We start from the raw sequence: 47404 nt of genomic DNA, 5'->3' as shown, positions 1-47404 counted from the left end.
CGCCGCCGCGGCCACCGGGGCGCCGCGGCCGGCCGGCCGCTTCAGGCAGCGGGGTCCCAGGCGCCCAGCAGGCGGGACACCGAGCGGTCGAAGACCGCCCCCATGTCGGGCGGCACCGGGTGCACCGGGCCACTCGCCGCGAGGGCCTCGGCGAGCCGCGGGTACTCCCCCGACGCCAGCCGGGAACCTAGCCAGGCCGTCCGTACGCCCTGTTCGGCGGCCTCGCTCCAGGGCAGCGAGCGGGCCCGTTCGGCCAGGGCCAGCTCGCTGCCCACGAACGCCGCCACCGTGCCGTTCACCGCGGCGATCAGCTCCAGCTTCTCGCCGCCGGAAGCCTCCAGCGGCGCCAGGCAGTCCAGGCTGTGCTCCAGGTACCGCAGGGCGTGCGGGCCGAATCCGTAGACCGGGCTCAGCAGTCGCGGCAGCCACGGGTGGCGGTGCATCAGGGCCCGGGTCTGGCGGGCCAGCGCGAGCAGGTCGGCGCGCCAGTCGCCGCTCGGCGGGGTCAGTTCGTACTCACCGCCGACGGTGTCGACCATCAGCTCGTGGAGGTCCTCCTTGCGGGGGACGTAGTTGTACAGGGACATGGTCCCGGCTCCGACACCCGCCGCCACGCGTCGCATGGAGACGGCCTCGATCCCCTCCTCGTCGGCGATCCGCACCGCCTCGGCGGCGATGGAGTCCCGGCTGTGCGCGGGGCGCGGTCCGCGCCCCGCCCGCACGGGGCGGGTCCAGATCACTTCGGGTTCAGCGGGTCGCCCGCCGGCTGTCATCGGTCACATCACCTCGTCGTCTCACCCCCATCTTAGTTACGTACACCGTACGCAGTGAGGTACGGTGCCACACATGACAACTACGTACGCTGTACTTAGTGAAGGTCTGGAGAAGCACTACGGTGAGGTGCGCGCGCTGCGCGGGCTGGATCTGGCCGTGCCGGAAGGCACCGTCTGCGGGTTGCTGGGCCCCAACGGCGCGGGCAAGACCACCGCCGTCCGGATCCTCACCACCCTCACGGCGCCCACCGGGGGCCGCGCCCTGGTCGCCGGCCACGACGTCACCCGCGACCCCGGCGCCGTCCGCCGCACCATCGGAGTCACCGGGCAGTACGCCTCCGTCGACGGGGACCTCACCGGCCGCGAGAACCTCCGGCTCTTCGCCCGCCTCGCCGGGCTGCGCGGCCGGGCCGGGCGGGAGCGCGCCGACGACCTGCTGGAACGGTTCGGGCTCGGCGAGGCCGCCGACCGGATGGCCTCGACCTGGTCCGGCGGCACGAGACGGCGCCTGGACCTCGCCGCCGGACTGATCACCCGCCCCCGGGTGCTGTTCCTGGACGAGCCCACCACCGGCCTGGATCCGGCGGCCCGCGAGCACATCTGGACGGCCGTGCGCGAGCTCGCCGACGAGGGCACCACCGTCCTGCTCACCACCCAGTACCTGGAGGAGGCCGACCGGCTCGCCGACGACATCCTGGTCGTCGACCGCGGCCGGGCCGTCGCCACCGGCACCCCGACCGCCCTCAAGGCCCGCATCGGCTCCTACGCCGAGGTCACCGTCGCGCGGGCGGACGCCCTCCCGGCCGCGGCCGGGGTCCTCGACCGCCTCACGGGCGGGCGGCCCGCCCTGGACGAACAGCGGCTCACCGTCGGGGCGACCGTGCTGGACCCCGGTGTCACCCTCCCGCAGGTGATCCGCGCGCTCGACGCCGCCGGCGTCCCGGTGACGGACGCGAGCCTGCGCCCGCCCACCCTCGACGAGGTGTTCCTGCGCCTCACCCGGGTTCCGCTCCCCGCCCCCGTGAAGGAGAACGCGGCATGACCACCCTGCTGTGGGACGGCGGCGCCGTCCTGACCCGCCAGCTCCAGAAGGCCCGGCACGCCCCGGCGCTGCTCGTGCTGACCCAGACGATGCCGCTGACGATGCTGCTCTTCTTCGGCTACGTCTTCGGCAGCGCGCTCGCCATGCCCGGCTCCGAGTACCGCGAGTTCCTGGTGCCCGGACTGCTCGCCGCGACCGCCGCCAACGGCCTGATGACCGGCATGTTCACGGCCGCGCAGGACGCGCACCGCGGGGTGATGGACCGCTTCCGGACCCTGCCGATGAGCCGGACCGCCGTCCCCCTGGGGCAGACGGCCGCCGACCTGCTGATCACGGCGGTGTCGCTGGTGCCGGTGATGCTGGTGGGACTGGCGATGGGCTGGCGGGCCGAAAACGGACTGCCCGGCGCCGTCGGGGCGTTCGGCGTACTGCTGCTGTTCCGCTTCGCCACCGCGTGGGCCGGGACGTACCTCGGACTGGTGAGCCGGAGCGAGGAGGCGGCGGGGCAACTCGGCAGCGCCACCTTCATCCTGCCGATGCTGTCGAGCGCCTACCTGCCGACGGCCGGCCTGACCGGCTGGCTGCGGACGGTCGCGGAGTGGAACCCGATCAGCGCCGTGGCCACCGCCGTACGGGCCCTGTGCGGCAACGCGGGCGGCGAGACGGCCCCGGGCGCGTCCTGGCCGGCGGCCCACCCGGTGGCCGGGGCGGTGCTGTGGTCCCTGCTCCTGCTGGCGCTCTTCGTACCGCTGGCCACGCGCAGGTTCGCCCGCGGCCGGGACTGACCCCCTCCGGACGAACGGCGAGGGCCGAACGGCGACCGGACGGCGGCGGCGGCACGGCGACTGCACGGCGGCGGCCGGACGGCGGCGGCACGGCGGCGGCACGGCGGTGGCCGGACGGCGACCGGACGCCGGATCCGCGCCGCCCCGGACCGACCGCCGGGGCCGCAGGGGGTGACAGGCCCGGGCCTCCCGGTATAGGCATCGGTGTCATGGACACCGACCCGGCCCCCGCCACCGCTCCCCGCGGCACCGCCCCCGAACCCCTCCCCCTCGCCGGTCTCACGGTCGTCGCCGTCGAGCAGGCCGTCTCCGCCCCCTTCGCCACCCGTCAGCTCGCCGACCTCGGCGCCCGGGTCATCAAGGTGGAACGCCCCGACGGCGGCGACTTCGCGCGGGCGTACGACACCGCCGCCCACGGCCTGGCCTCGCACTTCGTCTGGGCCAACCGCGGCAAGGAGTCCCTCGCCCTCGACCTCAAGGACCCGCGCGGGCTGGAGGTGCTGCACGCACTGCTGGCCGGCGCCGACGTCTTCGTCCAGAACCTCGCGCAGGGCGCCGCCGCCCGCCTCGGGATCGACGCCGCGGCCCTGTGCGCCCGCTACCCCCGGCTGGTCGCCGTGGACGTCTCCGGCTACGGGCCCGAGGGCCCCTACGCCCACAAGCGCGCCTACGACATGCTCGTGCAGTGCGAGGCCGGCCTGGTCTCGGTCACCGGGACGCCCGAAGTCCCCGTGAAGGCGGGGATCCCGGCGGCCGACATCGCCGCCGCCATGTACGCCTTCTCCGGGGTGCTCGCCGCCCTCCTGCGCCGCGGGACGACCGGCCGCGGCGGCCCCGTCGAGGTGTCGATGCTGGACGCCCTCGCCGAATGGATGGGACACCCGCTGCACCACACGATGCACGGCGGGGAGCAGCCCGTACGGACGGGTCTCGCGCACGCCGTGATCGCGCCCTACGACGCCTACCCGACGGCCGACGGGGACCGCGTGCTGCTGTCGGTGCAGAACGACCGGGAGTGGGGGCGCCTGGCGCGGCAGGTGCTGTGGCGGCCCGACCTCGTGGAGGATCCGGCGTACGCGACGAACGCGGCTCGCACCCGGGGCCGGGAGAAGACGGACGCGGTGGTGGCCGAGGCGCTCGGCCGGCTCGGCGCGGACGAGGCGGTGCGGTTGCTGGAGGCGGCCGGGATCGCCTGCGCGCGGCTCAACTCGGTGGCACAGCTGGCCGCGCACCCGCAGCTCGCGGCACGCGACCGCTGGCGGCAGGTGGATTCACCGGCGGGCCCGCTGCGCGCGCTGCTGCCGCCGATCGGGCTGCCGGGTGGTGCGGAGCCGCGGATGGGAGCGGTGCCCGCGCTCGGCGAGCACACCGACGCCCTGCTGCGCGCCCTGGGGATGACGGGCGCGCAGATCACGGCACTGCGCCGGGACGGTGTGATCGCCTGAGGCCGGGGAAACGCCGGGAGGATCCCGGTGGACACCCGGGAGGGGACGGGGCCGGGGGTGCGGCCGGGCCGGACCGGCCGCGCCGCGGGGACGTTTTACGAGCGGCGGCTGCCGAAGAGCGTGCGACGCAGCCTGCGCAGCGGGGCGAACAGCGCGACGCGCGCGCTCCGGCTCCGCTGGACGTGCGTGTGGTCGCGGGAGGTGAGCTCGCGCATCAGCAAGGTCGCCTCGGCCGCCTCGTGGTGCGGGACGGCGGGACCGCCCAGCACGGCGAGATGGCGGTCGAGGCGCGAGCTGACCGCGCTGCTACCGCAGGTGATGGCAGGCACGCGGGGCGGCCTGCTGCGCATTGCTATCTGTTCCATGTCTCTCCCCACCCGTACGAGGGCACCCGGCCCGGGCAGGGTAACCCTATCGCCCCGGCGTCACACTCGGGTATCCCGGTGGTGTGAATTACCCCTGTAGTTACGGGTAGTTGACGATTACTCACCGGAGTCGACCGTCACTCTCCGCAGCATTCGGCCGACTTGGGGAGCCCCTCGGAGGGGTGAAAGGAGAGTGTCGTCACGACGGGGGCCACCCGGCGCGCACTGCGCTAACTTGGAGTGATCACCCGGTGACGCTTGGGGGTTCGCGTGAGTGGGAACGAAGCCGGCGACGCCGCGCGTGTCGTCGCCGGACGCTACCGGTTGCTCGGCCCCCTGGGCCGCGGCGGCATGGGCATCGTCTGGCGGGCCCGGGACGAGGTGCTGGGCCGCGAGGTCGCCGTCAAGGAGGTGCGGGCGCCCGCCGGGCTGGAAGGCGCCGAGGTGGCGCGCATGTACCGGCGCCTGGAGCGGGAGGCGTGGGCGGCGGCCCGCGTCTCGCACCGCGGGGTCGTCACCGTCTACGACGTGGCGAGCGAGGCCGGCCGGCCCTGGATCGTGATGGAGCTGGTGCGCGGGCTCTCGCTGGCGGAGGTGCTGGAGGGCGAGGGCCCGCTGACCCCGCAGCGGGCCGCCCACCTCGGCGAGCAGGTACTGGCCGCGCTGCGCTCCGCGCACGAGGCGGGGGTGCTGCACCGGGACGTGAAGCCCGCCAACGTACTGATCGCCAACGACGGGCGGGTGGTGCTGAGCGATTTCGGGATCGCGAGCCTGGAGGGCTCCTCCGCGATCACCATGACCGGCGAGATGGTCGGATCCCCCGAATTCCTGGCTCCGGAGCGGGCGTTGGGCCAGGACCCGGGTCCGGAGTCGGACCTGTGGTCGCTCGGGGTGATGCTGTACGCGGCCGTGGAGGGCGTCTCGCCGTTCCGCCGGGACACCCCGCTGTCGACGCTCCACGCCGTGGTGGACCACGAACTTCCGCCGCCGCGCCGGGCCGGGGCGCTGGAGCCCGTACTGGAGGGGCTGCTGCGCAAGGACCCACGGGAGCGGCTCGCCGCCGCGGAGGCCTCCCGGATGCTGCGGATCATCGGCGCGGGCGGGACCGTCCGGGCCTCCGGCGGGCCGGTGTCGGGGCCGGCGGCCCCGACGGCCGTCGGGCGCGGGGCGGACGGCGCGTACGGGGGCAGCGGCGCGCCCGCGGGGAGCGGCCCGTACGGGGAGACCCCGGCGGTGGGACCGACATCCGCCCCGGCGCCGCTGTCACCCCCGCCTCCCCGGCAGGGGCGGGCCGGGGTGGTGCTGACCGTCGGGATCACGGTGCTGCTGCTGGTACTGGCCTTGCTGGTGTGGCTCCTGCTGCGGAACACCGGCTCCGGGACGGACGGGGCCGGTGGGGCCGGGCCCTCGGGCTCCGCGGCGGCCTCAAGGTCCGCTCCGGTGACCGCCTCCGGCTCGGCTTCCGTGTCGGCGTCGGCGGGCACCGGGCCCCCGCAGAGCGTCACGCTCTACGTCCACACCGTGCGCCCCGCCTACGCCGGGACCTGCCCGCCGCCCGGGACGCTCGCGCCCGCCTTCACCGGGACGCTGGAGGTGGCGCGCACCCCCGCCGTGGTGGAGTACCGCTGGATCACGCGCGGGGGACCGGCTCCCGCGTCGGACTGGCAGAGCATCGTGTACGAGGCGGACGGGCCCCGGACCCGTCAGTTGGACCACAGCGAGTCCGGGCACCGGGCGGGTGCCACCCTCGCCGACGCGGTCCGGCTGGAGGTGCGGCAGCCCGCCCTGACGGCCTCGCCGTGGCTGGAGTTCTCCGTGACGTGTGCGAAGGAGACCCCGACGGGCGGGGCCTCCTCCCCCGCCGCCTCCGCAACGCCGGGCGGCACGCACCCGCCGGAGCCGACCTCGACGCCCACGCCGAGTCCGACTCCGAGCGGGCAGGCCGGTCCGGGGTAGCGGAGACGGCGCGGGATGGCGCCCCGCCTGTCAGGCCTTGCCGGTGAAGACGGGCAGGTAGCCGCCGGACTGTCCGGCGGCGGTGGGGTGGTAGGACTCCCCGATGTTGAGCCAGTTGACGCTGTGCAGCCACGCGTCGCCGGAGCAGATCTCGTGGCCCGTGAAGGATCCGGCGACCGAGGCGAAGGTGAATCCGTGGTCGGCGGCGCGCTTGGCGATCGCGGCGTTGAGGTAGTCGGACGCGCCGTTGATGGCGGTGCGTTCGCCTTCGGTGAGGCCGGCGACGCAGTTCCCGTTCAGCTTGTAGAAGCGGGGGTAGCCGAGGACGACCACCCTGGCGCCCGGGGCCCGGCCGTGGATGGCGTCGTAGACCTGGTCGAGCCGGCCGGGGAGGGTGGAGTCCACGTACGCCTTGGCCTCGTTGACGCGGCTGACGCAGGTGGATTCGGACTGGAGCACACAGGTCGTCATGACGTCGGAGAATCCGGCATCGTTGCCGCCGATGGTGATGCTGACCAGGTCGGTGCCGGAGTTGAGCGGAGCGAGCTGCCCGGAGAGGACGTCGTCCGTACGGGCGCCCGAGCAGGCGACGAAGGAGAAGGTCTGGGGGGAGTGGGCGGCGGCCCACAGGGCCGGGTAGGCGCGGCTGGTGCGCTTGCAGTCGCCACTGGCGCCGTCGTAGTTGCCGGCGCCGACGCCGGAGGAGTACGAGTCGCCGAGGGCCACGTAGCCGAAGTCGGCCTGGGCGGCGGCCGCCTGTCCGGTTCCGAGCAGGGTGGCGCCGGCGGCGAGGAGCAGGGAGGAGGCGAGGGCTGCGAGGCGCGACAGTCTGATGCTCATGGGGATGGCTCCTTGTGGGGGGTTACTCCTGAGTCCGTGGTACAAGCAGCCGCGAGCTTGTGGAAGTGTCCATGCCAAGAATGTTTCGGGGCGGCTTGGCGCCGGAATCTTCACGCCCGTTGCGTTTGAAGAGGGAACCCGGCCACCCGATCCGGCGAAACACGGGTGCGTGCGGGCACATCGTGCCGGATCATGGGCGCCATGCCAGCAGACCCGCAGGACGCGCTGCCGATTCGCCTGAACGTGGACGACAGTGACTCACCGTCGGATGTCGTCGACGCCCTGTTCCTCGGCCGGTTCGCCTCCGGCGAGCAGCCGTACGCGCAGAGCGTGACGATCGACCGGGTGAAGCCGGAGGCGACGCTGCTGCCGCCGCGGGCCACCGTGCTCCGGTCGGCGCGCGACACCGACCGCAGCGCCACGCTCGCCGAGGGCGAGGGGTGGACCGTGCTCGTCTCCCGCTGGAGCAGGGGCGCCGACGTGACGGTGACCGCGGTCAGCGACGAACTCGCCACCGGGGTCCTCGGCCAGGCCACCGAGGGGGCGCAGGACGAGCCCGAACCGCAGCCCGACAACGTCACGATGGGGTTCTGGTACGTCTCCCCGCGCCGCGGCCCGTACCGCACGACCCGGCAGATCTCCGCGGGCACCTGGGACGAGGTCCGGCCCAACTACACCGCCCCGGTGGCGACGGCGATGGACCGGCTGATGAAGATCACCCCGGACGACATCGCGGGCCGGCTGCTGCTCCTGCACGGACCGCCGGGCACCGGGAAGACCTCGGCGCTGCGGACGCTGGCCCGGTCGTGGCGGGACTGGTGCCAGGTGGACTGTGTCCTGGACCCGGAACGGCTCTTCAACGACGTGGGCTACCTGATGGACATCGCGATCGGCGAGGACGAGGGTTCCGCCAAGGGGCGGTGGCGGCTGCTGCTGCTGGAGGACTGCGACGAGCTGATCCGCGGGGAGGCCCGGCACACGGCGGGTCAGGCCCTGTCGCGGCTGCTGAACCTGACGGACGGTCTGCTCGGGCAGGGCCGCAACGTGCTGGTCGGCGTCACCACCAACGAGGACCTGGAGCGGCTCCACCCCGCGGTCGTCCGCCCGGGGCGCTGCCTGGCCCGCATCGAGGTCGGGCGGCTGACGCGGGGGGAGGCGGTGGACTGGCTCGGCACGGAGGAGGGCGTCTCCCGCGAGGGCGCGACCCTGGCCGAACTCTTCGCCCTGCGCCGCGGCACGGGACCGGCGGCGGTGGTACCGGCACAGCCACAGACGCCGGAGGCGGGCCTGTACCTCTAGCCTCCGGCGGTCACGAGGGGGCGGCTCGGGGCACGCCCCGAACCCGGCCCGCCGGCGGACCACCGACGGCCGAGCCGGGCGGCGGACCTCGCCGCGGCCCCCGGGCACCGGGCCGGACCAACGCCCGCCGGGCCGACACCGGGCGAACCGGACCGCGCGGTGAACCGCTGCGGCGGTAAGCCGGGTCGGCGGCCGGTCAGCGGGCCGCGTAGCGGGCGCGGAGGGCGGACGTGGCGGCTTCGACGGCTTCCGCCTCCGTCAGACCGAGGCGGTGCGCCCGCTCCGCGTACGCCTGCGCGGCCGCGGCCGCCTCCCGGGAGGAACCCTCGGCGGCGGCGACGAACGTCCCGTTGCGGCCCCGCGTCTCGATCACCCCGTCGGCCTCCAGCGCCCGGTACGCCTTGGCCACCGTGTTGGCGGCCAGACCCAGTTCCTCCGCCAGGCCGCGCACCGTCGGCAGTTTGTACCCCGCCGGGAGCTTCCCCGACCGGGCCCGGTCGGCGATCTGCGCGCGCAGCTGTTCGTACGGGGCGGCCGCGCCGGCCGAGCCGTCGATCCTGATCCTGAGGTTGGTCGAGGTCACGCGGCCGATTGTCCCCCATCCCCCGGATAATTCGCAGGCGCGGGGCGCGGCCCCACCCGTAACGTCGGCCGCATGACCGCCCTGATCCGCGACCTGCGCCCCGCCGACCCCGCGGACGCGGAGGCCGTCGTACGCGTGCGCCGCGCCGCCCTCCTCGCCAAGACGGACTCCCTCCACCGGGCCCGCGCGGCCGGGTACACGGAGGCGTTCACCGGCAACGACGCCGGCAACGGGCCGATGCTCGCGATCAACGAGTGGTTCGGGTACGAGATCTGCGCGACCGAGACGCGCTACACGAGGAAGCCGGGAGCGACACGATGACCACGCGGTGGACCGTCACCCTCACCAAAGCAGGCCGCACCAAGATCAGTTATCCGGCGGCGCAGGTGTCCGACGACGGCGACCGGATCTCCGTGCGCGCCCCCTGGGCGGCGGACGGGGTCAAGGACTTCGGCTTCGTGCGCTTCGAGCCGGGCGACGTGTTCGTGGAGCACTTCTGGCGCACGCGCTGGTACGCGGTCAAGGAGGTGTGGAGCGGCGCGGGCGTCCTCAAGGGCTGGTACTGCGACGTGACCCGCCCGGCGGTGGTCCGCGAGGGCGAGATCGTCGTCGACGACCTGGACCTGGACCTGTGGGTGTCGGCGGACGGCGGGTCCGTCCTGCGGCTGGACGAGGACGAGTTCGCGGCGAGCGGCCTCGCCACGAGCGACCCGGAGGCCGCGGCGCAGGCCGTCCGCGCCCTCGACGCCCTCGACGACCAGGCCCGCTCGGCCCCGGGGCTGCCCGCCCTGCTGGTCTGACGGCACCGCGCGGGGGATCCGGGGCCCCTTCCTGTGGGCCCGCTTAGGCCTTCCTTAAGCGGATCCTAAGGATCACCGCGAGGGGCTGGATCCGGGGCCGGCGGCGGTGCGCGCGGGCTAGCTTGGCGGGGCCAGCGAGGGCCGGTGGCGGCGGGAGCCCGCTTGGGGGCGGCGCCGCGCCGCCCGGTTCCGCCGGCGCGCCCCTGCTGTGTGCCCTAAGGAGATCCGCCCATGCCCGCGTCCCGTCGCCGTACCGCCCTCCGTATCGCCGCCGCCGGTCTCGCCCCGCTCGCGGTGGCCGCGTACGCCGCCGGGCCCGCCGCCGCCCACGGTTCGATGACGGACCCGGTGAGCCGGGTGGCGGCCTGCTACGCGGAGGGGCCGGAGTCCCCGAAGTCGGCCGCGTGCAAGGCCGCCGTGGCGGCGAGCGGGACGCAGGCGTTCTACGACTGGAACGCGGTGAACATCGCCAACGCGGCCGGCCAGAGCAAGAAGCTGATCCCCGACGGGCAGCTGTGCTCCGCGGGCAACGCCAAGTACAAGGGGCTGGACCTGCCCCGCGCGGACTGGCCCGCCAGCCCGATGACGGCCGGGGCGCACACCTTCCGCTACAAGGGCACCGCCCCGCACAAGGGCTCCTTCGAGCTGTACGTGACGAAGGACGGCTACGACCCGACGAAGCCGCTGAAGTGGTCCGACCTGGAGCCCGCCCCGTTCGCGAAGGCCACGGACCCGGGCATGCAGAACGGCGACTACGTCTTCAGCGGTACGGTCCCGAAGAAGACGGGCCGTCACCTGGTCTACAGCATCTGGCAGCGCTCGGACAGCCCCGAGGCCTTCTACACCTGCTCGGACGTGGTCTTCGGCAAGGACACCGGGGCGGGTGGCGCCGGTACGGGGACCACCCCCGGCGGCGGACCGAGCACGCGGCCCTCCGCCGGGTCCGGCGCCAAGCCCTCCGCCGCACCCGCCTCGCCCGCCTCGCCCGCCGCCGACGAGGACGCCGCGCCGCCGGCCAAGGCGCCGACGGACCGGCAGATCTCCGACGGCGCGGGCAAGTCCTCCGTGGAGCACCACGGCCACGGCGACAACGACCCGAAGACGAACGGCGCGGCGGGCGCCGTGCCGGTCTCCGTCCCGCTCTCCTCGCCGTCCGCGGACGGTTCCACGGGCGGTGGCCTCGCGCAGACGGGCGGCAACGGCGCGACCCCGGCGATCGCCGTCGCCGGGGCCGGCGCCCTGGCCGTCGGTGCGGCCGTGATGTTCGCGGTGGCCCGCCGCCGGGCGGCGGCGGGCCGTCACGGCCGCTGACGGTCCCTGACGGGCGGTACGGACCGCCTGTGCGTCAGTCGAAGACCGACGCGCAGGTGGTCCGTTCGGCGTGTGCGGGGTCGAGGGCGTTGACCGCCTCGTGCCAGGCGATGCGGTCGGTGAGGCCGATGGTCACGTGCTCGGAGATGTCCAGCGGGCACAGGTCCTGGAGCAGGACGTTGCGTACGTTCGGCCCGTCGAGGAACTGGGTCCGGTAGGGGGTGACCACCTCGTCGTAGCGGGTGGAGATCACCGTGTACTTCACGCCGGGGACGGTGTCGCCGCCCGCGTTCAGCTTGTTCTGGAAGGCGGACCCGGCGATCTGGTCGGCCAGCCCGGGGGTGGCGGTGCTGATCAGGTCCTCGGCGCCGGGGAAGTACGGGAGGAGTTTGGTGAGCCCGGACAGGGTGGTGCCGTGGTTGTCGGGGGCCAGCCCGACGAGCGCGTTGACCTTGGCGCCGCCACCCAGGAACTTCAGGTAGTAGCGGGGCATCATGCCGCCCTGGGAGTGCCCGACGAGGTCGGCCTTGGGGGCGCCGGTGGAGGCCAGCACCCGGTCGACGAAGGTGTCGAGCTGGCCGGCGGACCTGTCGATGGGGCCGAGCCCGTTGAAGAAGGGCACGCCGGGGAGCTGTCCGTAGTCGAGGGAGTAGACACAGTAACCGCGGTGGACCAGGTACGGCGCGAAGCCGAGCCAGTTGTCCACGGAGTTCCCGAAGGTGCCGTGGACGAGGACGACGGGGCGCGGGTGCGCGGCGGAGGGTTTGCAGGACCAGTCGTTCCAGCCGCTGCTGGGGCCGGACGCGGCCTGGGCGGCGCCGGTGGGGGCGACGAGGGCCGCGGCGGCGAGGGTGAGGACGGCGAGCGGGCGGAGCAGGCGTCTCCAGGGCAGCATGGGGTGATCTCCTTGCGGGTCAAGGGGAATGCGTGGGGGTTCGTCCCGTGATCCGGATCACAAGGGGCTGCTGCCAGCTAAATTACGGGCGAGTAGCAAAACAGGGAAGTTACGCGTCGGTAAAAACTGGTGTGTCGAGGCCGTCTCCAGCTCCGCTCCGGAACAATGGACGCCTCCGGAACCGGACTTGAGGTGATCGCGCCCATGCAGAGCGCTCCCGGCGCGGGTACCGCCCTGGCCGCCCCGTCGACGCTGGCGGCCGATCCGCTGGTGGCGGCCGTCACGGAGACCGCCGTACGGGTCCTGCGGCCGCGGGCGGAGCACACCGCCGGGGCCGGGGTGCCGCGCGCGCACCTGGATGCCCTCGCCGCGTGCGGCGCGTACGGGCTGCTCGCATACGAACCGGACCCGGCGGGCGGGCTCACGGCCCGTCAGGTGGTCCGGGAGGTGCACGAGGTGCTGGCGGCCGTCGATCCGTCGACGTGGTTCGTGTGGACGCAGCACGTGCCGGCGGTGAGGGCGCTGCTGGTGGCGGACGGCCCGGACGGGGACGCCGTGCGCGCGCGGTGGCTGCCCGCGCTGCTGGGCGGTGAGCGGCGGGCCACGGCCGGCTACGCCTTCCTGCGCCATCCGCGCCCTCCGGTCACGGCGGAGCGGGTGCCGGGCGGATGGCGGCTCGGGGGGCGGGTTCCGTGGATGACGGGCTGGGGCCTGGCCGACGTGGTCTACGTGGGCGCGGTCACGCCGTCCGACGAGGTGCTGTTCGCGCTGGTGGACTGCGCCGGCCCGGGCGACGGGCTGACCGCCGTCGGCGGGGCGGCCCCGCTGTGGGCGATGGGCGGTACGCACACGGCCTCGGTCGAGCTGCGCGGGGTGCGCGTGCCCGACGCGCGGGTGGTCGGGCGGATGCCGCGGGCCGACTGGATCCGGGCCTACGACCTGGAGAACGCCGACGCCCAGCCGGCCGTCTTCGGCCAGCTGCGGGCGACCGTCGACTTCCTGCTCGGGTCTCCCCCGTTCGAGGAACTCGGCCTGCGCCTCGCACGCAGGACGGCCCGGCTGCGCACGGAGGCCTACGCCCTGCGGGACGGGCTCGCGCCGGGGGAAGGGACCGCCGACCGGCTCGCCCTGCGGGCCGCCTCCCTGGACCTGGCCGTGCGGGCGGCCGCGGCGTGCGTGGTGGTGGCCGGCGGCCGGGCGGTCCAGTTCGGGCACACCGCGGGACGGCTCTCCCGCGAGGCCCAGTTCCACCTGATCCAGGCCCAGACCACCCCCCTGCGCACGGAAACGACCCACCGCCTCCTCCCCGACCTGGACGACTGACCGGGTCGCGCCCCCGGGGGCGCGACCTCGTGAGCCGGGCTTCAGCGCCCCGGAGGCGAAGCCGCCCCCAAAAGGAAGGTCGCGGCGGGGCGGACCGTGCCCGGGCCGAAGCGGGCGTTGGCGCGGTCGACGGCGGCTTCGGCCGTGAGGCGGGATTCGCGGGCGGTGTCCAGGGAGAGCTGGCGGGTGGTGCCCGCGGCTGCGGTGAGGTCCTCGGCGCGGAGCACCATGCCGGTGAGCCGGGCCCGTTGCAGACCGGCCGCGTCCATCAGCCGGTACGCGAGGGTGCGCAGGTCCTCGTCGTGGGCGGAGGGTTCGGGCAGCCGCCGGGACTTCTCCCAGCGGGTGCCGCCGGCGAACTGGAGGGTCAGGGACAGGGAGCGGGCGGCCTGGCGGCGTCCGCGCAGGGCGGCGCCGAGGCGGACGACGAGGGCGAGGAGGGCGGCGCGGGTGTGCGGGCCGTCCAGTTCCTGGCGGGTGAAGCCGGTGCGGACGGCGGCCGAGGGGGGCAGGTCGCGCGGGGTGACCGGGCGCGGGTCGATGCCGCGGGCGCGGTCGGCGACGAGCCGTCCGGACCGTTTGCCGAGGATCCGTTCGAGGACTCCGGGCGGGACCCGGGTGAGCGCCCCGACGGTGTGCAGCCCGTAGCCGCGCAGGGCTTCGGCCTGGCGGGAGCCGAGCCCGTACAGCGCGTCCACGGGGAGCGGGGCGAGGAAGCCGGCCACCGCCGCCTGGTCGTCGGGGACGGTCAGGGTGCCGCCGGGTTCCGGGATCCGCGCGGAGGCCATGGCGGCCACGGCCCAGGTGCCCGCGACGCCGATCCGGACGTCCGTGCCGAGCCGGGCCACGGCGCGCAGCCGGACGACCTCGGCGATGCGGGCGGGGTCGGCGCCGAAGTACCGCTGGGCTCCCCGTACCTGGACGAGGGCGGCCCGGGGCGGCAGGGCCTGGACGACCGGGGAGAACTCGCGCAGCAGGTCGAGGACCTCGCGGTAGCCCTCGGGGGTCAGGGTGGGGGCGCAGCGCACGTGCAGGACGCCCGCTCCGGAGCGGGGGCGGTTCATCCCGCGCTCCCGGGGCTGGAGTGCCACAGCTTGCGGCCGGTGGCGGCGCGGTCCCCGGGCGGCTGGAGGTCGGCCCACGGGTTCATCTCGTAGCCGGTCGGGAGGTGGATGCGGCGGCCGTTGTCGGGGGTCGCCGCGGGCAGGGGGGCGGCCAGGCGGGCCGTGACGGCTCCGAGGCCTTCGCGGGCGCGCAGTTCCGCCAGTTCGGCGAGGTCCCAGGCGGCCGCTCCGACGACGCTCAGGCTCTGCGGTCCGCGCCGCTGGACGACGCCCCGGACCAGGAGCAGGAAGGAGTGGAAGACGGTGTGGGCGCAGGCTTCCTGGCTGTCGTCGAAGAAGGCGAGGTCGACGAGGCCGGTGCCGTCGTCGAGGGTGGTGAAGACGACCCGTTTCCCGGAGCGGATCGGCGGGGTCTGGGTGGCGGCCTTGGCGCCGGCGACCAGGACGGTCCGGCCGTGCGCGGTGTCCCGCAGGCGGCGGGCCGGGACGACGCCCAGTTCGGCGAGGAAGGCCTGGTGGTCCCCCATGAGGTGGCGGGAGGCGTCCATGCCGAGGACGCCGAGTTCGGCGCTGAGCCGTTCGGCTTCGGTGAGGTCGGGCAGTCCGACGGGGGCGGTGGACCGGCCTCCGCCCAGCGGCAGTTGGGTGGAGCCCCGGGCCCCGGCGGCGCGCTGGGCGCCGTGGAGTTCCGCCAGGTGCAGCAGCAGGTCGCGGCGGTTGGCGCCGAAGGCGTCCAGCGCGCCGACCTGGGCGAGGCGTTCGGCGACGGGGCGGCCGGGGTGTGCCCGGTCCCAGAAGTCGCGCAGCGAGGCGTAGGGCCGGCCGGCCTCGATGCGCAGGGCTTCGGCCCCGCTGATGCCGTGGACGTCGGAGAGGGCGAGCCGCAGGCCCCACAGCTCCGGGTCATCGGACACCAGTTCGATGCGGTGGGTGGTCGCCGAGCGGTTCACGTCCAGCGGCAGGACCGGTACGCCCCGGCGCCGGGCGTCGGCCAGCAGCAGCCGCTTGGGGTACATCCCGGGGTCGTGGGTGAGGAGTCCGGCGTAGAAGGCCGCCGGGTGGTGGGCCTTGAGCCAGGCCGACTGGTACGTGGGCACGGCGAAGGCCACGGCGTGCGCCTTGCAGAAACCGTAGCTGCCGAAGGCCTCGACGATCTCCCAGGTCCGGGCGATCACCTCCGCCGCGTAGCCCCGCGCGGCCGCGGTCGCCGCGAACCAGGCCTTGATCCGGCCCTGGGAGTCCGGGTCGGAGAGCCCGCGCCGGACCCGGTCGGCCTCGTCCCGTCCGCAGCCGGTCATGACGTGCACGATCTCGATGATCTGCTCGTGGAAGACGACGACCCCGTAGGTCTCGCGCAGCGCGTCGGCGAGGTCGGGGTGCGGGAAGCGGACCGGGGCCCGCCCGTGCCGGGCCTCGATGAAGGGGCGCACCATGTCGGCGGCCACCGGGCCCGGGCGGAAGAGGGAGATGTCGACGACCAGGTCGTGGAAGTCCGCCGGCTGGAGCCGGCCCACCAGGTCGCGCTGGCCCGGGGACTCGATCTGGAAGCAGCCCAGCGTCTCGGCGGAGCGGATCAGTTCGTACGTCGGCCCGTCGCCCGGCGGCACCTGCGCCGGGTCGTCCAGGTCGAGTTCCCGTCCCGTGGCCCGCCGCAGCTCCGCGACGGCGTGGGCCATCGCGGACTGCATCCGCACGCCCAGGACGTCGAGTTTGAGCAGTCCGAGGTCCTCCACGTCCTCCTTGTCGAACTGGGACATGGGGAAGCCCTCGCCGCTGGTGGGGACCACCGGGGTGCGGGCGAGCAGGGTGGCGTCGGAGAGCAGGACCCCGCACGGGTGCATGGCGGTGCCGCGCGGGAGTGCGTCCAGGGCCTCGACGAGGTCCCACAGCCGCTCGTACGGCCCGCCGCCCGCCTCGCCCCGTACGTCGCGCAGTTCGGGCAGTTCCTCCAGGGCGGCGCGGGCGTCGCGGGCGCGGATGTGCGGGAAGGCCTTGGCGAGGCGGTCGACGGTGGCCGGGTCCATGGACAGGGCGGCGCCGACGTCGCGGACGGCGTGGCGGACCCGGTAGGTCTCGGGCATGGCGACGGTGGCGACGCGTTCGGCGCCGAAGCGGGCGGTGATCCGGCGGTACACCTCCAGCCGGCGGGCGGACTCCACGTCGATGTCGATGTCGGGCAGGACGCGGCGGCGCCTGGACAGGAAGCGTTCCATCAGCAGTCCGTGCGCGACGGGGTCGGCGTGCGCGATGCCGAGGAGGTGGTTGACGAGGGAGCCGGCGCCGGAGCCGCGGGCGGCCACCCGGATGCCCATCTCCCGTACGTCGTCGACGACCCGGGCGACCGTCAGGAAGTACGAGGCGTAGCCGTGGTGGGCGATGACGTCGAGTTCCTCGTGCATCCGCTCCCAGTAGGCGGGGTCGTCGGCATGGCCGCGCAGCACCAGGCCCGCCGACGCCCGGGAGGTGAGCATCCGCTGGGCGGTGCGGTGGGCGGCGCCGACGAGGCGGGCCTCGGGGAAGTGCACGGAGCCGATGCCGAGGTCGTCCTCGGGGTCGACGGAGCAGGCCCCGGCGGTCTCCCGGGTCCGCGCGAGCAGCCGGCGGGCATCGGCGGGGCGCAGGCCGGCGGCCTCGGCGATCCGGTCGGCGGCCTCGGCCATGCGGCCGGGGTCCTTGAGCCAGCGTTCGCCGCCGTCGAGGGGGCCCCGGGGGTCGACGGGGACCAGGCGGCGGGCGGCGTCGAGGACGTCGGCGACGGGGCCCTGGCCCGGGTCGGCGTAGCGGACGGCGTTGGTGAGCACGGCCGGGACGCCCTGCTCGGCGGCGAAGCCGACGGTACGGGCGGCCAGCCGCAGCGAGCCGGGGCCGGTGCCGGTGCGGCCGTGGTGGACGGCCTCCAGGCGCAGGGCGTCCCCGTAGACCTCCCGCCAGGGCGCGAGCAGCCGGGCCGCCCGGTCGGGGCGTCCGGCGGCGAGCGCCCGGCCGACCTCGGAACCGGGCCCGAGCAGCACGAACACCCCGTCGCCGGACAGTGCCTCCCAGGGCACCATCGGCTGCCGCCCGCCGCCGGGTGCGAAGCCCGTCCCGGCGGACTCCGCGGTCTCCCCCGGCCCGGCCGGGTCCGCGGCGTGGGCGGCGGTGACCATCCGGCACAGCTGCGCCCATCCGGCGGCGCCGTCGCGGGCCAGGAAGAGCGCTCGCGGGGCGGACTCGTCGACGAAGGCCCCGCCCTTGACCGGGACCCGCCTGCGGTACGAGGCCTCACCGGCCCCGCCCGCGGGAGCCCCGGCCCGGGACCCGGCGGGCGGCTCCGCGGGGGACACGGCCAGGTCCACCCCGAACAGGGGCCGGATCCCGGCCTTCGCGGCGGCCTTCGCGAACCGCACCGCGCCCGCGAGGGTGTCGCGGTCGGTCAGGGCGAGGGCGTCCATGCCCCGCTCGACGGCGCGCTCCGCCAGCCGCTCCGGGTGCGAAGCCCCGTACCGCGTGGAGAACCCCGAAACGGTGTGCAGATGCGTAAAACCAGGCACCCGCGGCCTCCTGCTTCGCTCGAATCAACACCTCCCCCGGCTCCACCATAGAGCAATTCGAATATCCGTGCGAAACACTTGTTCGATCATCCATTCGGTCCTCCCCTGCTGCGGCCGGCCCCCGCCGCGTCGAGCGTGAGGGACATGACCCAGCCCACCGAGAGTCCCGCCGCCGAGCCGCCCGGCGGCTTCCTCGCCGAGGTCAAGGACGCCGTGACCGTCCGGGCCGCCCTGCTGGTCCTGGGCGTACTGGCCCTCCAGCTGGCCTTCGTCACCTCGTACATCGGGGCCTTCCACCACCCCGAGCCCCACGAGATCCCGATCGCGGTGGCCGCTCCCGTCGAGCGGGTCGCCCAGCAGTCGGCGCAGCGGCTCGCCGCCCTCCCCGGCAAACCCCTCGACCCCCGCGCGGTCGAGAACGAGGCCGCCGCCGTCACCCAGGTCGAGAACCGGGAGGTCGACGGCGCGCTGGTCATCGACCCGGCGGGCACCACCGACCGGCTGTTCGTCGCGAGCGGTGCCGGGGCCTCGCTCTCCCAGGCCCTGGAGCAGGTCGTCGGCGCGGTCGAGAAGGCCCAGGGGCGCGGCGTCCGGGTCGTCGACGTGGCCCCCGCCTACCGGGGCGACGCCCGCGGGCTCAGTTCCTTCTACCTGGTCATCGGCTGGTGCGTGGGCGGTTACCTGTGCGCCGCGATCCTCGCGATCAGCGCCGGGGCCCGTCCCGCCAACATCCACCGCGCCGTCATCCGGCTCGGCGCGCTCTTGCTGTACTCCCTCGTCGCGGGGCTGCTCGGCGCGGTCATCGCCGGCCCGGTGCTGGACGCGCTGCCCGGCTCGCTCATGGGGCTGTGGGGCCTGGGCACCCTGGTCGTCTTCGCGGTCGGCGCGATCACCCTGGCCTTCCAGGGGCTGGCGGGCGTGATCGGCATCGGGCTGGCCATCCTGCTGGTCGTGGTGCTCGGCAACCCGAGCGCCGGGGGCGCCTACCCGTACCCGCTGCTGCCGCCGTTCTGGAGCGCGATCGGCCCGGCCCTGCCGCCGGGCGCCGGCACGTACGCCGCCCGTTCCATCACCTACTTCCACGGCAACGGCGCCCGCGGGCCGATGCTCGTGCTGGCCGCCTGGGCTGTGGCCGGCGCCGCGATCACCCTGGCCTGCGCGGTCACGCGCCGGGGCAGACCGGGGGCGGCGGTGGGCAGCGGCCTGCCCGACGACGACCCGTCCGTACCCGGCTCCACCGGCGGAACCGGCCACGGACCCGGCCACGGACCCGGCCCCGTGGCCGAACCCGGACGGTGAACACCCCCGGGACGGCGGTGTTCACCCACGCCCCCGCCCACCGGCCGGCAGCCACCGCCCCGGGGCCCGGACGGCCCCCTCCGGCGGGCGGCCGGTTCACCGGCCCGCCGGGTCCGGTCCCTCCAGCAGCCGGGCCGTCCGGGCGGCTTCGGCGTCGTAGACCCGGAAGTCGACGCGCTGTCCGTCCGGGGCCCGGTACTCCAGCACGCGCATGCCCGGCCGCATGCCCTCCCGGACGGCCACCCGGCCGCCCACGGGCACCGGAACCGCTCCGCGCAGCGGGGCCTTGAACTCCGCGCCCGTGCCGTCCGCGCCGACGCCGAGCTTCCCGTAGCCGAAGAACCGCCGGCGCGCCCCCTGTCGCCAGCGTGCCCGGCAGGGGACGGCCACGACGGCGCCGCCCGAGGCGGACGCCGTGCGCGCGGCCGCCCGGCGGGAGACCGTCCTGCGGGCCAGGGTCCCGGTCGTCAGGACGACGAGCGCCAGCAGCACGAACTCGACGAGCGCGTCCATGTCCCCACCCCCTCCTGGGAGCGGAGCCGCCCCGGAGGGGCAGCGCAGGCACACCCGGCGCCGGGATTCAGCCCGCCCGGTGGACGATTTCGCCCGCCACCACCACGGTTTCGGCCACCGTGCCCGGGATCCGTTCCGCCGGGATGCGCAGGATGTCGCGGGAGAGCACCACGAAGTCCGCCGCCTTGCCGACGGTGAGGGAACCGCGTTGCGCCTCCAGGAAGTTGGCGTGGGCGGAGCCCATCGTGTAGCCGTACACCGCCGTCTCCACGTCCACCGTCTCCGCCGGCTGCCACGCGGGGCCCCCGCCGGACAGCGGGCGGCGGGTGACCGCCGTGTAGATGCCGACCATCGGGTCCATCTCGGCGACGTTCCAGTCGCTGGAGAAGGCGAGCACCGCCCCGGCCTCGTGCAGGCTCCGCATCGGCCAGGCCTTGTGCCAGCGCTCCTCCCCCACGTTCTCGGCCCAGTCCTGGCCGGGGCCCGCGATCTCGGGCGCGCAGTGCCGCGGCTGCATGCAGGCGACCACGCCCAGCTCGGCGAAGCGCGGCACGTCCTCGGGGTCCAGGCACTCCACGTGCACCACCTGGTGGCGGGCGTCGCGCGGGCCGTTGACGGCGCGGGCGTGCGCGACGGCGTCCAGGACGGTGCGGATGCCCCGGTCGCCGGTGGCGTGGACGAAGCACTGGAAGCCCCGCGCGTCCAGCTTCGCCAGCAGCTCCGCGAACTCCTCGGCCGGGTAGAAGGTCTCGCCCCGGTGGTGGCCGCAGCCCGCGTACGGTTCCAGCAGCGCGGCCGTACGGGGTTCCACCACGTCGTCGATGTACAGCTTGAGCGGGCCCACCCGCAGCCGGTCCCCGTCGAACCGCCGGGCGGCCTCGGCGAACGCGTCCAGGTCGGCGTCGCCTGTGCCGCGCGGGTGGAACAGGGCGGCGACGATCCGCGAGCGCAGCCGGCCCTCGGCGCGGGCCCGTTCGTACAGTTCGAGGTCGTCGAGGGAGTTCTGCGGTTCGACGACGGTGGTGATGCCGAAGCCGATGGCGTCGTCGAGGCTCCTGGCGAGGCGTCCGTACTGCCGGTCGGGCGAGGCCCACGGCACGCCCAGTTCGCGCAGCGCCCGGTGGCCGTCCCGGGACAGGCCCTTGACGGCGAAGTCCTTGACGAAGCCGGTGGGTTCGCCGGTCACCGGGTCCACGGCGGCCGTGCCGAAGGGCAGGTCCGTACGGTCCCGGGAGACGCCCAGCCGGTGCAGGGCCGCGGTGTTCAGCCAGGCCGTGTGGACGTCGTACGAGAGCACGATCGCCGGGACGTCACCGGTGACCGGGTCCAGGTCCGCGGCGGTGGGCATCCGGCCGCCCGGGATCGCGGAGTAGTCGAAGGCCTCGGCCTCGATCCACCCGGCGTCGGGGTGCTCCGCCCGCCAGGCCCGTATCCGCTCCCGGATGCCCTCCAGGGTGCGCACCCCCGCGAGCTGGACGCAGTCCGCGTCGGAGCCGAGCCGGACGTGGTTGTGGGCGTCGACGAACCCGGGCAGGACCAGCCGGCCGCCCGCGTCGATCCGCTCGGTGTCCGGACCGGCCCAGGCGGCCGCCCCGGCGTCGGGCCCGACCCAGACGATCACCCCGTCGCGGACGGCGAGGGCCTCGGCCTCGGGCAGGTCCGGGTCCACGGTGTGGATCCGGGCTCCGGTCAGCAGCAGGTCGGCGGGGAGGGGACGGGACATGGGTGCTCCAGGGTGCGTGGACGTACGGGGGGGAGGAGGTCAGGCCGCGGGGGCGTGCGCCGGGAGGCGGCGGCGGGCGAGGGCCCAGTAGACGAGCCCGGAGACCACCGAGCCGAAAAGGGTCAGGTCGGCTCCGCCGAGCGGGGCCACGAGCGGTCCCGTCCACAGCTCCGAGTCGCAGGTCAGGGCGGCGAAGACCAGACCGGCGAGGAGGGCGGTCATCCCGGCGGGGTGGTAGCCGGAGCGGTACCAGTAGGTGCCCTGGCGTCCGGCGTGCAGGGCTTCGGCGTCGTAGTGGCAGCGGCGCATCAGCATGTCGGCGAGGAAGACCCCGCCCCAGGGGGCGAACACGATGATCAGGAGGGAGAGGAAGGAGAGCAGCGAGGTGGTGAAGTCGGCCAGGAAGAGCGCGGCGAGCGAGCCGGCGGCGGTGACGGCGGCGCTGATGCCGAGGGCGCGGGCGCGGCTCCACGGGATGCCGAGGACCTGGAGGTTCAGGCCGGAGGAGTAGAGGGTGATGATCGAGTTGGTGACGGAGCCGCCGAGGACCAGGAACAGGAACAGCGGCCGGAACCAGCCGGGCAGCAGGCCCTCGGCTCCGGCGACGGCGTCGGTCATGTCGGTCTGGGTCGCGGCGGCCACCCCGGCGACGCCGAGGGCCACGGAGGAGACGATGCCGCCGAGGGCCCCGCTCCAGGTGATCGACTTCAGGGTGGTGGTGCGGGGCAGGTAGCGGGTGTAGTCGGCGGGCATCGGCAGGTACGAGAACGGCCCGGCGAGCATCACCACGAAGGCCAGGCTCCAGCCGGAGAGTCCGGGCGCGGCGGCCGGGGCGGCGGAGGTGTCGGCGCCCGGCAGGACGAAGACGAGCAGCGCGCCGAAGCCGGCGGCCAGCACGTACGCCGCCCAGCGCTCGGCGAACTGCACGGTGGCGTGGCCCCACAGGGTGACGGCGAAGGTGAGCACGAGGGTGATGGCGAGCGCGAGGGCGCGGGCCGTCTTGCCGTCGGCGAGGCCGGTCTGGGCGAGGAGCAGCTCCAGCGCCAGGGTGCCGACGACGGTGTTGACGATGGTGTAGCCGATGCTCACCACCCAGTTCAGGACCCCGGCGGGGAAGTTGCCGCGGGTCCCGAAGGCGGCGCGGGAGATGACGAGGGTGGCGGTGCCGGTGCGGATGCCGCTGAGTCCGGCGGCGCTGATCGCGAAGAAGGACAGGGCGCTGAGCACGACCACGGCGGTGGCCTGCCAGAAGGAGAGCCCGAAGGCGACGGCGAGGGCGCCGTTGATCACGTAGGTGAAGGTGAGGTTGGAGCCGAACCAGAGCCAGAAGAGGTCCTTGGCGCCGCCGTGGCGTTCCGCGTCGGGAATGGGGTCGATGCCGTGCGTCTCGACGCGGAACACCTCGTCGACGTCGGCTCTCTCCTGTGTCTCCTGCTGTGCCATGACGGACCCCTGACTCTGGCTGACGCCGGCCATGAACCTTGAATGACGTTCTAGGTTCTTGAATGGCATTCAAGATGCGGTGCGGGATACGGCCACGTCAAGACCCTGTCCGGGATAAGGTCTGGCCAAGGAAGATCGGGAAGGCGGGACCGGTGGCGGGAGCGGCGCGGCGGCGCGACGGGCGGATCGCCCAGGAGCGGATGCTCGAAGAGGCCATGGCGGCGATCGCCGAGGACGGCCTGGCCACGCTCACGATGTCCGCGCTGGCGGAGCGGCTCGGCACCAGCGGCGGCCACATCCTGTACTACTTCGGCAGCAAGGACCGGCTGCTGCTGGAGGCCCTGCGCTGGAGCGAGGAGCAGCTCGCCGAGGAGCGCCGGGCGCTGCTGGGCCGGCGGGTGACCGCCTCCCGCAAGCTGGACCTCTTCCTGGAGCTGTACCTCCCCGAGGGGCCGCGCGACCCGCGCTGGACGCTCTGGATCGAGCTGTGGGCCCGTACCGCCTCCAACGAACCGCTGAAGGCCGCCCAGGAGGAGATCGACGAGGGCTGGCAGCGGGACCTGGAGGCGCTCCTCGCCAAGGGGGTGGACCAGGGCAGGTTCGCGCCCCTGGACGTGCCCGCCCGCGCCTCGGAGCTGCTGGCCCTGCTGGACGGGCTCAGCACCCGGGTCGTCCTCGGCCAGCGCGGCGCGGACCGCGACCGGGCCCTGGAGCGGGCCCGGTCGGCGGTGGCCCTGCTGGTCCCGGCCCCGCCGAGGGCGCCGGAGGCGTGAGCGCGGCCGGGAGGCGCCGCGGGGACGCGGAGGGCCCGCCCGGGTCTCGTCGGCCTCCGTGGCGGGAACCCTTCTTTTCGAACTGTTTTCCTGATGGGCCAATTCGACACCCAAAACCGGAAGCAACCGCACCGAAAAAGCCCTTCAACGACAGGGCGAAGGCCCGTTCAGCACCGTTCACATCTTTTTGATCACCGCCTTGACCTGCGCATATGCCAGGGGACCAAAGACTCCTGCGCGCCCGCGAAATCCTTCACAAGAATTTCCCGGGGATGCGGCCTACCGCATTCCCCGGCCGAAGAGCACAATCACCCTGACTGCTCGCGTCGAGCGTGAGGGAGGGAACGCGTGCGCAAAGAAGTGCGCACCGCGGACGGACGCACCCTGGTGGCCGAACGCTGGGGCGATCCGGACGGCAAGCCCGTCCTCCTGCTCCACGGCATGCCCGGCAGCCGCCTGGGCCCGGCGCCCCGGGGCATGGTCCTCTACCAGCGGCGGGTGCAGCTCATCGCCTACGACCGGCCCGGCTACGGCGCCTCCGACCGCCACCCCGGCCGCACCGTCGCCGACGTGGCCCACGACGTGGCCGCCGTCGCCGACTCCTTCGGCCTGGGCACCTTCGCCGTGGCCGGCCGGTCCGGCGGCGGCCCCGGCGCCCTGGCCTGCGCCGCCCTGCTGCCCGACCGGGTCACCCGGACCGCCGCCCTGGTCCCCCTCGCCCCCCGGGACGCCGAGGACCTGGACTGGTTCGCCGGGATGGCCGCCTCGAACGTACGGGAGTACACCACCGCCACCGACGACCCCGAGGAGCTCGCCGCCCGGCTGATCCCCCGCGCCGCCGGGATCCGCCGGGACCCGGGACGGCTCCTGGAGGAGCTTCGCCGGGAGCTGACCCTCAACGACCGCATGATCGTCTCCGATTCGGGCCTGCGGTCGATGCTGCTGCGCAACTACCGCGAGGGGGTCCGGACCTCGGCCTGGGGCTGGATCGACGACATCCTGGCCTTCAGCCGCCCCTGGGGCTTCGACCCCGCCGACATCCGCTCCCCCGTCCTGATCTGGCACGGGGAGCTGGACGTGTTCTCCCCGGTCGGCCACTCCCGCTGGCTGGGCCGCCGCATCCCCGGCGCCACCACCACCATCGACCCGGACGCCGCCCACTTCGCGGCCTTCCGCGCCCTGCCCGACGTCCTCAACTGGCTGCTGCGCGAACTCCCGGCCCCGGCCCTGGGCGAGGAGCAGCCCGCCTAGGGGCTGCCCGGCGGGCTCACGTCTTCCACGGCACCGTCACCGTCGCCGCGATCCGGCTGTGGCTGCGGACGTGATCCGCCGGACAGAACCCCATGGCTACTCGACGGTGATGTCTTCGTAGGTGATCGTCACCTGTTCCGTCGCGGGCCCGGACTCGGAGGCCCCCAGCGACGGCCCCTCCCAGCGGGACGCCCGGGCGTTGCTGAGGTGGATGCGGCGGACGGTCCGCCTCTCCGCGTCCTGCAAGGCGATCGTGATGTTCTGACGGGCGGCGTCGAGCTCGGCGTCGGCCAGGGTGGCCTTGATCCAGTCGGTGAACGCGGTGCTCTTGTCCATACCCCGGGTGATCGTGATCTCGCCGGTCCTGCGCGCGCCCGGCTGCTTGCGGATGAGCAGTTCACCGGTCGGTGAGACCTGCCGGACCTCCACCACGTCCTGCTCCAGCTGGAGTCCCGAGACGCTCTGGACGGTCTCGACCTGGAACTTGCCGAGCTCGATGGCGAAGGTGCTGCTGCTGAAGCCGTCACCGGTCAACACGATGTACGCCTCCCACTGCTCATGACCGAGCGGCCGGCGGTCGTTTCCGCCGGCTCGCCGTACACGCACCCAACGCCACGAGCGCGGGGAGGTCACGCGCGGGGAGCGGGACCCCGGCCCCGGGCTCAAGATCATCGGGTGCAGAATGACCCGTATGTCGATAACGAACACGCCCGAAACGGCCGCGATCGAAGACGCCCCCCTCGTCAGCCGCATCCTGACCCGCGCCTTCGACGACGACCCCATGATGCGCTGGTTCTTCCCCGACGACGCCTCCCGCGAGGAGTCGCTGGGCCGATACTTCACCACCCTCTTCACCCGGCAGTACGTCCACCACGGCGTGTGCGAGCGCACCGGGTCGGCCGCCTCCTTCTGGGTGGCCCCGGAAGCGGGGGCCAAGGCCGTTCCCGACGCCGGGACCATCGAGGAGCTGCGCGGCATCCTCGGTGACCGGGCCGGCCTGTTCGGGGAGGCCGTCGGGGCGGCCTCCGCGCACACGCCGCAGGAACCGCACTGGTACCTCGCGCTCATCGGCGCCGACCCGGCCGCCCAGGGCCGGGGCCACGGCGCCGCCCTGCTGCGTTCGGGGCTGGCCAAGGCCGACGCGGCGGGCCTGCCCGCCTACCTGGAGTCCTCCAAGCCCTCCAACCTCCCCCTCTACGAGCACTTCGGCTTCCGGGTGCGCGCGGAGGTGCCGCTGCCGGGCGGTGGGCCCGTGCTGTGGGGAATGTGGCGCGAGCCGCGCCGGCCGGCCGACGCCTAGTCGCGTGACCCGTCACGTCCGGCCGCGTGCGGCGGGCACCGCCGGGCCGGGCGTGACGCGCGGCAGCAGCCGCTCCACCTGGGTGTCCAGGTGGAGTTGGAGCAGGCGGTGCGGGAAGAAGAACCCGCTGTCCGTCCGGAAGAGCAGCACCCGCTCCTCCGCGGTGTGCAGGAACCGCCGGTACCGGTAGGGGGTGTGCCCCCGGTACGCCAGGATCGCCCGGATCGTCCAGTGCCGCAGGACCGCCAGGCCCCCGAACCGGAAACCCCGCACCACGGCGAACAGCAGCCCCAGCAGGGCGGCCACGAAGCCGGCCGGCCGCAGGTCGTGGCCGGGCACCGCCAGGCCGATCAGCACGATCAGGCCGAGCGCCCCCACGGCCAGCCCGGCGAAGCCGTGGACCAGGGAGAAGCGCACCGTGCGGCGCACGCCCTCGTTGGGGCGCGGGCGGCGGTCCTGGAGCGAGGGTTCGAACTGGTTGCCGACGATGTAGACCAGGCCCAGCAGCGCGGCCGCGGCCGGGCCGATCCACGAGGGTTCCGGGCAGAGCAGGTGGACGACGTAGCCGAGGAGGAACTCGATGGCCAGCCACATGAACAGGGACAACGCACCGCGCACGATGTGGAACTTGGCCTTCGAATAGATCATCCGCTCGCTTCGCCGCCAGGTCCACCGCATCTGCTCCACCGGATCGAAGACATCGGTGAAGGAGGCCTCCATCTGGGTGGCGGCGACCCACATGTAGGCGAGGGCCACCACCACGGCTCCCGGCGCCAACAGGTCGACGTGCGCCACGTAGACCAGCCAGTACACCATGAGGACCATCAGCGGCCCGGTGGCCGCGACGGGACCCACGAGGGCCCCGCGCCGTCGGCCGCCGCCGTCCTCGCCGCCTTCCTCGCCGGCCTCCACCGCCCGCTTCTCCGACTTGTACGCCGTCACGGCGCAGGTGACCCCCATGGTGGCGGCGAGGGCCGCCGCGCCGGAGACGCTGGTGTGCACCACCCCGGCGCGCACCGCCGCCGCCACCCACAGGACGGGCAGCCCGAGCGCGCAGACCGACATGGCGAGGTTCGGGATGATCCGCGGGAGCATCTGCTCCGTGCGCGACAGCCAGCCGAGGTCGAGGCGGTCCAGGTAGAGCACGTGCTCACCGCGCTCGGTCAGGGTCCGGGCCAGCCAGGTGAGCCAGGTCAGGGTCCGCTCGGGAGCCCCGTCCGGCCGCGGGCGCTCGCGCCGCAGGCACTCCCCCACGTAGGCGTCGAAGATCCGGCCGCGCCGTTCGGCGAGGCTGCCGGGCCGGCGCAGGTCGGTCGCGGGCCTGTTGCGGTACGTGACGCGGATGAAGCCGAGCATCATCGGCGACTGGAGCAGCGGCCACAGGTCCGCGTCCTCCTCCAGGGCGGCGTGCACGTCCGCGAGGGCCTCCCGGTCGGCGGCGAGGAAGTCCTGGACGTCCTGCCGGCCCGGGGGCTGGATCTCGACGTAGTGCCGGGAACGGAGGGCGAAGGCGAGACGGCGCAGGTCGGCCTCGTCCGTGCGGCAGCCGACGGCCATCCCCGGGCAGGCGCGGCGCAGGCGCCGCAGTTCCGCGACGCACTTGGACCGGTCCCCCTCCGGCACCTCGTCCAGGCCGTCCAGCACCGGGAGCAGCCGGTGCTCGCTCAGCCAGGTGCGCACCAGCAGGCGGGAGACGTCGCTGTACTGACGGACGATCGCCTCGGCCAGCCACTCCTCCAGCGGTTCGCCCCGGTAGGTGTCCAGGCGCAGGTAGACCGGGACCCGCAGGGGCTCCCCGTCGGCGCCGCCGTCCAGTTCCTCGACGGCCAGGCGGTGTGCGAGCCGGGCGAGTTGGGTGGTCTTGCCCATGCCCGGCTTGCCCAGCAGGACCAGGTCGTCGGTTTCCTCGTAGAGCGCGCGGATGCTCGTCACGTGGGTCGCCACCGGTACGGGTTCGTTCCTGCGGGCCCTCCTGTCCCGGCGGCCGCGCCCGGCGTACTCCTCGCGGCGCGCGGTCAGGACCGCGAACCGCGGCCGGAGGTAGTGGTGGGCCTCGGCCCGCGCGAGTTCGTCGGCCGTCCTGTTCCTGACCTGCTTGACCAGCTTGCGGCGCAGGCGTCCCGCCTGCCGGTCCCGGCGGGTCCGCGCCGGCCAGGTGAACGCCATGACCACCCACGCGACGGCGTTCCGCAGCAGCCTGCGAACGGGGTAGCGGCGGACGTCCGGGGCGGGACCGGGAGCGGACGGCGGGGCGTCCGCGACGGGCTCCGGGGACCCGTCCGCGGCGGCGTCCTCGACCCCGGGCAGCGGCGGAAGGGGTTCTTCCTCCGAGGCGGCCGACCCGGCGCCCGCCGCCATGACCGACGCCGCCACGGCCGACTCCCGCTCGGCGACGGCGCGGTGCCACCGCGGCTCCCACTCGGCGGGGTCCCCGCCCAGCGCCGTCACCATGGACAGGAACGGGGACAGCGAGGGGGGTCTCTTGCCCGAGAAGGACTCCGAGACGTAGGACCGGCTGCAGTGGGCGGCTTCGGCCAGTGCGGTGACGGTGGGGCGTTCGGCCGGGTCCAGTCCTTCGTAGAGCTCGTCGTGGACCCGGCGCATGAGCGTCACCCAGGGCCGTATCTCCGGTGGGGCCGCCGCCGGATCGGGGCGCTGGGGCCCCCGTGGCCGAAAGCCGGCAGATGCTGCCATCAGCTCTCCTCGTTCACGAGCCGTTCATTGGCGTTCACTCGTTCACAGGTGCCGGACGTCCCTGGTCAGCGGGGGTGCGGCGGGCATAGAACGGTGGTCGGTGGGACGCGTCGGCCAGGGCCTCCGCAGCCTGTTCCGGGGCGCCAAGTCCGCCCCGGAGCACTCATATTGGCCATCGGAGCGTCGCCTGTACGGCCAACCGTCAGGTCCGGAGGATTTCTTGACGGATCCGTCGGCCCCGGCGCGTACCCCGCCACCATCCGTCGCCCGTTCGTTCGAGGAGCATGCACATGACCGTCACACGCCTTCTCGCCCCCCTCGGCGGCCTGTTGGCGGCCGGCCCGGTGGCACTGGACGGGGCCCCCTGGTGGGCGGCCGCGACGACGGCCTTCGCCGGCCTGCTGGTCCTGCGGGCCGAGGCCCTCGTCAACGCCCGCAACGAGGCCCGCCGGGGGTTCCACGAACACCGGCTCCTGGGCGAGGTGCCCCGCCGGCAGGCGCTGGCGTACCTGCGCGAGGTCAGGCGGGACCGGTCCGACCCGGCCGCCGACCGGCCCGGACCGCCGTCCGACGCCGGCGCGGGCGCGGGCGGCGGCTCGGGCGGCGGCTCGGGTGCCGCTACGGATACGGATACGGGTACGGGCGCCGGTGCGGCCTGACCGGGCCGGTGTGGGCGGGGCCGCGGCGGTGGGGGGTCAGGCCCCGGTGAGCACCGCCCGGATCGTGTGGCGGGCGGTGCGGGCCATCTCCGGGTTCGTCCGGCGGTGGTACGGCAGGGAGATCAGGGCCTGCGAGAGGGCCCGGCCCCGGCCCCGGGTCCAGGTCGCGTCGTCCACGCCGAGCGCCGCGCGGAAGACCTCACGGGCTCCGGCGGGCAGCAGGTTCCACGCGGGGAACAGATCGCAGGCCGGATCGCCGACGCCGGTGCACCCGAAATCGATCACCGAGGTCAGCCGGCCGTCCCGGACCAGCAGGTTTCCCGGCATCAGGTCGGCGTGCAGCCACACCGGCGGCCCGTACCGGGCGGGGGCCCGCAGGGCCTCCTCCCACACGGCGGTCGCGGCGTCGCAGTCGACGCCCTCCTCCGGGATCCCGCGCAGCGCCTCGATCGCAGCCCGCGTACCGGCGTCGAGCGAGGCGACCGGTCCGCCCCGGTACGCCCGCGGTCCGCCCGGCAGGGTGACCCCGCGCATCGCCCCCACGAAGGCGGCGAGGTCCGCGGCCAGGGATCCGGGCGCGGTCAGCGCCCCCTCGCGGGGGTTCTCGCCCGGCATCCACCGGTACACCGACCAGGGCCACGGGTACCCCTTCGCGGGTTCCCCGGCCCCGAGCACCTCGGGGACGGCCACGGGCAGCCGGGGGGCGAGGCGGGGCAGCCACTCCCGCTCCAGCGGCACGTCCTCGGCCCCGTCCCGCGTCAGGGGGAGCCGTACGGCCATGGAACCGCCGAGCCGGTACACGGCGTTGACGGTGCCGCCGGAGGGGAAGCGGGTGACCTCCAGCTCCGCCCAGTGGGGGAACTGCCCCGCGATCAGGCGGCGTACGAGGTCCTCGTCGTGGTGCGCCGGGCCGGTGCCCGTCCGTCCTGTGCTCATGGCCCCATCCGATCGCCGACGCGTACGGGGGTCAAACGTTTTCGCGGGCCCCGCGGGCCCCGCGGCCGCCGGGGACCCGCGCGGCCCCGCCCCCGAACTCCCCTCAGGCCTCGCCCGCCTCCCGTGCGGCCGCGGCCAGCAGGGCGAGGACCCCGGCGAGGCGTTCCCGCGCGGCAGGGTCCGTCAGGAGGCCGTCGGCGGCGGGCTCCCCGCCGCCGACGGGGACGCGGACACAGGCCTCGTCCACGACGGCGGCGCCGGTGTAGCCGAGCACCGTCCGGAGGGTGGCCGCCGCCCCCTCGCCGCGGCCGGGGGCGGCCGCGTTCACCCAGGCGACGGGCTTGTCGCAGATCTCGGTGCCGCCGACCGTCCAGTCCAGCAGGTTCTTGAAGGAGCCGGGCAGGGTGCCCGCGTACTCCGGGGCGCAGATCAGCAGCGCCGCCGCCCCGGCGATCGCCGCGCGCAGTGCGGCCACCGGGGCGGGCAGCGGGTCGTGGTCGTCGTCGGGGCTGAAGTGCGGGAGCCCGCCGAGGCCTTCGTAGAGGACCGCCTCCATCGGCTCCGGGGCCAGCGCGGCCACCTCGTGGGCGGTGCGCAGCACACGGTCGTTGGAGGACCCGGCGCGCAGGCTTCCGGACAGCAGCAGGATCACGGGGGGTGTGGGCATCCGCCCAACCTACCGACCTGCGGTGACGCGCGTCCCGGGCGCCCCCGGCGGTCCCCGGGCGCCCCTGCCCGGAAATTGGATCTTGCATTCCGGCGAACGGCCGAATGCGCCCTCTTGAGAATTGCGCCACGCTTTCTATAGAACGCTTGACCAGGCGTCATGTCTCGGTTGCCAATGGGGTGTGGGCGAGTAAAGTCCACGCTTGACAGCAGTGACGCACTGGTGCCATTCCCCCCCCCATTTCAGATGGCCTCCCCGAGGACGGTGTCGTGAACACTTCCGCAACCCCCCCGACCAGCCCGGACAAGGACCGCCGGGTCCCGCTCACGCGGATCGACGCGCGCAGCGCTTCCGCCGCCGCGGTGATCGGCCGGGTCCTCCACTCGGAATCCGGTCGTCACGTTCAGACACCGATCTTCAACTCTGCGCTCTGACGGAGAAGTACGCGCTCTAGACTGGTGGAATGACCGGCCTGATCGCATTCCGCGAGATCGTCCTGAAGGTTCACAGCAGATGCGATCTTGCTTGTGATCATTGCTATGTCTACGAACACGCAGATCAGAGCTGGCGAGCCCGGCCGAAAGTGATCTCCCCCGGGGTCGTTTCCCAGACCGCGTCGCGGCTCGCCGAACATGCCGGTGCCCATGAACTCCCCTCCGTCACGGTCATCCTCCACGGAGGGGAACCCCTGTTGGCGGGTCCGGACCGACTACGGCTCGTGTGCGAGGAGTTCACCCGCGCGCTCGCCGGTACGGCCGCCCTCGATCTGCGGATCCACACCAACGGCCTCCAGCTGAGCCCCCGGTACCTGGACCTCTTCGCCGAGTACGGCGTCCGGGTGGGCATCTCCCTCGACGGGGACCGCGCGGCCAACGACCGCCACCGCCGCTTCGCGGACGGCCGTACGAGCCACCCCCTGGTGCTGGCCGCCGTCGACCTGCTCCGCTCCGCGCCCTACCGCCACCTCTACCAGGGCCTCCTGTGCACGGTGGACGTGGCCAACGACCCCGGCGCCGTCCTGGACGCCCTGGTCGAACTGGAGCCGCCCCGGATCGACTTCCTGCTCCCGCACGCCACCTGGCAGACCCCTCCGGTCCGGCCCGACGGCGCGCCCGACGCGTACGCGCGCTGGCTGCTGCGGGTCTTCGACCGCTGGGACCGGCTGGACCGGCCGGTGCCCGTACGGCTCTTCGAGTCCCTGCTGTCCACCCTGCGCGGCGGGCCCAGCCTGACGGAGTCCCTGGGGCTGGCCCCGACCGACCTCGTGGTCGTCGAGACCGACGGGACGCTGGAGCAGGTCGACTCCCTCAAGACCGCCTTCGAGGGAGCCGCCGCCACCGGCTTCAACGTCTTCGACCACCCCTTCGACCTGGTCGCGGCCCATCCCGGGGTACGGGCCCGGCAACAGGGCCTGGCGGGCGTCAGCGCTACGTGCCGGCGCTGCCCCGTCGTACGTTCGTGCGGCGGCGGGCTCTACACCCACCGCTACGCGGAGCCGGGCGGCTTCGACAACCCCTCCGTGTACTGCTCCGACCTGCGCGAGCTGGTGGACGGCGTGGAGGGCCGCACCGCCGCCCGGGAGACGGCCCCGGAGCTGGCCGACGCGGACGCGCTCGCCCGGTCGCAGGAGGAGCTGACCCGGGTCCTGCTGGCCCGGCTGCACGCCGACCTCGCGCCGGACCCCGACCGGGCGCGGGCCTGGGAGCTGCTGGCCGCGGTGGAGGCTGCCGGGCGGGCGGGCGCGGACGCGCTGGACGCCGTACTGGACCATCCGTTCACCCGGACCTGGGTGCTGGAGGCCCTGGAGGCCCTGCGGGAGGGGCGGGCGGACGGGCCCGGCGCGGCCCGCCGGCTGGCCGCGCTGGCCGCCGCGGCGGTGCTGCGGGGCGGACTGGAGCTGCCGGCGGAGGTGGCCTACCGGGACGGCGAGGTGTACCTGCCGACGCTGGGCCTGCTGCGGCTCGGGGAGCCCGGCACGGACGGGCGGGCCTCGCTGCACCACACCGGCGAGGGGTACGCCGTACGGGACGGGCGCACCGAGCACCGCTTCGGCCCGGAGGCGGGGGACGCGCGCTGGCTGCCCGTACGGACCTGGTCTCCGGGTCCGGGGGCGGACCCGGTGGCCCTGGAGGACCTGGACCCGTACCGCAACTGCTTCGCCCGCCCGCCCCGGCTGCGGCTCGGCGCCGGCGAGGCGCGGGAGTGGGGCGGCCGGCTCGACGCGGCCTGGGCGCTGCTGCACCGCACCGTCCCCGTGTTCGCCCGTGCGGCGGCCGTGGGGCTGAGCACCCTGACCCCGCTGGCGGGCGGCCCGCGGGCCGTCGGCTGGGGCGAGGCCGGGCGGCACGGGCCGGGCGCGCTCGGGGTGCCGTACGGCGCCGGGGTACGGGAGACCGCGCTGGCCCTGCTGACCGGGCGGCGACGGGCCCGGCTGCGGGCGCTGACGGAGGTGGCCGACCTGTACGCGCTGGACGGGGCCTGGCAGCACCCGTCGCCGTGGCGGACCCGCCCGGTCCCCGTGTCGCGGCTGCTGGCCGACGTGCACGAGCGGGTCGCGGTGGAGGCGTACCGGCGGGCCACCACCACGCACGAGCCCGACGGGGCGGACCGCATCCACCGCGCCCTCGACCGGCTGTCGGGGGCGGCCGAGCTGACGGTGACCGGCAAGCGGCTCGTGGAGGAGCTGCGCTGGGAGCTGAAGGCGGCGGACGCGTGACGGCCCCCGGCCCCGGGCCCGCCCGGACCGACGGACCACCCGGCCGGACCGACGGACCGCCCGGACCGCCCCCGCCCGAGCGGTCGTTACCGGCGGCCCCGCCCGTCGGGGTCCTCGCACTGGCCGTACAGCTCCGCCTCCTCGGGGTGCGCCCCCGTCAGCGGCTGCTGGTGCACGCCGCCCTGCGCGGGACCGGTCTGCGGGCCGAGGCCCTGCGCGACGCCCTGCGGGGGGTGCTCGGCCCCGGCGGCACCCTGGTGGTCCCCGCCTTCACCGCCTCGAACTCCCTCACCTCCACCTCCCACCTGGCCCGGATCGCGGGCCTGGGCGAGCGGGAGGTGAAGGAGTTCCGCTCGCGCATGCCCGCCTTCGATCCGGAACGCACGCCCGGCGAGGGCATGGGCGTCCTGTCCGAAACGGTCCGCACCACCCCGGGGGCCGCCCGCAGCGCCCATCCGCAGACCTCCTTCGCGGCGCTCGGGGCCGACGCGCACCGGCTCTGCGCGGAACACCGGCTGGAATGCCATCTGGGCGAGGACTCCCCCCTGGGAAAGATGTGCTGGGAGGGAGGACAGGTACTCATGATCAATGTGGGATTTTCGACCTGCACCGCTTTCCATCTCGCGGAGTATCGAATTCCGAAGCCCCCCTTGCGCATGTACGACTGTGTGGTGAAGGTGAACCTGCCGGGGGGCCCGCACGGGGGAGGACAAGAGGGGGCGTGGACCTCGTACGAGGACGTCAGACTGGACGACGGTGATTTCGCGGAGATCGGCGGGGCATTCCCCGATTCCCGGGTGCGCCGCGGCCGGGTGGGAGGGGCACCCGCCGCGCTCTTCTCGATTCCGGACGCCGTCGATCACGCCCTGGACTGGATGACCGAAAACAGACGCTGATTGACTGAACGATGAGGGGATGTGGCGAAGCAGCTCCGGAATGATGTTTCTTCGCTCGCATCTTCGGGACGGGGGTCGTGTGCCCGCATCAGTGCAGCCCTACTTTTTTCTCAGTTATGCCCATACGCCGAGGTTCGGGCCGGGAGGACCCGATCCCGACATGTGGGTGGAGCGCCTGTTCCGTGATCTCTGCAACCACATCATGGCGCTGACCGATCTGCCCGCGGGGTCCGAGGCCGGCTTCATGGACCGGGAGATACGCAGCGGCGAGGGCTGGTCGGAGCGGCTCGGGGCGGCACTCGCCACCTGCCGGGTCTTCGTCCCCCTGTTCTCGCCGCGGTACTTCGCCAGTGAGATGTGCGGGAAGGAGTGGTTCGCCTTCGCGCAGCGCGCCATCCAGCACGGCGCGCTCAGCAACCAGCGGGCCGAGGCCATCGTCCCCGCCCTGTGGGTTCCCGTGCCGCCCTCACAACTCCCGGGCCCGGCCGAGCGGTTGCAGTTCAACCACAACACCTTCGGCGAACGCTACGTCACCGACGGGCTGTACGGGCTGATCAAACTCCGCGGGTACGCCGAGCAGTACGAGCAGGCCGTCTACGAGCTGGCCCGGCGGATCGTGCGGGTCGCCGAGACGGTCCGCCTCGACCCCGTCCGCCCGCTCGACTACCGGCTGGTGCCCAGCGCCTTCGGCCCCGCCGGGGGGCGGGGCGCCGCCGGACCGGGCGGCGGCCCCGCCCGCACCCTGCACGTGACCGTCGCCGCCGCCTCCCGGCACGACCTGCCCGCGGGGCGCAGCCCCGAGTACTACGGGGAGAGCGCCCTGGAGTGGAACCCGTACCACCCTGTGTCGCAGATGCCCATCGCGTACGTCGCCGAGGACCTCGTCAAGAACCTCAACTACCGGACCACGATGTCCTCCTTCGACGACGAGGCCGGACACTTCGACAGCAAGCAGCCGCCCACCCGGCCGGAGATCCTGATCGTCGACCGCTGGGCGGTGGAGGACGAGCACCGGCGCCAGCGGCTCGCCGCCTTCGACCAGGAGCACCGCCCGTGGATCAACGTGGTCGTGCCGTGGAACCGGTACGACCACCAGAGCCGGGCGAAGGAGGCGGAGCTGGCACGGCGGCTGGAGGAGACCCTGCCCGTCAAGATGGGCCAGGGCCGGGCCGCCTGCCGGGCCGCCGCGAACGGCGTGGCCAACATGGAGACCCTCGGGCAGATCCTGCCGCAGGTGGTCGAGGCCGCCGCCCAGCAGTTCCTCAGACACGCCCAGGTGTACCTGCCGGCCGGGAACACCCACACCGAACGCCCCCGCCTGCTGGGGCCGATGGGCATGGGCGGACCGCCCGCACCGCCTCCGGCGCCCTTCCCGCCCACCGCACAACGCGGGCACGCCGGCCGCACCGGCTCCGGCGGGACCGACGGGCCCGACACAGACACCGACAGCACCGACACCGACCGGGGGGACGCGGATGACAGCCAGTCGTGACAGCCGAGGCGGACGCATCGTCACCTTCTATTCCTACAAGGGCGGAACCGGCCGCACGATGGCCCTGGCCAACACCGCCTGGATCCTCGCCGCCAACGGCAAGCGGGTCCTGGCCGTGGACTGGGACCTGGAGGCCCCGGGCCTGCACCGCTTCTTCCACCCCTTCCTCGACCCCTCCACCCTCGGGGCCACCACCGGGGTCATCGACCTGATCAGCGAGTACGCCTGGGCGGCCACCAGCCCCGTGCAGCGCGCCGACGACTGGCACAAGGACTACGCCCGGATCCAGCCGCACGCCGTCTCCCTCACCCCCGAGAACCTGGGCTGGGAGTTCCCCGACGGCGGCACCCTGGACTTCGTCTCGGCGGGCCGGCAGAACCGCGAGTACTCGGCGACCGTGTCCACCTTCGACTGGGACAACTTCTACGACCGGCTCGGCGGCGGCCTCTTCTTCGACGCCCTGCGGGCCGACATGAAGAAGAACTACGACTACGTCCTGATCGACAGCCGCACCGGGCTGTCCGACATCGCCGACATCTGCACCGTCCACCTGCCCGACGTCCTGGTCGACTGCTTCACCCTCTCCGACCAGTCCATCGACGGCGCCGCCTCCGTCGCCCGGCAGATCGACGAGCGGTTCAACGACCGCGGCATCAAGATCTACCCGGTCCCGATGCGGATCGACGAGGGCGAGAAGGAGAAGGCCGACGCGGGCCGCGCCCTGGCCCGGATCAAGTTCGACCGCTTCCCGAACGGCCTGGTCGGGGACGAACTCACCTCCTACTGGGGCGCGGTGGAGATCCCCTACCGGCCCTACTACGCCTACGAGGAGACCCTGGCCACCTTCGGCGACGAGGCCGGGCTCACCAACTCCCTGCTCTCCGCCTTCGAACGGCTCACCACGGTGGTCACCGGGGGCGAGGTCACCTCCATGCCGGCCATCGGCGATGAGGTCCGGCTGCGGATCCGGGACGCCTTCACCCGCCGCCGCCCGGCCCTGCCCGCCGACCTGTTCCTCTCCTACGTCGCCGAGAACCGGATGTGGGCCGACTGGATCGAGTCGGTCCTGACCCGGGCCGGCTTCCGGGTCGTCCCCCGGGACGTCTCCGCCGAGCGGGTGCCCGACGCGGCGGCCGCGGGCGCGCCCGGCGACACCCTGGGCGCGGGCATCAGCATCGACACCGCCGCCCGGACCGTGGTGCTGCTCTCCAGCGCCTACCTGAAGTCGGCGCGGGCCGTGGACGTGTGGAACCGGGCCGCCGCCGAGGACCCGACCGGGGGCCGCCGCCAGCTGGTGCCGCTGCGGGTGGGCGACGTACGCCTGGCCACGCCCTACATCGACCGCAATCCGGTGGACCTCTTCCGCCTCGACGAGGTGCACGCGACCACCGCCCTGCTGCGGGCCGTGGAACGCCCCATGGCGCTGCCCGACAGCGTCGCGAGCGCCTCCCAGCCCGGCCCCCGCTTCCCGGGGACGGTCCCGAAGATCTGGAACGCGCCGCCCCGCAACCCCGGCTTCACCGGGCGCAGCATCGTCCTGGAGCGGATGCGCGACCAGCTCGGCGGCGGCATGGCCGTGGTGCTGCCGCAGCCGCAGACCCTGTACGGACTCGGCGGCGTCGGCAAGACGCAGGTGGCGCTGGAGTACGTGCACCGGTTCATGGCCGACTACGACCTGGTCTGGTGGATCTCCTCCGAGCAGACCGACGACGTGGTGGCGGCCCTCGCGGAGCTGGCCGTACGCCTGGGCGCGCAGACCGGCGAGGACATGTCGGCCGCCTCCCAGGAGGCGATCGACCTGCTGCGGCGCGGGGTGCCGTCCTCGCGGTGGCTGCTGGTCTTCGACAACGCCGACGATCCCGAGACGCTCAAGCGGTTCTTCCCGCCGGGCGGCCCCGGGCACGTGCTGGTCACCTCGCGCAACCAGTCCTGGTCGCAGTACGGGGACGCGCTGCCGGTGGACGTGTTCCTGCGCGAGGAGTCCATCGAGCACCTCCAGCGCCGGGCACCGGGGCTGACCAAGGACGACGCGGAACAGGTGGCCGTCGCGGTGGGCGACCTGCCCCTGGCCGTCGAGCAGGCGGGCGCGTGGATCGCGGAGACGGCGACGCCGGTGTCCGCGTACCTGGAGCAGCTGGCCCAGCAGGCCGCGCGGGTGCTGGGGCTGAACCAGCCGCCCGGGTACCCGGAGCCGGTGGCGGCCACCTGGAACGTGTCGATCGAGCGGCTGCAGTCCCGCTCCCCCGCAGCCGTGCGGCTGCTCCAGCTGTGCGCCTTCTTCGCGCCGGAGCCGATCTCGGCGAACCTCCTGTACAGCAAGGAGATGATCGACGCGCTCAAGCCGTACGACTCCTCGCTCCAGGAGAAGCTGGTGCTGGGCCGGGTGATCCGGGAGATCGGCCGGTTCGCGATGGCCAAGGTCGACCAGGTCAGCAACAGCATCCAGGTGCACCGTCTGGTGCAGGCGGTGATCCGGGCGCAGCTGTCGGAGGAGGAGCAGCGCGAGGCCCGGCACGCGGTGCACCGGATCCTGGCGGGTGCGCGGCCCGATGACGACGAGCCGATAGACAACCCGGCCACCTGGCCGCGGTTCAACACGATCTGGCCGCACCTGAGCCCGTCCGAGGCCCGGTTCTGCAAGGAGCCGGAGACCCGGCGGCTGCTGATCGACCGGGTGCGCTACCTGTGGAAGCGCGGTGACTTCAAGGCGGCGTACGCGCTGGGCGAGGAACTGCGCGAGTCGTGGCGGGAGATGCTCGGCAGCGACGACCTCCAGTACCTGTACCTGCGTTTCCACCTCTCCAACATCCTGCGGTCGCAGGGCCGGTTCGTGGAGGCGAAGGAGCTGGACGAGGTCACGCTGGAGCGGCAGCGCACCGCGCTGGGTCCCTCGCACCCGCACACGTACATGACCACGAGCGGCCTGGCGATGGACCTGGGCGCGCTGGGCCGGTACGGGGAGGCGATGGAGCTGGCGACGGCGGCGCACGAGGGCTTCGGGCAGATCTTCCACGAGGCGCACCCGCGCACCCTGGCCGCCGCGAACAACCTGGCGCTGAACCTGCGGATGGTGGGGCAGTACGCGCGGGCCAGGGAGATCGACCAGGAGGTCTTCGACCGGCGCACCGAGGTGCTGGGCCCGGACCACCCGTACACCCTGTCCTCGGCGCAGAACCTGGCCCGGGACCTGCGCGAGGTGGGCCGCTACGACGATTCGGTGCAGCTGCTGAGCCGGACGTACGACATCTACAAGCGGACGCTGGGGCGGGCGTTCCCCGGCACGCTGTCGGCGGCGAAGAACCTGGCGGTGTCGCTGCGGCGGGCGGGCGAGCTGGAGGACGCGCTGCGGCTGACGACGGCCACGCGCAACCGGTACCGGGCCAAGTACACCTCGGTCAATCCGGACCTGCTGGCCTGTGAGCTGAACCTGGCCTCGGACCTGTTCGCGACGGGCGACCCGGGCGCGGCGCGGGACCTGGCGCAGGAGGTGGTGGACGAGTACGTGAAGGTGCCGGGCGAGAAGCACCCGTACACCCTGGCGGCGCTCAACAACCTGGCGGTCTTCCACTGGGGCACGGGCGCGGCGGAGACGGCGGAGCCGATGCTGCGCCAGACGATCCGCAGCATGCGCGAGGTGCTGGGCGACAACCACCCGCACACGGTGTTCGCGCACCTGAACCTGGCGAACGCGCGGGCCGACCTGGGTGATCCGGAGGGTGCGCTGGAGCTGGAGCGGATCGCGGTGATGCGGCTGCGCGAGGCCCTGGGGGCACACCACCCGGAGACCCTGGCGAGCGCGTCGAACATGGCGGTCAGTCTGGACATGATGGGCCGCAAGGAGGAGGCGGCCCGGGTGCGGGCGGAGGCGGTGGCGGAGCTGACGCGCCTCCTCGGGGAGGACCACGGTCTGACCCGGTACGCCCGGGACGAGCGGCGGGTCCACCGGGACCTGGAGCCGCTCGCGGTGTGATCCGACGGGGGGCGGCGGGGGCCCCGCGGACGCGGGGTCCCCGCCGCCCGCCACCCGACATCAGGGGGGCGCTGTGACCGACAGCATGACCTTTCGCAACGAGGACCTGCCGGCCCTCTTCCACCACACCGACCAGGCGGCGGTCTCCCGGCAGCGGGAGTCCACCCAGGCGACCCGCGCGCAACTGCTGCTGCTGGTCGCGGCCGCCGGGGCCGCCGCCCTGCCGTCCGGGCCCGCCGTGGGCTCGCTGCACGTGTTCGGGGCGATCAGCGCGCTGGCGTACGCGGGGGTGCTGGCCGTGGGCGTGCGGGCGACCCGGCGGCGGGCCCGTCCGCAGTGGCAGCTCAACCGCAGCGCGGCGGAGTTCATCAAGTCCCTGGCCTGGCGCTACGCCGTGCACGGGGCACCTTTCGGCAGCGAGGTGGCCGGGGCGGAGGGGATGTACCGGGCGCGGCTGGAGAAGGGGCTGGACGAGCTCCGCAAGATGGGCTGGGAGGATCCGCGCAAGGCGGGCCTGGTGCCGGAGGGCGGGGAGGTCACCGGGGCGATGAACCGGCTGCGCGGGCTGGAGTACGCGGTGCGCCGGGAGACGTACGTGCGGGACCGGCTGATCGAGCAGCGCAACTGGTACCGGCGCAAGACGGAGGGGTCGCGGCGGGCGACGGCGCTGTGGTCGTGGACGATCGTGCTGCTGACCTGTCTGGCCCTGCTGTTCGCGCTGGTCGGGGCGTTCGGTACGGGTTCGGGTCCGGTGCCGGCGGGACTGTTGAGCGCGGCCGCGGCGGCGGCGATCGCCTGGAACGAGGTGCGGCGCCACCATCCGCTGATCGAGGCGCACACGCTGATCGAGCAGGACCTGGCGGCGATGATGGTCGTGATGCAGACGACGATCACGGAGGCGCAGTGGCCGTCCTCGGTGTACGAGACGGAGCGGTACGTCTCTCCGCAGCACACGGACTGGCTGGCCCGGCACAGCAGTTGAGGGGCGGGCGGGGCGTGGCTCAGTCCCGGGTCACGCCCGCGCGCCAGATGACGGTGACGGGTTTTCCGAGGGCCCGGGCGTAGGAGACGATCTCGGCGGTGCCGCCGTGCCCGCGTGCGGGGAGGCCGTCCCAGACGGCGACGAGCCGGTCGCAGGCGTCGGCGATGTAGGCGCCCGCCGCGTAGTAGGCCTCGTCGGTGGAGCGGGCGAAGGCCATGCGGACCTCCTGGGTGGCGCGGTGCTTGAGCCTGCGGTAGCCGGCGAGGGCGTCCGGGTCCTCGAAGGTGTCCTCGTAGTCCCCGCTGGGGATCACGACCGTGAGGTCGGCTCCGCATTCGAGGGCGATGTCGGCGAAGAGCTGGTCGGCGCCGTCGGCGAGGCTGGAGTAGGCCTCCAGCGGGCCCTGGTGGCCGCCGAGCACGGTGCGCAGGGCCTCGCGGACGTGGCCCAGCAGCTCGTCGGGGATCGACCGGTGTCCGGTCACGCCGATGCGCTTCATGAGGGAACCTGCATGCGGAGACCTGCCTCCCCGTGGACCGGATGCCCTGGACATCCTCCCAGAAGGAGGGAGGACGTCCAGGGGGCCGACCGGGGCGCGTGGGCCGGCCGGACCGCGTGGACCGGGGGGGGATCCCGCGGGTCAGTAGACGCTGACGCCGTAGGCGTTCAGCGCTTCGACGACGGGCTGGAAGAAGGTGGTTCCGCCCGAGGAGCAGTTGCCGCTGCCGCCGGAGGTGAGGCCGACCGCCAGGCTGCCGGAGTAGAGCGGGCCGCCGCTGTCGCCGGGTTCGGCGCACACGTTGGTCCTGATCATTCCGTAGACGATGTCGCCGCCGCCGTAGTTGACGGTGGCGTTGAGGCCGGTCACGGTGCCGCCGTGGACGCCGGTGGTGGAGCCGCGGCGGGTGACGGACATGCCGTTGGTGGCGTCGACGGCGCTGGTGATGTCCTGGCTGCCCACGGTGCCGGGCGGGACCGGGGAGTTGCTGGCGTACTTGATGAGGCCGTAGTCATTGGTGGGGAAGCTGGAGCCGACGGTGGATCCGATGGTGGTGGCGTGGGAGGAGCTGGTCCACCAGGTGCCCGCGCCGTCGGTGCAGTGTCCGGCGGTGAGGACGTAGTAGTCGCCGCCGCTGCGCACGTTGAAGCCGAGCGAACAGCGCCAGCTCGTCGCGTAGATGGCGTCGCCGCCGGAGATCAGCTTGCGCAGCTTGCCGGGGGTGCGCTCGATGCGCAGGGCACCGGCGTCGGGTCCGGCCTCGTGGCGGATTCTGGCCAGATCGGCTTCGGTGACCGTGGAATCGGCGGTGACCACGAGGGTTCCGGTGGCGGGGTCGGTGTGCCAGGCGGTGCCCGCGACGTCGGCGCGCAGGACCGAGGCCCCGGCGGCGTCGAGGCGGGCCGCGCTGAAGCCCTCGTCGGCGGGGTGCGCGCCGGCGACGGCGGGCGTGACGAGTCCGGCGACGGCGGCCAGGCCGGCGGCGACGGCGAGCAGGCGGATGCGGCTCATCTTCTTGTTCCTCACTTCACGTCCTCCCGGAAGGGGGTCGGGGGCCCGGCAGAGGTGGGGGGCGCCGGAGCCCGTGAGCGGCGGTGGGGTGGGGGCGGACGTACGGGAGACCCCGCACGTTTTCGCCGTGCCCCTGACAAGTTCGCCGGATGACGCTGACGGGAGTGTCCTGTCGTCAGTCACCGGCGGCAAGGGCTCCTTTCAGCCTCCGCTCCCCCGCGGCGACCTCGAAGGGCAGCGTGTTCCCGGGTGGCGGGAAGGGGCAGACGAAGTGGTCGGCGAAGGCGCAGGGCGGAAGCAGGGCCCGGTTGAGGTCCACCGTGACGGCGCCGTCCGGGCCCGGGATCCCGGGCCGCAGGAAGCGGAAGCGGTAGCTGGAGCGGCCCGACGTGGCATCGGCGAAGACGGCCCACAGGCTGCCGTCCCCCTCGTCGACGGCGACCTGGAGGGCGTGCTCCCGCCCCGCGCGGTCGAAGAGCAGCTCGCCCCCGAGGCCGAGCCCGCGGGCGCGCCCGTCGACGTTCTCCACCTGGACGGTGCGCCGCTCCGGGTACGGGCGGAAGCGGCCCGGCAGCGCGTACGCCGGGTCGTACGCGGTGGCCTCGACGCCCCGGAAGGCGCTGCGGGCCGGGGAGTCGGGGTCGAAGACGCGGACCGCCCACTCCCCCTCGCGCAGGATCACCGCGAACCGGCGCCGCCCGGAGGCGAGCCGGGCCCGTGCGGGCGGCCCCTCGTCGGCGTCGAGGGCGGCCTCCCCGGCGAAGGGGCGGCCGTCGAGTTCGAGGCCGTCCTCGGGGGCGGCGCTCAGCGCGACCCCGGACCCGGTGGCGCGCCACTGCCCCGGAACGGCCGGAATTCGACCTTCCGGGTAGTCGCCGAGCCAGTGGGTACCGGTCAGCGCGAGGGGTCCGTGAGGGGCGGAGACGGTGGCCACGCGATGCTCGTGCCACTCCCGCCAGGCGTTGGTGTCCCGTTCGTCATCCATGCCGGACTACCCTTCCACGCGGGCCCGCGCGGGAATCCCCCGGTACCCCGTCCGGGCCTGTGGGCCGTACCGCGCGCCGCCCCTGACGGGCGCTCAGCTACAGCCGCAGTCGCAGCCGTCGCAGCCACAGCCGTCGCAGCAGCCGCCGTCCCCGCAGCAGCTGCAGCAGTCACAGCAGCCGTCGCACCCACTGCAGTCCGGGCACGCGTCGCACCAGGCGTCCCGCTTGCGCCGGGACCAGGGGCCGTCGTGCTCCGTGCAGCACAGCTGGCAGGTGCAGAAGAGCCCGATGGACACGGCGCAGCCGGCCAGCAGCCCGCGGCGCGGCTTGTGCGGGGGCGGCGGCGGACCGCCGAAGCCGCCGCCGAAGCCGCCACCACCGCCGCCTCCCCAGCCGGGGCCACCGGGGCCCATCGGCGGGGCTCCGGGGCCACCGGGGGCGTAGGGATTCGCGTTGCCGTTCCCGTACGGACCGCCGCCGGGGCCGCCGTACGGGGCCCCGTACGCCTGCCCGGCGTCCGGGCCGTAGCCCTGCGGCGGAGCGCCGTGGCCCTGCCCGGCTGCGTTGGTGGCGACGTGGCCGCAGGCGCCGGTGCCGAAGGCCCGGTCCACCGAGGTGCGCAGCTCGTGCACCAGCAGCCGGTGGGCCAGCCCCGCGTCGGCGAACTCCGTCTCGCGCAGCGCCAGCCGGATCCCGTGCAGGGCGTCGTCGCACAGGCGGCGGGCCTCGGCGAGGGTGGTCCCGGTGGCGGTGAGCGGGTTCCAGGCGCCCGAGGCGGCGTCGGCCGCCTGGTCCTCGACGGCGTCCAGCAGGTGCGCGAGCCGGCCGAAGTAGCGGCCCGCCTCGGCCAGGGGCGCGGCGTTGCCCGGCCGCCCCGCGAGAACCGCGGTATGGGCGAAGGCGGCGGCGGTGGCGGTCTCCGTGGGCTCGGTGACCACGAGGACGGACGTGCCCGGCCCGGCCAGGGTCTCGATGCCGCCCTGGCGGTCCACGGCGTCGACGAGCACGGCGGTGTCGAAGCCGAGCGAGGCCCCGGTGCGGGCGCCTGCCCGGTCCCAGCCGCGGGCCACCGTGCGCGCCGCGGCGGCTATCGGAGCCCGCGCCAACAGCCCGTCCCGGTCGGCCACGTGGTCCCGCACCTTCGCGGAGGCCAGCACGAGCGAGACGGCGGCGGCCAGTCGCGCGCCCTCGCCGTTGGCCACGGGGGCGGTGCGCATGCCGCGCAGCGGGCAGGGGCCGGCGGTGCGCCGGGCGCCGGGCAGCGGTCCGGACTGAGCCTCCGTCAGAACGGAGACCAGCAGGCCGTCGTAGTTCGTGACGATCCTGGCGAACTGCCCGTGGTCACCGCGAAGTGCCAGGCAGAGACCGCACAGATGAGCCATCCACTCCGATTTGAACCGCTCACCGAGCCGGTGTGTGCAAGGTCTGACAATGCCGAACAAATTCGGTTCCCCCGTGTGTCATACGCGTGTTTCGGGGGCATCGTATCGAGCCCGGTCGTTCACTCGTCCGTCCCAGTGGCTCACCCGGTCGGCGGCAGTGGTCGTATTTTCACTCAGTCAGCAGCGGTAGCCACCGGGAACCTTGACCGTGCAACGGATGTTCTGCACCAGTCGCGTCACGAAACCCCTGCGCGGCGGCTATCCACTTGGCGCGTTGTCAGCATCATGGACGACCATAGGGGCAGCGGAGAAAAAGACAGACTGGTCACGGTGAAAGGAGGCGTCCATGGGTTCGGTACGCAAGGCGAGTGCCTGGTTGGGTCTCGTGGAGGACAGCGACGACGAGCGGTACTACGACGACGACTACGCGGAGGCGGTGGAGCGCCAGCAGGGTTCCGTTTCGGGACCCGGCGACCAGTGGGTCACCGACCCGCGCGTGAAGGTGGCCTCGGACTCCGCGGTCGAGCAGGGCCGGCGGATCGCGACCGTGACCCCCGACGGCTTCCGTGACGCGCGCGGCATCGGTGAGCTGTTCCGCGAGGGCGTCCCGGTGATCGTGAACCTCTCCTCGATGGACCCGGGCGACGCCAAGCGCGTGGTCGACTTCGCGGCCGGCCTGACCTTCGGCCTGCGCGGCTCGATCGAGCGGGTGGCGACCAGGGTCTTCCTCCTGACCCCGGCCGACACCCAGATCGTCAGCGGTGAGGCGGGCGGGCGCACCCGCGACTTCTTCAACCAGAGCTGAGCCCGGGGGCGCCTCCCGGCGCCGGCTGGGGGACCCTCACCGGAAGGCGTCGAGCCCGGTGAGCGCCTTGCCCAGGACGAGTTGGTGCATCTCGACCGTGCCCTCGTAGGTGAGGACCGATTCGAGGTTGGTGGCGTGCCGCATGACGGGGTACTCCAGGGAGATCCCGTTGGCCCCGAGGATCGTCCGCGCGGTACGGCAGATGTCGATGGCCTCGCGGACGTTGTTGAGCTTGCCGAAGCTGATCTGCTCCGGCCGCAGGGTGCCCGCGTCCATCCGCCGGCCCAGGTGGTGGGCGAGCAGGATGCCCTTGTGGAGTTCGAGCGCCATGTCGGCGAGTTTGGCCTGGGTGAGCTGGAACCCGCCGATCGGCTTGCCGAACTGCTCCCGCGTCCTCGCGTAGTCGAGCGCCGTCTCGAAGGCGGAGCGCGCCGCGCCCATGGAGCCCCAGACGATCCCGTACCGCGCGTGGCTGAGGCAGCCCAGCGGTCCCTTGAGCCCGGTCACTCCCGGCAGCACCGCGTCCGCGGGCAGCCGTACGTCGTCCATGACCAGCTCGCTCGTCACCGAGGCGCGCAGCGACCACTTGTGCTTGATCTCCGGCGCCGAGAAGCCCGCCGCGTCGGTGGGGACGGCGAAGCCGCGGATCCCCTCGTCCGTCTGCGCCCAGACCACCGCGACGGCGGCCACCGAGCCGTTGGTGATCCACATCTTGCGCCCGTTGAGCACCCAGTCGCCGCCGTCGCGCTTCGCGTACGTGCGCATCGCGGCCGGGTCGGAGCCCACGTCGGGCTCGGTCAGGCCGAAGCAGCCGATCAGCTCGCCGGCCGCCATGCCCGGCAGCCAGCGCTCCTTCTGCTCCTCGGAGCCGTACTTCCAGATCGCGTACATGGCCAGCGAACCCTGTACGGAGACCAGCGAGCGGATCCCCGAGTCGGCGGCCTCCAGCTCCAGGCAGGCCAGTCCGTACTGGACGGCGCTCGCGCCCGCGCAGCCGTAGCCGGACAGGGACATGCCGAGCGCGCCGATGGAGCCGAGTTCGCGGGCCAGCTCGCGGATGCCGGGGAGCTCCCCGTCCTCGTACCACTGGGCGATGTGCGGCAGGACCCGGTCGGCGGCCCAGGTGCGGACCGTATCGCGGACGGCGAGGTCCTCGGGGCTGAGCAGCTCGTCCAGCCCGAGCGGGTCGGTGGGGACGAAGGGGGTCTTCGACGCGGACAAGAGGGGCCTCCCGGCAGGCACGTGGGGCGAAACCTAGCGGTGCAAGTTTGTCGCCGGTCCCGCCCCTGGTCCACCCCCGGATTTCCGCCGCGCCGCGGCCGGGCCGGGCCGGCGCGGGGTCAGGCCGAGCGGCCGGGCCGCCCGCCGACGGCGGTGTCGTGCTCCGGCCCGCCCG

39 protein-coding genes and 1 pseudogene are annotated in these 47404 nt (G+C 74.1%); 21 read left to right on the top strand and 19 right to left on the bottom strand.

Annotation, left to right across the window (positions count from 1 at the left end):
- Positions 1-41: 41 nt before the first annotated feature.
- Positions 42-773, bottom strand: coding sequence for a TetR/AcrR family transcriptional regulator (locus ACEPPI_RS21980; RefSeq protein ID WP_373916957.1), 732 nt, complete (start codon positions 771-773; stop codon positions 42-44).
- 73 nt (positions 774-846) lie between these two features.
- Here ACEPPI_RS21980 and ACEPPI_RS21975 point away from each other — a divergent pair, with 73 nt between their 5' ends.
- From ACEPPI_RS21975 to ACEPPI_RS21965, 3 genes are all read left to right on the top strand, one after another.
- Positions 847-1815: an ATP-binding cassette domain-containing protein gene (locus tag ACEPPI_RS21975; protein ID WP_373916956.1), complete on the top strand. Its 969-nt coding sequence runs from the start codon at positions 847-849 to the stop codon at positions 1813-1815.
- A complete protein-coding gene (locus tag ACEPPI_RS21970) occupies positions 1812-2600 on the top strand; it encodes an ABC transporter permease (protein ID WP_373916955.1) in 789 nt (262 codons plus the stop codon). Before ACEPPI_RS21975 ends, ACEPPI_RS21970 begins: the two co-directional genes overlap by 4 nt.
- Positions 2601-2809: 209 nt before the next feature.
- Positions 2810-4045 (top strand): CaiB/BaiF CoA transferase family protein, encoded by a 1236-nt coding sequence (locus ACEPPI_RS21965; protein WP_373916954.1) that lies wholly within the window; start codon positions 2810-2812, stop codon positions 4043-4045.
- Between the two features lie 95 nt (positions 4046-4140).
- Here the strand turns inward: ACEPPI_RS21965 and ACEPPI_RS21960 are convergent, their stop codons facing one another.
- Positions 4141-4410 carry a hypothetical protein gene (locus tag ACEPPI_RS21960; RefSeq protein ID WP_356214728.1) on the bottom strand — a complete coding sequence of 90 codons (270 nt, stop codon included), beginning with the start codon at positions 4408-4410 and terminating at the stop codon, positions 4141-4143.
- Positions 4411-4680: 270 nt separating this feature from the next.
- Here ACEPPI_RS21960 and ACEPPI_RS21955 point away from each other — a divergent pair, with 270 nt between their 5' ends.
- Positions 4681-6366 carry a serine/threonine-protein kinase gene (locus ACEPPI_RS21955; protein ID WP_373916953.1) on the top strand — a complete coding sequence of 562 codons (1686 nt, stop codon included), beginning with the start codon at positions 4681-4683 and terminating at the stop codon, positions 6364-6366.
- A gap of 30 nt (positions 6367-6396) precedes the next feature.
- Here the strand turns inward: ACEPPI_RS21955 and ACEPPI_RS21950 are convergent, their stop codons facing one another.
- Positions 6397-7200 carry an SGNH/GDSL hydrolase family protein gene (locus ACEPPI_RS21950; protein ID WP_373916962.1) on the bottom strand — a complete coding sequence of 268 codons (804 nt, stop codon included), beginning with the start codon at positions 7198-7200 and terminating at the stop codon, positions 6397-6399.
- A gap of 207 nt (positions 7201-7407) precedes the next feature.
- Between ACEPPI_RS21950 and ACEPPI_RS21945 the strand changes: the two genes are divergently transcribed.
- Entirely contained in the window at positions 7408-8505 is a 1098-nt protein-coding gene (locus tag ACEPPI_RS21945) for a DUF5925 domain-containing protein (RefSeq protein ID WP_373916952.1), read from the top strand.
- 196 nt (positions 8506-8701) lie between these two features.
- On the opposite strand, the gene ACEPPI_RS21940 is transcribed toward ACEPPI_RS21945, so the two are convergent.
- A complete protein-coding gene (locus tag ACEPPI_RS21940; protein ID WP_373916951.1) occupies positions 8702-9088 on the bottom strand; it encodes a GntR family transcriptional regulator in 387 nt (128 codons plus the stop codon).
- A gap of 132 nt (positions 9089-9220) precedes the next feature.
- Between ACEPPI_RS21940 and ACEPPI_RS21935 the strand changes: the two are divergent.
- The 3 genes and pseudogenes from ACEPPI_RS21935 to ACEPPI_RS21925 form a co-directional block, all read left to right on the top strand.
- A pseudogene (locus ACEPPI_RS21935) lies at positions 9221-9409 on the top strand (GNAT family N-acetyltransferase); the annotation flags it as partial.
- The gene (locus ACEPPI_RS21930) at positions 9406-9888 is read left to right on the top strand and encodes a DUF402 domain-containing protein (protein WP_373916950.1); all 483 of its coding nucleotides are present in this window, start codon (positions 9406-9408) and stop codon (positions 9886-9888) included. The pseudogene ACEPPI_RS21935 and the gene ACEPPI_RS21930, both read left to right, overlap by 4 nt.
- Positions 9889-10119: 231 nt before the next feature.
- On the top strand, positions 10120-11199 hold the full coding sequence (locus ACEPPI_RS21925) for a lytic polysaccharide monooxygenase (protein ID WP_373916949.1): 1080 nt from the start codon (positions 10120-10122) through the stop codon (positions 11197-11199).
- 34 nt (positions 11200-11233) lie between these two features.
- Here the strand turns inward: ACEPPI_RS21925 and ACEPPI_RS21920 are convergent, their stop codons facing one another.
- The gene (locus tag ACEPPI_RS21920; protein WP_373916948.1) at positions 11234-12094 is read right to left on the bottom strand and encodes an esterase/lipase family protein; all 861 of its coding nucleotides are present in this window, start codon (positions 12092-12094) and stop codon (positions 11234-11236) included.
- 204 nt (positions 12095-12298) lie between these two features.
- Between ACEPPI_RS21920 and ACEPPI_RS21915 the strand changes: the two genes are divergently transcribed.
- Complete coding sequence (locus ACEPPI_RS21915) at positions 12299-13417, top strand: acyl-CoA dehydrogenase (protein WP_373916947.1); 1119 nt, start codon at positions 12299-12301, stop codon at positions 13415-13417.
- 41 nt (positions 13418-13458) lie between these two features.
- Here the strand turns inward: ACEPPI_RS21915 and ACEPPI_RS21910 are convergent, their stop codons facing one another.
- Both ACEPPI_RS21910 and ACEPPI_RS21905 read right to left on the bottom strand, forming a co-directional pair.
- Complete coding sequence (locus tag ACEPPI_RS21910) at positions 13459-14481, bottom strand: hypothetical protein (RefSeq protein ID WP_373916946.1); 1023 nt, start codon at positions 14479-14481, stop codon at positions 13459-13461.
- On the bottom strand, positions 14478-18011 hold the full coding sequence (locus ACEPPI_RS21905) for a DNA polymerase III subunit alpha (RefSeq protein WP_373916945.1): 3534 nt from the start codon (positions 18009-18011) through the stop codon (positions 14478-14480). The genes ACEPPI_RS21910 and ACEPPI_RS21905 overlap by 4 nt, the downstream gene beginning before the upstream one ends.
- 144 nt (positions 18012-18155) lie before the next feature.
- Between ACEPPI_RS21905 and ACEPPI_RS21900 the strand changes: the two genes are divergently transcribed.
- The gene (locus tag ACEPPI_RS21900; RefSeq protein WP_373916944.1) at positions 18156-19310 is read left to right on the top strand and encodes a DUF3533 domain-containing protein; all 1155 of its coding nucleotides are present in this window, start codon (positions 18156-18158) and stop codon (positions 19308-19310) included.
- A 96-nt stretch (positions 19311-19406) separates the two neighbouring features.
- On the opposite strand, the gene ACEPPI_RS21895 is transcribed toward ACEPPI_RS21900, so the two are convergent.
- From ACEPPI_RS21895 to ACEPPI_RS21885, 3 genes are all read right to left on the bottom strand, one after another.
- Positions 19407-19823: a hypothetical protein gene (locus tag ACEPPI_RS21895; protein ID WP_373916943.1), complete on the bottom strand. Its 417-nt coding sequence runs from the start codon at positions 19821-19823 to the stop codon at positions 19407-19409.
- 67 nt (positions 19824-19890) lie between these two features.
- A complete protein-coding gene (locus tag ACEPPI_RS21890; RefSeq protein WP_373916942.1) occupies positions 19891-21546 on the bottom strand; it encodes an amidohydrolase in 1656 nt (551 codons plus the stop codon).
- Positions 21547-21585: 39 nt separating this feature from the next.
- Positions 21586-22989 (bottom strand): cytosine permease, encoded by a 1404-nt coding sequence (locus ACEPPI_RS21885; protein WP_373916941.1) that lies wholly within the window; start codon positions 22987-22989, stop codon positions 21586-21588.
- Between the two features lie 152 nt (positions 22990-23141).
- On the opposite strand from ACEPPI_RS21885, the gene ACEPPI_RS21880 reads away from it, so the two are divergent.
- Positions 23142-23762 (top strand): TetR/AcrR family transcriptional regulator, encoded by a 621-nt coding sequence (locus tag ACEPPI_RS21880; RefSeq protein WP_373916940.1) that lies wholly within the window; start codon positions 23142-23144, stop codon positions 23760-23762.
- A 348-nt stretch (positions 23763-24110) separates the two neighbouring features.
- Positions 24111-25013, top strand: a complete 903-nt coding sequence (locus tag ACEPPI_RS21875; protein WP_373916939.1) for an alpha/beta fold hydrolase — start codon at positions 24111-24113, stop codon at positions 25011-25013.
- Between the two features lie 96 nt (positions 25014-25109).
- On the opposite strand, the gene ACEPPI_RS21870 is transcribed toward ACEPPI_RS21875, so the two are convergent.
- A complete protein-coding gene (locus ACEPPI_RS21870) occupies positions 25110-25550 on the bottom strand; it encodes a phage tail protein (RefSeq protein WP_373916938.1) in 441 nt (146 codons plus the stop codon).
- A 154-nt stretch (positions 25551-25704) separates the two neighbouring features.
- Here ACEPPI_RS21870 and ACEPPI_RS21865 point away from each other — a divergent pair, with 154 nt between their 5' ends.
- Positions 25705-26313, top strand: coding sequence for a GNAT family N-acetyltransferase (locus ACEPPI_RS21865; protein WP_373916937.1), 609 nt, complete (start codon positions 25705-25707; stop codon positions 26311-26313).
- Positions 26314-26325: 12 nt separating this feature from the next.
- Here the strand turns inward: ACEPPI_RS21865 and ACEPPI_RS21860 are convergent, their stop codons facing one another.
- On the bottom strand, positions 26326-28917 hold the full coding sequence (locus ACEPPI_RS21860; protein WP_373916961.1) for an NACHT domain-containing protein: 2592 nt from the start codon (positions 28915-28917) through the stop codon (positions 26326-26328).
- A gap of 380 nt (positions 28918-29297) precedes the next feature.
- On the opposite strand from ACEPPI_RS21860, the gene ACEPPI_RS21855 reads away from it, so the two are divergent.
- The gene (locus ACEPPI_RS21855) at positions 29298-29666 is read left to right on the top strand and encodes a hypothetical protein (protein ID WP_373916936.1); all 369 of its coding nucleotides are present in this window, start codon (positions 29298-29300) and stop codon (positions 29664-29666) included.
- Positions 29667-29702: 36 nt separating this feature from the next.
- Here ACEPPI_RS21855 and ACEPPI_RS21850 read toward each other — a convergent pair whose 3' ends face one another.
- Both ACEPPI_RS21850 and ACEPPI_RS21845 read right to left on the bottom strand, forming a co-directional pair.
- Positions 29703-30602, bottom strand: coding sequence for an aminoglycoside phosphotransferase family protein (locus tag ACEPPI_RS21850; protein ID WP_373916935.1), 900 nt, complete (start codon positions 30600-30602; stop codon positions 29703-29705).
- Positions 30603-30705: 103 nt separating this feature from the next.
- On the bottom strand, positions 30706-31269 hold the full coding sequence (locus ACEPPI_RS21845; protein WP_373916934.1) for an NADPH-dependent FMN reductase: 564 nt from the start codon (positions 31267-31269) through the stop codon (positions 30706-30708).
- A gap of 269 nt (positions 31270-31538) precedes the next feature.
- On the opposite strand from ACEPPI_RS21845, the gene fxsA reads away from it, so the two are divergent.
- From fxsA to ACEPPI_RS21815, 6 genes are all read left to right on the top strand, one after another.
- Complete coding sequence (gene fxsA / locus ACEPPI_RS21840; protein ID WP_373916933.1) at positions 31539-31703, top strand: FxSxx-COOH cyclophane-containing RiPP peptide; 165 nt, start codon at positions 31539-31541, stop codon at positions 31701-31703.
- Between the two features lie 29 nt (positions 31704-31732).
- Positions 31733-33985, top strand: a complete 2253-nt coding sequence (gene fxsB, locus ACEPPI_RS21835; RefSeq protein ID WP_373916932.1) for a radical SAM/SPASM protein FxsB, inactivated metallohydrolase extension form — start codon at positions 31733-31735, stop codon at positions 33983-33985.
- A gap of 119 nt (positions 33986-34104) precedes the next feature.
- Positions 34105-34881, top strand: a complete 777-nt coding sequence (locus tag ACEPPI_RS21830) for an aminoglycoside N(3)-acetyltransferase (RefSeq protein ID WP_373916960.1) — start codon at positions 34105-34107, stop codon at positions 34879-34881.
- A 43-nt stretch (positions 34882-34924) separates the two neighbouring features.
- Complete coding sequence (locus tag ACEPPI_RS21825; RefSeq protein WP_373916959.1) at positions 34925-36373, top strand: TIR-like protein FxsC; 1449 nt, start codon at positions 34925-34927, stop codon at positions 36371-36373.
- Positions 36357-40343, top strand: a complete 3987-nt coding sequence (gene fxsT / locus ACEPPI_RS21820; RefSeq protein ID WP_373916931.1) for an FxSxx-COOH system tetratricopeptide repeat protein — start codon at positions 36357-36359, stop codon at positions 40341-40343. Before ACEPPI_RS21825 ends, fxsT begins: the two co-directional genes overlap by 17 nt.
- 85 nt (positions 40344-40428) lie before the next feature.
- Entirely contained in the window at positions 40429-41325 is an 897-nt protein-coding gene (locus ACEPPI_RS21815; RefSeq protein WP_373916958.1) for a DUF4231 domain-containing protein, read from the top strand.
- Between the two features lie 19 nt (positions 41326-41344).
- On the opposite strand, the gene ACEPPI_RS21810 is transcribed toward ACEPPI_RS21815, so the two are convergent.
- The 4 genes from ACEPPI_RS21810 to ACEPPI_RS21795 all read right to left on the bottom strand — a co-directional run bounded on the left by ACEPPI_RS21810 (position 41345) and on the right by ACEPPI_RS21795 (position 45263).
- Positions 41345-41824 (bottom strand): hypothetical protein, encoded by a 480-nt coding sequence (locus ACEPPI_RS21810; RefSeq protein ID WP_373916930.1) that lies wholly within the window; start codon positions 41822-41824, stop codon positions 41345-41347.
- A 141-nt stretch (positions 41825-41965) separates the two neighbouring features.
- Entirely contained in the window at positions 41966-42835 is an 870-nt protein-coding gene (locus ACEPPI_RS21805; protein ID WP_373916929.1) for a S1 family peptidase, read from the bottom strand.
- Positions 42836-43010: 175 nt separating this feature from the next.
- Positions 43011-43820 (bottom strand): DUF1684 domain-containing protein, encoded by an 810-nt coding sequence (locus ACEPPI_RS21800; protein WP_373916928.1) that lies wholly within the window; start codon positions 43818-43820, stop codon positions 43011-43013.
- 93 nt (positions 43821-43913) lie between these two features.
- Positions 43914-45263: a DUF5685 family protein gene (locus ACEPPI_RS21795; RefSeq protein WP_373916927.1), complete on the bottom strand. Its 1350-nt coding sequence runs from the start codon at positions 45261-45263 to the stop codon at positions 43914-43916.
- A gap of 286 nt (positions 45264-45549) precedes the next feature.
- Between ACEPPI_RS21795 and ACEPPI_RS21790 the strand changes: the two genes are divergently transcribed.
- Positions 45550-46008: a cell division protein SepF gene (locus ACEPPI_RS21790; protein WP_280918095.1), complete on the top strand. Its 459-nt coding sequence runs from the start codon at positions 45550-45552 to the stop codon at positions 46006-46008.
- A gap of 36 nt (positions 46009-46044) precedes the next feature.
- Here ACEPPI_RS21790 and ACEPPI_RS21785 read toward each other — a convergent pair whose 3' ends face one another.
- Positions 46045-47229, bottom strand: a complete 1185-nt coding sequence (locus ACEPPI_RS21785) for an acyl-CoA dehydrogenase family protein (protein WP_373916926.1) — start codon at positions 47227-47229, stop codon at positions 46045-46047.
- Positions 47230-47404: the final 175 nt, after the last annotated feature.

Source organism: Streptomyces sp. AB3(2024) (assembly GCF_041862025.1).
GTDB lineage: Bacteria > Actinomycetota > Actinomycetes > Streptomycetales > Streptomycetaceae > Streptomyces.
The sequence above is the reverse complement of the archived record's forward strand: the minus strand, read 5'-3'. Positions and strand labels throughout refer to the sequence as shown.

Excerpts from the sequence above, each read along its gene's own strand:
- ACEPPI_RS21980 (WP_373916957.1), bottom strand. The coding sequence starts at position 773 with ATGACAGCCGGCGGGCGACCCGCTGAACCCGAAGTGATCTGGACCCGC.
- ACEPPI_RS21975 (WP_373916956.1), top strand. The coding sequence starts at position 847 with ATGACAACTACGTACGCTGTACTTAGTGAAGGTCTGGAGAAGCACTAC.
- ACEPPI_RS21970 (WP_373916955.1), top strand. The coding sequence starts at position 1,812 with ATGACCACCCTGCTGTGGGACGGCGGCGCCGTCCTGACCCGCCAGCTC.
- ACEPPI_RS21965 (WP_373916954.1), top strand. The coding sequence starts at position 2,810 with ATGGACACCGACCCGGCCCCCGCCACCGCTCCCCGCGGCACCGCCCCC.
- ACEPPI_RS21960 (WP_356214728.1), bottom strand. The coding sequence starts at position 4,410 with ATGGAACAGATAGCAATGCGCAGCAGGCCGCCCCGCGTGCCTGCCATC.
- ACEPPI_RS21945 (WP_373916952.1), top strand. The coding sequence starts at position 7,408 with ATGCCAGCAGACCCGCAGGACGCGCTGCCGATTCGCCTGAACGTGGAC.
- ACEPPI_RS21930 (WP_373916950.1), top strand. The coding sequence starts at position 9,406 with ATGACCACGCGGTGGACCGTCACCCTCACCAAAGCAGGCCGCACCAAG.
- ACEPPI_RS21925 (WP_373916949.1), top strand. The coding sequence starts at position 10,120 with ATGCCCGCGTCCCGTCGCCGTACCGCCCTCCGTATCGCCGCCGCCGGT.
- ACEPPI_RS21920 (WP_373916948.1), bottom strand. The coding sequence starts at position 12,094 with ATGCTGCCCTGGAGACGCCTGCTCCGCCCGCTCGCCGTCCTCACCCTC.
- ACEPPI_RS21915 (WP_373916947.1), top strand. The coding sequence starts at position 12,299 with ATGCAGAGCGCTCCCGGCGCGGGTACCGCCCTGGCCGCCCCGTCGACG.
- ACEPPI_RS21910 (WP_373916946.1), bottom strand. The coding sequence starts at position 14,481 with ATGAACCGCCCCCGCTCCGGAGCGGGCGTCCTGCACGTGCGCTGCGCC.
- ACEPPI_RS21900 (WP_373916944.1), top strand. The coding sequence starts at position 18,156 with ATGACCCAGCCCACCGAGAGTCCCGCCGCCGAGCCGCCCGGCGGCTTC.
- ACEPPI_RS21895 (WP_373916943.1), bottom strand. The coding sequence starts at position 19,823 with ATGGACGCGCTCGTCGAGTTCGTGCTGCTGGCGCTCGTCGTCCTGACG.
- ACEPPI_RS21890 (WP_373916942.1), bottom strand. The coding sequence starts at position 21,546 with ATGTCCCGTCCCCTCCCCGCCGACCTGCTGCTGACCGGAGCCCGGATC.
- ACEPPI_RS21885 (WP_373916941.1), bottom strand. The coding sequence starts at position 22,989 with ATGGCACAGCAGGAGACACAGGAGAGAGCCGACGTCGACGAGGTGTTC.
- ACEPPI_RS21865 (WP_373916937.1), top strand. The coding sequence starts at position 25,705 with ATGTCGATAACGAACACGCCCGAAACGGCCGCGATCGAAGACGCCCCC.
- ACEPPI_RS21860 (WP_373916961.1), bottom strand. The coding sequence starts at position 28,917 with ATGCGCCGGGTCCACGACGAGCTCTACGAAGGACTGGACCCGGCCGAA.
- ACEPPI_RS21855 (WP_373916936.1), top strand. The coding sequence starts at position 29,298 with ATGACCGTCACACGCCTTCTCGCCCCCCTCGGCGGCCTGTTGGCGGCC.
- ACEPPI_RS21850 (WP_373916935.1), bottom strand. The coding sequence starts at position 30,602 with ATGAGCACAGGACGGACGGGCACCGGCCCGGCGCACCACGACGAGGAC.
- ACEPPI_RS21845 (WP_373916934.1), bottom strand. The coding sequence starts at position 31,269 with ATGCCCACACCCCCCGTGATCCTGCTGCTGTCCGGAAGCCTGCGCGCC.
- fxsB (WP_373916932.1), top strand. The coding sequence starts at position 31,733 with ATGACCGGCCTGATCGCATTCCGCGAGATCGTCCTGAAGGTTCACAGC.
- ACEPPI_RS21825 (WP_373916959.1), top strand. The coding sequence starts at position 34,925 with ATGTTTCTTCGCTCGCATCTTCGGGACGGGGGTCGTGTGCCCGCATCA.
- fxsT (WP_373916931.1), top strand. The coding sequence starts at position 36,357 with ATGACAGCCAGTCGTGACAGCCGAGGCGGACGCATCGTCACCTTCTAT.
- ACEPPI_RS21815 (WP_373916958.1), top strand. The coding sequence starts at position 40,429 with ATGACCTTTCGCAACGAGGACCTGCCGGCCCTCTTCCACCACACCGAC.
- ACEPPI_RS21810 (WP_373916930.1), bottom strand. The coding sequence starts at position 41,824 with ATGAAGCGCATCGGCGTGACCGGACACCGGTCGATCCCCGACGAGCTG.
- ACEPPI_RS21805 (WP_373916929.1), bottom strand. The coding sequence starts at position 42,835 with ATGAGCCGCATCCGCCTGCTCGCCGTCGCCGCCGGCCTGGCCGCCGTC.
- ACEPPI_RS21800 (WP_373916928.1), bottom strand. The coding sequence starts at position 43,820 with ATGGATGACGAACGGGACACCAACGCCTGGCGGGAGTGGCACGAGCAT.
- ACEPPI_RS21790 (WP_280918095.1), top strand. The coding sequence starts at position 45,550 with ATGGGTTCGGTACGCAAGGCGAGTGCCTGGTTGGGTCTCGTGGAGGAC.